The organism is Nostoc sp. (genome assembly GCF_036919895.1).
Classification (GTDB): Bacteria; Cyanobacteriota; Cyanobacteriia; order Cyanobacteriales; family Nostocaceae; genus Nostoc.
On record NZ_JBALBW010000004.1, the window covers coordinates 1 to 57,671 of the forward strand.

The 57,671-nt window shown below is 42.4% G+C and carries 55 protein-coding genes and 1 pseudogene; 27 read left to right on the top strand and 29 right to left on the bottom strand.

Annotation, left to right across the window (positions count from 1 at the left end; genetic code table 11):
• Window positions 1–63 precede the first annotated feature (63 nt).
• The 7 genes from rpsC to rplC form a co-directional block, all read right to left on the bottom strand.
• Complete coding sequence (gene rpsC, locus V7K55_RS00145; RefSeq protein ID WP_094342453.1) at window positions 64–846, bottom strand: 30S ribosomal protein S3; 783 nt, start codon at window positions 844–846, stop codon at window positions 64–66.
• A 53-nt stretch (window positions 847–899) separates the two neighbouring features.
• Window positions 900–1,256 carry a 50S ribosomal protein L22 gene (rplV, locus tag V7K55_RS00150; protein WP_334826955.1) on the bottom strand — a complete coding sequence of 119 codons (357 nt, stop codon included), beginning with the start codon at window positions 1,254–1,256 and terminating at the stop codon, window positions 900–902.
• 80 nt (window positions 1,257–1,336) lie between these two features.
• Window positions 1,337–1,615 carry a 30S ribosomal protein S19 gene (gene rpsS, locus V7K55_RS00155; RefSeq protein WP_012410721.1) on the bottom strand — a complete coding sequence of 93 codons (279 nt, stop codon included), beginning with the start codon at window positions 1,613–1,615 and terminating at the stop codon, window positions 1,337–1,339.
• 99 nt (window positions 1,616–1,714) lie between these two features.
• Complete coding sequence (gene rplB, locus V7K55_RS00160) at window positions 1,715–2,578, bottom strand: 50S ribosomal protein L2 (RefSeq protein WP_334826957.1); 864 nt, start codon at window positions 2,576–2,578, stop codon at window positions 1,715–1,717.
• 141 nt (window positions 2,579–2,719) lie between these two features.
• A complete protein-coding gene (locus V7K55_RS00165) occupies window positions 2,720–3,034 on the bottom strand; it encodes a 50S ribosomal protein L23 (RefSeq protein ID WP_069070779.1) in 315 nt (104 codons plus the stop codon).
• Entirely contained in the window at window positions 3,027–3,665 is a 639-nt protein-coding gene (gene rplD / locus V7K55_RS00170) for a 50S ribosomal protein L4 (protein ID WP_334827150.1), read from the bottom strand. The genes V7K55_RS00165 and rplD overlap by 8 nt, the downstream gene beginning before the upstream one ends.
• Window positions 3,666–3,768: 103 nt before the next feature.
• Window positions 3,769–4,401 carry a 50S ribosomal protein L3 gene (gene rplC, locus V7K55_RS00175; protein WP_334826959.1) on the bottom strand — a complete coding sequence of 211 codons (633 nt, stop codon included), beginning with the start codon at window positions 4,399–4,401 and terminating at the stop codon, window positions 3,769–3,771.
• A gap of 270 nt (window positions 4,402–4,671) precedes the next feature.
• On the opposite strand from rplC, the gene V7K55_RS00180 reads away from it, so the two are divergent.
• Both V7K55_RS00180 and V7K55_RS00185 read left to right on the top strand, forming a co-directional pair.
• Entirely contained in the window at window positions 4,672–4,836 is a 165-nt protein-coding gene (locus V7K55_RS00180; RefSeq protein ID WP_334826961.1) for a hypothetical protein, read from the top strand.
• 531 nt (window positions 4,837–5,367) lie between these two features.
• Window positions 5,368–5,844, top strand: a complete 477-nt coding sequence (locus V7K55_RS00185) for an NAD(P)H-quinone oxidoreductase subunit N (protein ID WP_334826963.1) — start codon at window positions 5,368–5,370, stop codon at window positions 5,842–5,844.
• Window positions 5,845–5,992: 148 nt separating this feature from the next.
• Here V7K55_RS00185 and V7K55_RS00190 read toward each other — a convergent pair whose 3' ends face one another.
• The gene (locus V7K55_RS00190) at window positions 5,993–6,820 is read right to left on the bottom strand and encodes an ABC transporter permease (protein ID WP_334826965.1); all 828 of its coding nucleotides are present in this window, start codon (window positions 6,818–6,820) and stop codon (window positions 5,993–5,995) included.
• A gap of 591 nt (window positions 6,821–7,411) precedes the next feature.
• Here V7K55_RS00190 and V7K55_RS00195 point away from each other — a divergent pair.
• Entirely contained in the window at window positions 7,412–7,951 is a 540-nt protein-coding gene (locus V7K55_RS00195) for a DUF3172 domain-containing protein (RefSeq protein WP_334826967.1), read from the top strand.
• A gap of 98 nt (window positions 7,952–8,049) precedes the next feature.
• Here V7K55_RS00195 and V7K55_RS00200 read toward each other — a convergent pair whose 3' ends face one another.
• On the bottom strand, window positions 8,050–8,808 hold the full coding sequence (locus tag V7K55_RS00200) for a DeoR/GlpR family DNA-binding transcription regulator (RefSeq protein ID WP_334826970.1): 759 nt from the start codon (window positions 8,806–8,808) through the stop codon (window positions 8,050–8,052).
• 282 nt (window positions 8,809–9,090) lie between these two features.
• Here V7K55_RS00200 and V7K55_RS00205 point away from each other — a divergent pair, with 282 nt between their 5' ends.
• Window positions 9,091–11,010, top strand: coding sequence for a transketolase C-terminal domain-containing protein (locus V7K55_RS00205; protein WP_334826973.1), 1,920 nt, complete (start codon window positions 9,091–9,093; stop codon window positions 11,008–11,010).
• A gap of 62 nt (window positions 11,011–11,072) precedes the next feature.
• On the opposite strand, the gene V7K55_RS00210 is transcribed toward V7K55_RS00205, so the two are convergent.
• The 6 genes from V7K55_RS00210 to V7K55_RS00235 form a co-directional block, all read right to left on the bottom strand.
• On the bottom strand, window positions 11,073–11,912 hold the full coding sequence (locus V7K55_RS00210) for an AMIN domain-containing protein (RefSeq protein ID WP_334826975.1): 840 nt from the start codon (window positions 11,910–11,912) through the stop codon (window positions 11,073–11,075).
• Window positions 11,913–11,992: 80 nt separating this feature from the next.
• Entirely contained in the window at window positions 11,993–12,475 is a 483-nt protein-coding gene (locus V7K55_RS00215; protein WP_334826977.1) for a hypothetical protein, read from the bottom strand.
• Window positions 12,472–14,691, bottom strand: coding sequence for a cation:proton antiporter (locus V7K55_RS00220; RefSeq protein WP_334826979.1), 2,220 nt, complete (start codon window positions 14,689–14,691; stop codon window positions 12,472–12,474). Before V7K55_RS00220 ends, V7K55_RS00215 begins: the two co-directional genes overlap by 4 nt.
• A gap of 239 nt (window positions 14,692–14,930) precedes the next feature.
• Window positions 14,931–16,220, bottom strand: a complete 1,290-nt coding sequence (locus tag V7K55_RS00225; protein WP_334826981.1) for a cation:proton antiporter — start codon at window positions 16,218–16,220, stop codon at window positions 14,931–14,933.
• 403 nt (window positions 16,221–16,623) lie between these two features.
• Window positions 16,624–17,058: a hypothetical protein gene (locus tag V7K55_RS00230; RefSeq protein WP_334826983.1), complete on the bottom strand. Its 435-nt coding sequence runs from the start codon at window positions 17,056–17,058 to the stop codon at window positions 16,624–16,626.
• Between the two features lie 199 nt (window positions 17,059–17,257).
• On the bottom strand, window positions 17,258–18,004 hold the full coding sequence (locus V7K55_RS00235) for a GDSL-type esterase/lipase family protein (RefSeq protein WP_442949054.1): 747 nt from the start codon (window positions 18,002–18,004) through the stop codon (window positions 17,258–17,260).
• Window positions 18,005–18,738: 734 nt separating this feature from the next.
• Here V7K55_RS00235 and V7K55_RS00240 point away from each other — a divergent pair.
• The 7 genes from V7K55_RS00240 (at window position 18,739) to V7K55_RS00270 (ending at window position 23,889) form a co-directional block, all read left to right on the top strand.
• Window positions 18,739–19,260, top strand: a complete 522-nt coding sequence (locus tag V7K55_RS00240) for a phycocyanin subunit beta (RefSeq protein WP_094328475.1) — start codon at window positions 18,739–18,741, stop codon at window positions 19,258–19,260.
• 88 nt (window positions 19,261–19,348) lie between these two features.
• Window positions 19,349–19,840: a phycocyanin subunit alpha gene (gene cpcA, locus V7K55_RS00245; RefSeq protein WP_334826988.1), complete on the top strand. Its 492-nt coding sequence runs from the start codon at window positions 19,349–19,351 to the stop codon at window positions 19,838–19,840.
• A gap of 163 nt (window positions 19,841–20,003) precedes the next feature.
• Window positions 20,004–20,816 (top strand): phycobilisome linker polypeptide, encoded by an 813-nt coding sequence (locus tag V7K55_RS00250; protein ID WP_334826991.1) that lies wholly within the window; start codon window positions 20,004–20,006, stop codon window positions 20,814–20,816.
• Window positions 20,817–20,947: 131 nt separating this feature from the next.
• Window positions 20,948–21,817, top strand: a complete 870-nt coding sequence (locus V7K55_RS00255) for a phycobilisome linker polypeptide (RefSeq protein ID WP_334826993.1) — start codon at window positions 20,948–20,950, stop codon at window positions 21,815–21,817.
• Window positions 21,818–21,892: 75 nt separating this feature from the next.
• Window positions 21,893–22,150 carry a phycobilisome linker polypeptide gene (locus V7K55_RS00260; RefSeq protein ID WP_334826995.1) on the top strand — a complete coding sequence of 86 codons (258 nt, stop codon included), beginning with the start codon at window positions 21,893–21,895 and terminating at the stop codon, window positions 22,148–22,150.
• Window positions 22,150–22,995: a HEAT repeat domain-containing protein gene (locus V7K55_RS00265; protein WP_334826997.1), complete on the top strand. Its 846-nt coding sequence runs from the start codon at window positions 22,150–22,152 to the stop codon at window positions 22,993–22,995. The genes V7K55_RS00260 and V7K55_RS00265 overlap by 1 nt, the downstream gene beginning before the upstream one ends.
• A gap of 168 nt (window positions 22,996–23,163) precedes the next feature.
• The gene (locus V7K55_RS00270) at window positions 23,164–23,889 is read left to right on the top strand and encodes a HEAT repeat domain-containing protein (protein ID WP_334826999.1); all 726 of its coding nucleotides are present in this window, start codon (window positions 23,164–23,166) and stop codon (window positions 23,887–23,889) included.
• A gap of 132 nt (window positions 23,890–24,021) precedes the next feature.
• On the opposite strand, the gene V7K55_RS00275 is transcribed toward V7K55_RS00270, so the two are convergent.
• On the bottom strand, window positions 24,022–24,666 hold the full coding sequence (locus V7K55_RS00275) for an HD domain-containing protein (protein ID WP_334827001.1): 645 nt from the start codon (window positions 24,664–24,666) through the stop codon (window positions 24,022–24,024).
• Window positions 24,667–24,848: 182 nt separating this feature from the next.
• Between V7K55_RS00275 and V7K55_RS00280 the strand changes: the two genes are divergently transcribed.
• The 3 genes from V7K55_RS00280 (at window position 24,849) to pruA (ending at window position 31,087) form a co-directional block, all read left to right on the top strand.
• A complete protein-coding gene (locus V7K55_RS00280; RefSeq protein WP_334827003.1) occupies window positions 24,849–26,393 on the top strand; it encodes a serine/threonine-protein kinase in 1,545 nt (514 codons plus the stop codon).
• A gap of 90 nt (window positions 26,394–26,483) precedes the next feature.
• Complete coding sequence (locus tag V7K55_RS00285) at window positions 26,484–27,851, top strand: protein kinase domain-containing protein (RefSeq protein WP_334827005.1); 1,368 nt, start codon at window positions 26,484–26,486, stop codon at window positions 27,849–27,851.
• Between the two features lie 263 nt (window positions 27,852–28,114).
• On the top strand, window positions 28,115–31,087 hold the full coding sequence (pruA, locus tag V7K55_RS00290) for an L-glutamate gamma-semialdehyde dehydrogenase (protein WP_334827007.1): 2,973 nt from the start codon (window positions 28,115–28,117) through the stop codon (window positions 31,085–31,087).
• A 221-nt stretch (window positions 31,088–31,308) separates the two neighbouring features.
• Here the strand turns inward: pruA and V7K55_RS00295 are convergent, their stop codons facing one another.
• Entirely contained in the window at window positions 31,309–33,102 is a 1,794-nt protein-coding gene (locus tag V7K55_RS00295; protein ID WP_334827009.1) for a sensor histidine kinase, read from the bottom strand.
• A 524-nt stretch (window positions 33,103–33,626) separates the two neighbouring features.
• Between V7K55_RS00295 and V7K55_RS00300 the strand changes: the two genes are divergently transcribed.
• Entirely contained in the window at window positions 33,627–34,553 is a 927-nt protein-coding gene (locus tag V7K55_RS00300) for a cobalamin-binding protein (protein WP_334827011.1), read from the top strand.
• A gap of 89 nt (window positions 34,554–34,642) precedes the next feature.
• Here V7K55_RS00300 and V7K55_RS00305 read toward each other — a convergent pair whose 3' ends face one another.
• From V7K55_RS00305 to V7K55_RS00315, 3 genes are all read right to left on the bottom strand, one after another.
• Window positions 34,643–34,945, bottom strand: coding sequence for a TMEM165/GDT1 family protein (locus tag V7K55_RS00305; RefSeq protein ID WP_334827014.1), 303 nt, complete (start codon window positions 34,943–34,945; stop codon window positions 34,643–34,645).
• A gap of 71 nt (window positions 34,946–35,016) precedes the next feature.
• Window positions 35,017–35,448: a TMEM165/GDT1 family protein gene (locus V7K55_RS00310; RefSeq protein ID WP_334827016.1), complete on the bottom strand. Its 432-nt coding sequence runs from the start codon at window positions 35,446–35,448 to the stop codon at window positions 35,017–35,019.
• A 128-nt stretch (window positions 35,449–35,576) separates the two neighbouring features.
• Complete coding sequence (locus V7K55_RS00315; RefSeq protein ID WP_334827018.1) at window positions 35,577–35,927, bottom strand: YkgJ family cysteine cluster protein; 351 nt, start codon at window positions 35,925–35,927, stop codon at window positions 35,577–35,579.
• Between the two features lie 315 nt (window positions 35,928–36,242).
• On the opposite strand from V7K55_RS00315, the gene psb30 reads away from it, so the two are divergent.
• Window positions 36,243–36,386 (top strand): photosystem II reaction center protein Ycf12/Psb30, encoded by a 144-nt coding sequence (gene psb30, locus V7K55_RS00320; protein ID WP_265276256.1) that lies wholly within the window; start codon window positions 36,243–36,245, stop codon window positions 36,384–36,386.
• 139 nt (window positions 36,387–36,525) lie between these two features.
• On the opposite strand, the gene V7K55_RS00325 is transcribed toward psb30, so the two are convergent.
• The 4 genes and pseudogenes from V7K55_RS00325 to V7K55_RS00340 form a co-directional block, all read right to left on the bottom strand.
• Window positions 36,526–38,625, bottom strand: a complete 2,100-nt coding sequence (locus V7K55_RS00325) for a single-stranded-DNA-specific exonuclease RecJ (protein ID WP_334827022.1) — start codon at window positions 38,623–38,625, stop codon at window positions 36,526–36,528.
• An 82-nt stretch (window positions 38,626–38,707) separates the two neighbouring features.
• On the bottom strand, window positions 38,708–39,133 hold the full coding sequence (locus V7K55_RS00330) for a hypothetical protein (RefSeq protein ID WP_334827024.1): 426 nt from the start codon (window positions 39,131–39,133) through the stop codon (window positions 38,708–38,710).
• Between the two features lie 101 nt (window positions 39,134–39,234).
• Complete coding sequence (locus V7K55_RS00335; protein WP_334827152.1) at window positions 39,235–39,489, bottom strand: type II toxin-antitoxin system RelE family toxin; 255 nt, start codon at window positions 39,487–39,489, stop codon at window positions 39,235–39,237.
• Window positions 39,490–39,509: 20 nt separating this feature from the next.
• Window positions 39,510–39,647 (bottom strand): annotated as a pseudogene (locus tag V7K55_RS00340) (phosphate ABC transporter ATP-binding protein); the annotation flags it as partial.
• 192 nt (window positions 39,648–39,839) lie between these two features.
• Here V7K55_RS00340 and V7K55_RS00345 point away from each other — a divergent pair.
• The 7 genes from V7K55_RS00345 to V7K55_RS00375 all read left to right on the top strand — a co-directional run bounded on the left by V7K55_RS00345 (window position 39,840) and on the right by V7K55_RS00375 (window position 46,260).
• Complete coding sequence (locus V7K55_RS00345) at window positions 39,840–40,055, top strand: hypothetical protein (protein WP_334827026.1); 216 nt, start codon at window positions 39,840–39,842, stop codon at window positions 40,053–40,055.
• A 7-nt stretch (window positions 40,056–40,062) separates the two neighbouring features.
• Window positions 40,063–40,488: a type II toxin-antitoxin system VapC family toxin gene (locus V7K55_RS00350; protein WP_094330791.1), complete on the top strand. Its 426-nt coding sequence runs from the start codon at window positions 40,063–40,065 to the stop codon at window positions 40,486–40,488.
• A gap of 129 nt (window positions 40,489–40,617) precedes the next feature.
• Entirely contained in the window at window positions 40,618–42,189 is a 1,572-nt protein-coding gene (locus tag V7K55_RS00355; RefSeq protein WP_334827028.1) for a metallophosphoesterase family protein, read from the top strand.
• A 250-nt stretch (window positions 42,190–42,439) separates the two neighbouring features.
• The gene (locus tag V7K55_RS00360; RefSeq protein ID WP_334827030.1) at window positions 42,440–43,198 is read left to right on the top strand and encodes a YebC/PmpR family DNA-binding transcriptional regulator; all 759 of its coding nucleotides are present in this window, start codon (window positions 42,440–42,442) and stop codon (window positions 43,196–43,198) included.
• 396 nt (window positions 43,199–43,594) lie between these two features.
• Window positions 43,595–43,894, top strand: a complete 300-nt coding sequence (locus V7K55_RS00365) for a hypothetical protein (protein WP_334827032.1) — start codon at window positions 43,595–43,597, stop codon at window positions 43,892–43,894.
• A gap of 716 nt (window positions 43,895–44,610) precedes the next feature.
• On the top strand, window positions 44,611–44,778 hold the full coding sequence (locus V7K55_RS00370; protein ID WP_181154369.1) for a hypothetical protein: 168 nt from the start codon (window positions 44,611–44,613) through the stop codon (window positions 44,776–44,778).
• Between the two features lie 228 nt (window positions 44,779–45,006).
• Window positions 45,007–46,260, top strand: coding sequence for an FAD-dependent hydroxylase (locus V7K55_RS00375; RefSeq protein ID WP_334827034.1), 1,254 nt, complete (start codon window positions 45,007–45,009; stop codon window positions 46,258–46,260).
• Here the strand turns inward: V7K55_RS00375 and V7K55_RS00380 are convergent.
• Window positions 46,257–46,877, bottom strand: a complete 621-nt coding sequence (locus V7K55_RS00380; protein ID WP_334827036.1) for a Uma2 family endonuclease — start codon at window positions 46,875–46,877, stop codon at window positions 46,257–46,259. The genes V7K55_RS00375 and V7K55_RS00380 overlap by 4 nt on opposite strands.
• 404 nt (window positions 46,878–47,281) lie before the next feature.
• On the opposite strand from V7K55_RS00380, the gene V7K55_RS00385 reads away from it, so the two are divergent.
• The 4 genes from V7K55_RS00385 to V7K55_RS00400 all read left to right on the top strand — a co-directional run bounded on the left by V7K55_RS00385 (window position 47,282) and on the right by V7K55_RS00400 (window position 51,718).
• The gene (locus tag V7K55_RS00385) at window positions 47,282–49,477 is read left to right on the top strand and encodes a lytic transglycosylase domain-containing protein (RefSeq protein ID WP_334827039.1); all 2,196 of its coding nucleotides are present in this window, start codon (window positions 47,282–47,284) and stop codon (window positions 49,475–49,477) included.
• A 318-nt stretch (window positions 49,478–49,795) separates the two neighbouring features.
• Complete coding sequence (locus V7K55_RS00390) at window positions 49,796–51,187, top strand: MATE family efflux transporter (RefSeq protein ID WP_334827041.1); 1,392 nt, start codon at window positions 49,796–49,798, stop codon at window positions 51,185–51,187.
• Window positions 51,188–51,303: 116 nt separating this feature from the next.
• Window positions 51,304–51,519 carry a hypothetical protein gene (locus tag V7K55_RS00395; RefSeq protein WP_334827043.1) on the top strand — a complete coding sequence of 72 codons (216 nt, stop codon included), beginning with the start codon at window positions 51,304–51,306 and terminating at the stop codon, window positions 51,517–51,519.
• Window positions 51,509–51,718, top strand: coding sequence for an SET domain-containing protein (locus V7K55_RS00400; RefSeq protein ID WP_334827045.1), 210 nt, complete (start codon window positions 51,509–51,511; stop codon window positions 51,716–51,718). The genes V7K55_RS00395 and V7K55_RS00400 overlap by 11 nt, the downstream gene beginning before the upstream one ends.
• Window positions 51,719–51,828: 110 nt before the next feature.
• On the opposite strand, the gene V7K55_RS00405 is transcribed toward V7K55_RS00400, so the two are convergent.
• The 4 genes from V7K55_RS00405 to hetF form a co-directional block, all read right to left on the bottom strand.
• Entirely contained in the window at window positions 51,829–52,818 is a 990-nt protein-coding gene (locus tag V7K55_RS00405; RefSeq protein ID WP_334827047.1) for a D-alanine--D-alanine ligase family protein, read from the bottom strand.
• A 65-nt stretch (window positions 52,819–52,883) separates the two neighbouring features.
• Window positions 52,884–53,282, bottom strand: a complete 399-nt coding sequence (locus tag V7K55_RS00410; protein ID WP_334827049.1) for an SET domain-containing protein — start codon at window positions 53,280–53,282, stop codon at window positions 52,884–52,886.
• Between the two features lie 110 nt (window positions 53,283–53,392).
• Window positions 53,393–54,547 carry a KamA family radical SAM protein gene (locus V7K55_RS00415; protein ID WP_334827051.1) on the bottom strand — a complete coding sequence of 385 codons (1,155 nt, stop codon included), beginning with the start codon at window positions 54,545–54,547 and terminating at the stop codon, window positions 53,393–53,395.
• Window positions 54,548–55,145: 598 nt separating this feature from the next.
• Window positions 55,146–57,638, bottom strand: a complete 2,493-nt coding sequence (gene hetF, locus V7K55_RS00420) for a cell division protein HetF (protein ID WP_334827053.1) — start codon at window positions 57,636–57,638, stop codon at window positions 55,146–55,148.
• Window positions 57,639–57,671 lie beyond the last annotated feature (33 nt).

The following is a 57,671-nucleotide window of genomic DNA, read 5'->3' on the forward strand; positions in this document are numbered from 1 at the left end:
CTATTAGGGATTGGGGATTGAGAATTCTTACCCAGTCCCCAGTCCCCAGTCCCCAGTCCCCGTTTACCCTTCATTTGAGCGGTCTTCAAATTGCTGGCGACGACGTTGTTGTTGACGGCGACGGGGTTCACGATCGCGATCGCGGGGATCTCGTTCGCGGTCGCGGCTTGCTGGTGGTAGGGGATCTGGTTCCTGTCCAGGAATAATTTCTCCTTTAAATACCCAAACCTTGATGCCCAAAATGCCGTAAACAGTTTTTGCTGTGCAATAAGAGTAGTCAATGTCAGCCCGCAAGGTATGTAAAGGTACTCTACCTTCACGAGTCCACTCTGTCCGGGCAATTTCTGCACCGTTGAGGCGGCCGCTGACTTGGATTTTAATCCCTTGAACACCAGCGCGTTGGGCCCGTTGAATTGATTGCCGCACTACCCGGCGAAAGGAAACCCGACGTTCCAATTGTTGAGCAATGTATTCAGCAATTAGGTAGGCATCAGCATCAACTCGTTGAACTTCAACTACGTTAATGCGAATTTGACGATTACTACCCAAGAGTCCTTGGAGTCCGGTACGCAAGGATTCGATACCTTGTCCGCCACGTCCTACTACTACACCGGGTCTAGCTGTGCGTACTTCTAAGTCGATTTGGTCGGCTTTGCGCTCAATCCGCACTTCGGAAATACCGGCGTTGTTTTGAGCCTGTCTACCCAGCTTTTGTTCTATATACTGACGGAGTTTGTAGTCTTCTTGTAAAAGTTCTGGATAACGGTCAGGAACAGCAAACCAACGGGATTGATGTTCATGTGTAATACCCAGGCGAAAACCAACTGGATGAATCTTCTGTCCCACGAATGCTTCCTCTAAAATTTCTTACTTTACGCAATTTATTCGTGTAAACGTGCTTATTTTTCTGGGGCGGCTCCAACAGCCACAGTAATATGACACGTCGGTTTGCGAATTTGGTAAGCTCGACCTTGCGCTCTTGGTTGGAACCGCTTCAACGGTGGACCTTGATCGGCGTAAGCTTGAGTAATCACTAGTTGAGTCCGATCTAACCCAGCGTTGTGTTCAGCATTGGCAGCGGCGCTTCTGAGAACCTTCAATATGGGATCAGTGGCGCGATAGGGCATGAATTCTAAGATGATTAACGCTTCTCGGTACGATCGCCCCCGGATTTGATCGAGTACCCGACGCACTTTGTAGGCCGAGATGCGGATAAAACGAGCGATCGCTTTTACTTCAGTAGTATTAGTAGCCATAATTTTCTCCAATTTTGTCATTTGTCATTTATCATTTGTCACTTGTCTTTAGCTAATGACTAATGACTAATAACTAATGACTACCTACCCGCTTTTTTGTCGCTTTTTCCATGACCCCTGTAGGTGCGTGTCGGGGCAAATTCACCCAACTTGTGTCCTACCATCTGTTCATTTACAAAAACTGGAACGTGTTGTCGTCCGTTGTGAACAGCTATGGTATGACCTACCATTAGGGGCAAAATTGTCGAAGCTCTTGACCAAGTTTTAATAACTTCTTTTCTGTTATTGTCGTTGAGCTTTTCAATTTTTTTTAAGAGATGATCCGCAACGAAAGGACCTTTTTTTAGAGAACGACCCATAGTTCAATTTTGGATTTAGGATTTAGAAATTAGTAGTGAGGAGTGAGGAATTAGAAGTTAGATTTTACTCTCAACTCATAACTCTTAACTCCTAACTCTTTAAGACTCACGACCACCGCGACCGCGTTTAGAGGACTTACGGCGACGACGCACAATGAATTTACTGCTAAGTTTCTTGCGATTGCGTGTCTTCGCGCCCAATGTGGGTTTACCCCAAGGTGTAACAGGCCCCGATCTACCGATAGGCGCTCTACCTTCACCACCACCATGTGGGTGATCCACTGGGTTCATGACGCTACCCCTAACCTTCGGACGGCGACCTTTCCAGCGATTTCGTCCGGCTTTACCTGCACTCAGGTTTCTCGCATCGGTGTTGCCTACTTGTCCAATGGTGGCGTAGCAATCACGCCGAATTAAGCGGACTTCTCCTGAAGGCAATTTGAGAGTTACATAATCACCTTCTTTTGCCACAACTTGAGCGCTAGCACCAGCAGCACGAACGATTTGACCACCTTTGCCAGGAGTCATTTCTACGTTGTGAACACTAGTACCCAAGGGAATCCTTGAGAGAGGTAAAGCATTACCATCTTCAAAGGGGGATTCAGGGCCAGAAATAATTATTGTTCCAACTTTCAACCCGTTGGGATGAAGGATATACCGTTTTTCGCCATCTTGGTAATACAAAAGGGCAATTCGGGCATTGCGGTTTGGATCGTATTCAATTGCTGCGACTTTGGCAGGAATATTATGTTTATCCCTTTTAAAATCGATGATCCGATAAAGTTGTTTGTGTCCGCCACCCCGGCGACGACTGGTAATCCGCCCGGTATTATTCCGACCTTTAGCGCGATGCTTCGAGGTAGTTAGGGATTTTTCTGGCTTGGTTTTTGTGATTTCCGCAAAGTCAGAAACTGTAACTTGGCGAGTGCTGGGGGTATAAGGGCGGTAAGAACGAGTACCCATAATCTATTTTGGATTTTGGATTTTGGATTTACTTAAATTTCGGATTTTGAATTTTGGATTTAATGAGTGTTTAACCAATTGCGACCATCTTTGGTGTTTATTCAGTCAACTCCTCAATCTAAAATCTAAAATCTAAAATTCCTAGACTTCTGGGAATAGAACTTGTCTAATCTTGTCTTCATCCCCAGGTGCGACTGTAACAATAGCTCGCTTGTATTGGGGCTTATAACCGATAAATTTACCAACGCGCCGCTTTTTACGTGGTGGTAAGGTGGTGTTGACTTTTACAACCTTGACCTGAAATAAGTCTTCGATCGCAGCCTTGATTTCTGGCTTAGATGCCTTTGGAATTACTTCAAAGGTGTACTTATTTTGCTCCATCAAGATAGTCGCCTTTTCAGTGACTATTGGGCGACGCACTAAGTCGGCAAGATCGCGGGGGTCAAAGCTAGGCACTGTAGACCTCCTGAATTTTTTCTAGGGCTGATGCCGTAACTACAATTTTGTCAGCGTGCAGTAAATCAAAAACATTTAACTGGTCGGCTGCAATTAGTTTTAAATTTTCAATGTTGCGGGCTGACAAATAAACGTTATCTGTATCCGCAATTTCAGACAAAATTAAGAGTGCCTTGCTTTCTGGCACTACTCCCCAACGGGCAAGTGCTGCTACTAAGTCTTTAGTCTTCGGGCGAGATAGCTCGGTGCTAAATTCTTCTACTACGATCAAGTCATCAATGCGACCGACAAATGCTGTCCGCAGTGCTAAACGTCGCTCTTTGCGGTTCAACTTCAGGTCGAAGTCTCTAGGTTTTGGCCCAAAGATCACACCACCACCACGCCACAATGGTGAACGAATAGACCCTGCACGAGCGCGACCAGTACCTTTTTGCCGCCAAGGTTTACGACCGCCACCTCTAACTTCAGCCCGAGTTTTTGTGCTGGCATTTCCTTGACGAGCATTAGTCAATTGCCGTACCAAGGCGCGATGCACAATATGAGACGCTGTTTCTTGCTTGGCAACGCGCAACTCGAAGGTCGTCTCGCCGACCTGTTCTCCTTGCCAATTTTTAACTACGCTTTCAACCATCTTTCTTATTTGTCCTTTGTCATCTGTCATCTGTCATTTGTCTTTTGCCATTTGTCCTTAGCCAATGACTTTTGACTAATGACTTTTGACTAATGACTTTTGACTATCCCACTACTTTTGCAGGTACAACACTTACTAGAGCGCCTGGTTTACCAGGAATGGCTCCCTTAATTAGTAATAAATTGCGTTCTGCATCAACTCGCACTATGGTCAGTTTACGGATTGTGATGCGTTTCCCACCTAAACGCCCTGCCATCCGCTTACCTGGATAGACACGGCCTGGTGTTGTACCAGCACCAATAGAACCTGGCGCTCTATGGTTTTTGGAACCATGTGACATAGGCCCACGGGCAAAGTTGTTGCGCTTCTGGTTTCCTGCAAAACCGCGACCGATGCTTGTGCCGACTACATCGACAATTTGACCTGCACTAAAAATATCTGCTTTAATCTGTTGACCTAAAGCATAATCACTAGAATTATCAGTGTGATATTCATTTAGGTGACGCAATGCTGGGGCAGATGATTTAGCCAAATGACCCAGTAGTGGTCTGTTGAGTGCCTTTGGTTTAACTTCGCGAAAACCAACTTGAATGGCAAAATAACCGTCGGTTTGTTTCGTTTTAACTTGTGTTACGGTGCATGGCCCTGCTTGAATGACAGTCACAGGAATGGCTACTCCTGCTTCGTCAAATATTTGGGTCATGCCCAGCTTGGTGCCGAGAATACCTACAGACACAGTAACTGGTTCTCCTTTCTACTTGCTGACCTTGGAATTGGACTCTAGAGGACACGCTTTGTACGCATCTGTTTAGGCTGGGTTAGCCTGCGAAATTTGGATTGGTTTACTAAAACCATTCCAAATACTTTTGGGACACAACAAACCGTGTCCGTACTGCTTGGTGAATCTGTTTAGCTTCACTCAATAGATCACCAGAACAGCTACAATTCTCTTCCTTTGGGAAGGAGTAACTTCTGGAATCAATGCAAGGCGCTACAGTTTAAAACTGTGTGCAGCAATGCTTTCGTCCAAGCAATTGCTCTGGCACTTCTGGAGGCAGCGCTGTCGGCGGGTTTTCCGATTTGTGTACGCCCGAAGGACGGTTTCCCGGAGGTTGGCTACTGCCGTGTTGCAGTTGGACTTAAGCGGTCTTTACCGCCCAGTATCCGTTAACTGAGACTGACGTAATGCCATGAAACCAACATTGCTGCTCAGTTTTACTTCCTTAAATACCTTAAACTATTGTTTAAGATTTCGCCGCTTTTTCAGAGGCACAGGATTAAATTGACTCTGGAGCTTAGGATTGGCTTTGATTGTTCATCCATAAGTTCCAATGTTGACCTGAAAGCTTTCTTAGTTTACCAGTCTACGAGCAATCTGAGTTAGATTATCCAATTTGGATTAAATCATCAGCTTTTAATGCTAACACTACCTCAGAATGACAGTAAAAAGTCTACCTAATTTGCGTGTTTGGTCACAATCTAATAGTATAAATGATTTATTTATGTTTGTCTAGTAATTTATAGATTTATTTTTGGGGAGACGCGATGAATCGCGTCTGTACAAGAGTGGGGGAGATGAAGGGGACAGGGGAGAATTATTAAATAAGTCTTTTCTCTATGCCCTATGCCGAAAAAAATGCTTTGAATCTATCGGTTCAAGGTAAATAATAGAGATATCTAAGTGGGATAACGACGAAAATCTATGGCACTAATTACCACTGGCAACGGTTTGATCCGCGATCTGGAAAAATTTGGCGCTCTTGGAGTGTATGTACCTCTGGAAGGGGGTTATGAAGGTCGATATCAGCGCCGACTACGTGCTGCTGGCTATACTACGCTCCACATTACTGCTAAGGGACTAGGTGATGTAGCTACGTATCTCACAAGAATTCATGGGGTCAGACCTCCTCATCTTGGTAAGAAAAGTACTGGTAGTGGTGCGGCTGTAGGTCATGTGTACTATCTGCCGCCAATTCTCAATTCTCATCTAGAACAGCTACCACCAAAATCAAAGGGGCTGGTCTTGTGGATTATTGAAGGGCATATTCTTTCTAATGAGGAACTTGAGTATTTAACGAATTTGCCTCAGTTAGAACCACGAGTAAGAGTAGTAATTGAGAGAGGTGGCGATCGCTCCTTCCGTTGGACTTCTCTAGAAAAAACTCTGTTAGCTAGTTAGTCCTTGGTCATTGGTCATTAGTCATTTGGTTAAAACTAATGACTAATGACTCAATTCAATTAGCATTTCAATCATGCTGAGTCGAAAACCACAAGATAAAAATAGCCGCAGTGAAGGTTCAGTTAAAGCACAGTTTGTAATGAAAGTTTTAATCTTGTTGATGAGCGAATTTATAACCACCCCACAGAGAAAGAGCGATCGCAATCACTAGCAAAATCGGTATGCTATACCAAGGAAATTGGGATAAGGGTAAATGGGCTGCTGCACGCAGTCCGATGCTGGCGTAGGTTAACGGTAACAGGTAAACTACGACTTTCAGGGCAGTCGGTAATGTACCAGGATCAAAGAAGGTTGCCCCCAAGAATGACATGGGGATAATTATAAAATTGTTGTAGAGTCCGACTGATTCGAGCGATCGCACACTCAACCCCACAATCACCCCTAATCCAGCAAATACCGAACAATTTAGCACTACCAACAGTAAAAATAGTGGGTTGAGAAAATTCCAGTTTCCAGTCAACAGCAGCGCTACCAAAATCACAGAACCGGATGTCATCAACCCCCGTACTACTCCCGCTAGCATTTTTCCGATATGCAACGCCAAGGGATGTATGGGAGTTAACAACAATTCCTCGAAGGTTTTGCTAAATAGCCTGTCTCCACAAATCGAAAATGTCGTTCCACCAAAGCTAATTGTCATTGACGATAGCGCTACCATCCCCGGTAATATAAATTCCAAATAGTTATTATAGTTACCACTAATCTCTGAGCCTGGTTTAATGGAACTACCCAAACCTAAACCAAAAGCTAAAATATATATCAGTGGGGATATTAAGCCTGATGCAGCAACTTGTACGATTCTTACACGTAAATCTAACCAATCTCCCCAAAAAATAGTCAGACTATCAGCTAGGAAAATTTGGAGTTGCGAAGTTTTGAACCTCTTGACCGAAAGTAGCGCTCTTTGAGATGTCACGTGCTTTCTATTACTTATCAAAATTTCATTAAGTATTAATTTACATTGTTTGACATATCAATTACTAGGGGGAACAAAAATATCCGATCCTAAAAATTTAAAATTAACAACAAAAGCCTGGTAATCAAAGCATTCTGACTGCATTAATTTTTAAAATTAAGACTGCCTGACAAAAATCAAAAATATGGTATAATTTATTCGCAAAATATAAAACCAATTAAGCAAGTCAAACAGCATCAAGAGTCATAACTAATAACAATTCGTTAACGATCTAATAAAGAAAACACTCACCAATTATTCAAGATGTAAACAATAGACGATAAGGTTTAAATTTTGGCAAAACAAGAATAAAATCAAGTATTTTCAGTAATGTAAAACTAAGTATTGGTTCTGACTAAGGGCTAGAACCGCTTATTAACAACCTTTCTTTACGGATACTAAGTTATCTAGACAATTTACTATTTTTCTCATTTAACAAGAATATCGCCCAGAAAATTGCAGGCAATTACAGTCAAGACTAGGCATACTGAAAATAGAGAGAAAACTTTAGACCACTCCCTCCAAAATCGACGTGAAGGTGATTAAGCAACAATGAGACGTAAACCCCCTGGTAGATCGGCTACTACTTCTAAACCCTCTATTTTCCAATCCCCTATGTTTAACCTCTTCACCATCGCAATTATGGGAGGGGTGTTGATTTTGGGAATTGGGATTGGCATTGCTTTTAGTTCTACAACCACCTTAGCCCCATCAAATGTAGCTTCTCGTGAATTCATTGATTTGAAAGCACCTAACCCTGAGATTTGCGTGCAGAACGGAGCCAGCGCTATGGTGATGGATGCTAGACTGTTCGTCACTCTCAATCCATTCAATGTTTATGTTTCGCAGCCGAGTATGCGTCCTGGATGTGTGATCCGACAAAATAATTGGGCAATTTTAGAGCAACGCAAGTTGGTGACATCGGATCAGGTAAATGAGTGCAAAAATCGCCTGAATACCTTTGGATTCACAGGTAGCTTGGACAGTGACAAACCTGATATTAGATGCATATATCAGAACGAAGCTGCTCAAAACTTCTTCACCGCTCAACCTGGAGCAGTTGGAACACCTCAAGAAACTGATAGATTTTAGATTTGGGCATGAGGCATGGGGCATTGAAGGAATTCTATGCTTATCCTGCCTTCTCTCCCCAGTCCGCAGCGATCGCATCTGCTCGCATTAGATCGTGGTTACTCATCGCGGATAATGGTTAAACCTAAAGCTTTGTAGGCACTCAGCATACTATTAGATACTGTAGGTGCTGTTACAAGGTAAGTCAGGGCATGAATGGACTCCACTAGATAAGGAGCAGCCGTGTCCAGTTTTTCTGCTGTTACTAATCCTACTACCTCAGCCGATCCAGCAATCATGGCTCGTTTAACGTGGGCTTCGTCTAGGTTAGGTACACTAATCCCAATCTCTGGATGTAAACTGCAAACGCCCAACATACACAAATCTGCACGAATCATCCGTAATGTCTCAATCGTGACAGTACCCACATTCACCAAGGCTTTTTTGTAAAGTTGTCCACCTAACATTACAACCTCTATATGAGGATGTTCTGCTAAAGCAACGGCAATTGGCGGACTATTTGTGATCACTGTCGCTTGCAAATCTAAGGGCAAATGTCGTGTCACTTGGAGAGTTGTCGTACCTCCATCTAAAATCACCACCTGTCCTTTACAAACTAATTTTGCTGCTGTCCGAGCGATCGCTTCCTTTTCTTTTGGCGCTTGCTTTTGGCGATCGGCATAACTAGCGGTGGCTGGGGATTTGAGGAGCGCTCCCCCATGAACGCGTTGCAATAGTCCAGTTTCTGCTAGTTCTCGCAAGTCCCGCCGAATCGTATCCTCAGAAACCTTCAGAACAGCACTAAGTTCTGTCGAAAGTACCTTTTTATCACGACGCAGAATTTCTAAGATGAATTGTCGTCGTTCAGCAGTTAGCATAATTAATTTTCCTGAAATTGCGTTTTTGAACTTGAAATTGCACGTTTGTGAGTTTATACTTATTGAGAAGCAGCAACTTCAATTGAATTCAATCACGTTCATGCATGGTTAAATGTATTGATTGTGGCATTTAATGAAACCAGATACTTCCAAGTACTTGGTTGACTTTAGTTTGAAAAATTCTTGGCTAATTGTTGCCCAATCTCGGTTTTAACAATTTTGTTGGGTAGTGCGCTCATCCGTGCTGTGTGTTCAAATAGCTTTTTATTCAGTAAATAAACCATGACTATTATTGATACCAAATTTCCAATCGATCTCGGTGCTTACCAATTTTTAGCGCTCAATCCAGCCAATTCAAGCCTCACCGATGAACAGCGAAAGACTTTAAAAGCAAATATTCAACTCTGCCGGGATGCGATCGTCTTTTTTACAGCAACTGGCGCTGCTAGCGGAGTGGGTGGTCATACTGGTGGGCCTTATGATACAGTGCCAGAGGTAACTATCCTCGATGCTTTCTTTCGGGGGGCATCGGAGCAATTTGTGCCGATTTTCTTTGATGAGGCAGGACATCGAGTTGCTACTCAATATTTGATGGCAACCTTGCATGGTGATTTACCTGCCGAGCAACTTTTACGTTATCGCCAAGCAAATTCCCATTTGCCAGGACACCCAGAACTAGGATTAACCCCTGGTGTGAAATTTAGTTCTGGCCGCCTGGGACATCTTTGGCCTTACATCAATGGTGTGGCGATCGCAAATCCAGGCAAAGCAGTTTTTTGTCTCGGTTCCGATGGCTCACAGCAAGAAGGCAACGATGCCGAAGCTGCTCGCTTGGCTGTTGCTCAACATCTCAACGTCAAGCTGATAATTGATGACAACGATGTAACGATCGCTGGACATCCTTCTAAATATTTACCTGGTTTCAGTGTCGCCAAAACCTTAGAAGGTCACGGTTTGAAAGTACTTCAGGGAGACGGAGAAGACTTAGACGATTTATACCGTCGCCTGTGTGAAGCTGTAAATACTCCCGGAGCGATCGCTATTATCAATAAACGCCCGATGTGTCCTGGTATTGAAGGTTTAGAAGGCTCTACTCATGGTCATGATGTAATTTCTGTAGATTTAGCAATTAAATATCTAGAATCTCGTGGACAAACTGCGGCGATCGAATACTTGAAGAGTATTGAAAAACCCAAGCAAACATACACATTTATCGGTTCCAGTGACAAATGGGGCGCTAACCGCAATGTGTTTGGTGAAGCAGTGGTATCTGTCCTCAGTCGCATGAGTGAGGGGGAGCGGAAAGAAAAAGTCAAGGTCATCGATAGCGATCTAGAAGGCTCCTGCGGGTTGAAGAAAATTCACGATACATACCCTGAAATATTTATTTCTTCAGGCATCATGGAACGGGGCAATTTCTCTGCTGCTGCTGGATTCGGGATGGAAAAGGGCAAGCAAGGTATTTTTGCGACTTTCAGCGCCTTCTTAGAAATGTGTATTTCAGAAATCACGATGGCACGGCTGAACTATTCCAATGTCCTGTGTCACTTTTCCCATGCGGGTATAGATGACATGGCAGATAACACCTGCCATTTTGGTTTGAACAATATGTTTGCCGACAATGGCTTGGATGATGGCTACGCAACACAGTTATATTTTCCAGCAGATATTAATCAAATGACAGCTTGTGTAGAAGCTGTGTTTCATGAGCCTGGATTGCGGTTTATTTTCTCCACCCGTTCCAAAGTGCCCAATATTCAAGACAGCAACGGCAATGATTTATTTGGAAGCGGCTACAAATTTGTTCCCGGTAAAGATGAGGTTGTCCGAGAGGGAACGCAAGGCTATATCATCAGCTTTGGTGATGCTCTCTACCGTGCCGTTGATGCTGTAGAGCGTCTTAAGCAAGAAGGGTTAGACGTTGGTTTAATTAACAAACCAACTTTAAACATCATTGATGAAGAAATGATTACCAAAATTGGTAATGCTCCTTTTGTCCTTGTAGTAGAAGCCTTCAATCGGCGGACAGGTTTAGGCAGCCGTTTCGGTTCTTGGCTGCTAGAACGCGGGTTGACTCCCAAATATGCCCATCTAGGAACTCATAAAGAAGGTTGCGGTGGTTTGTGGGAACAGTACCCATATCAAGGTATCGATCCAGTGAGCATCATCAACAAGGTGAAGGAATTAGTTGGAAAAAGGTAATAGTTGCTAACTGGACAAATATCTAAATTAGGGCATGGGGCATTGGTTTGATTTTCCATGCCCTATTTAGTTTTGGGTAAAGGTTGACCAAACTCAATAATCTGGGGATTGGAAACATTGGGGGTTGTTGGAACTGGAAATTCCGACACACCAGAAGGAGGAATGTTATTCAAGTTACCGAGTTGATTTGGGAAAGAAGGAGGGGGAAGAACCAAAGCAGGTTGTTGAGAGGATGTATTCGGAGTTAGGGCAGGTACAGTGACAAAAGGCTGTCCTGAGTTATTAGTAATTGTTGAGGGCAGATCGTTTGATATCGGCGGAATTGTGAGTAAGGGCGCTTGTAAATTAGTAGTAGTTACAGGTAAGTTACTAGGCGGCTGTGGTTTATACAGTGTTTGAGACTGTTTTTTAGATGAAGATGGGGAATTTCCTAGTTTCACGGCAGTAGTTTTACCAGAAAAAACCGGACGTAATACCCAGCGAGTGGAGTTTTTTCGGGAAACTGGTTGTAGTTGTACCTGTTTAGGATTAAAAGCAGTCCCTGGTGCTAAATCTAAGACAATGCGTGTGTCATTTGCATTCAATTGAGAAACGCGAATACTTTTGATTGCTCCAGAATAATTTTGTTGTGTGGAAACTTTGCCCAACTTAGTATTCGGTAGATCTACAACAAGCCGAGAGGGTTGGGCTAAGTAGAAATAATGAGGTGTTGTACCTGCCGAGAGAGTGATTTCGAGTTGCTGTGTTTTGGGTGAAAACCGCCAATTATCTAGCTTTGCTCCTGGTGTAGCAGCAGTAGTGCAAGTTTCGAGGGCGATCGCTACCCAAAAGCCTAATAGACTGATGTTAAATAGCTGCTTGCGCCATTGGCAAAATTGCCTAGTCTTTAGTCCCTGATTCATTCTTTTTATCTGCTCCATAAAACCCATACAATGCGCTCACATTGCTGTTTACTTCGCGCTTCCAATCCCGTAGACGCGATTCAATTAGCTTTTTCAGACACAGCAGTAAATTTTAGGGTTTGTGGAATGCCATTGACATTTAATTGACCTGTCAGATTACCTTTATCCACAAGTTGCATTTGAATTGTGACTGAGTTCAGAGGATCGTTTTGGGGGCGAGGAATATTACAAAGGATTGATTTGCCAACTTTCCCAGATAAATTTAATTGTTGATTTCTAAAGGTGCCTGCCAGAGAGTGCTTTTCGTCAGTATCTGCCTTAGCGTTTGCCGGTAATACAGAGGCATTTAAGTAAATACCCGACTGCTCAATGTTTAACGTCAGGGTATCCGATTTTTCACAGTTAGGCAAATTCTCTGACAAATTTAGACGATAGCGCCCGTTAACGTTCGGAGGAGCCTTAAGCTTGTTTTCCCCATAAACGCTGACAGTTTTAAACAACAGTAGTACTGAAATTATTGTTACTCCGTAAAAAGCCAAGGATTTGAACTTGAAATGATTCATAATTTCAATTCCTTAATGGTTGGCTCTTGACTACTAACTTCAGGAAGCATAGAGGCAAGGTGAGCGGTAACTTGACTGTAGCGGCGGGTAATCAGCAGCGAAGAACGACATTGGATAGCTAGTTGATCTGTATATCTTCCCAAAGTTTGGCGCTCAATACCCCAAGCGCGGCTGGTGCCAGCAATAGTTAAGTCAACACCTTCTGAAGCTTGAATTACGGCTTGGATTGGTTCTGGGGCTTCGATAATTTTGATTTCAATGCGATCGCGTACACTGGTGGGCAATTGCTCCATCATCGTGTGCAGTTCGTAACTCAATTCTTCCTTAGTATGATTTGCTGCTATCTGTAATATCTGCAACATACAAGTCTCACGATTAATTAGCAGCCTCAGAGCTAGTATTAGTGCTAAATCATCATGGATATTTGCAGAATAAGGTACGAGTAAACTTTCTAATTGCTCTTTGCCTTTATCTACAAATACTGCTACATCTACTGGTGCGGTGGTAAGTATTTGTCCGACTCGTCCACCTAAACGATTACTACTAAAAGCTGGTCGATGCCAGCCTACGAGAATTAAATCAACTTGTTCTAATGTGGCAATTTGTGATGTTTCGCGGGCAACATTGCTGGATATACGAACGATAGGATGCACACAAGAACGAGTTTCTGGCGGTTCGAGAGTATTAATCAATTCTTCTAGTTGGTGACGACGCTGGGCGATTAATCGGTCTGCTTCAACTGGGGTACTTCCAAAGGCATAGTCTTCTTGAAATTCAATCAGGCTGAGGGGGTTAACAATGGCAGGATATCGATAATTGAGAGCAATACCGACGGCGGGCTGCGCCAAGGCGACTGCTAACTGTACTAAACCTTTTTGCGTAGTGGGATTAGCCACTGGCACCAAAATTCGGAAAGGATGACGGGAAGTTTCACTTCCAGTAGAGGTGTCTATACCTGTTTCTGCTTCCAATTCCGGTTGCACCATATCTAACCTGATCAGCTTTTTCGGATATGTCCATTCCAGTAGTGGCGAGGTCATGAATGTAGTTACCAATGCCATAATTACCAGCATGGTAAATATTAAGGGCGAAATTACCCCTAACTCTAGACCAATATTTAGCACTATTAGTTCGGTTAAGCCGCGAGTATTCATTAACCAGCCGAGTGCCGAGGCTTCCCGTTTACTAATGCCACTGACACGGGCTGCGACATAAGTACCAACATATTTACCTGCGATCGCAACTCCTAAAACCAAGGCACACAAAAGCCACAATTCTGGACGGTTGAGCAAGCCAATCTGTGTTTTTAAGCCACTGTAGGCAAAAAATATTGGCAGCAAGAAAATTAGGACAAAATCTTCGGTTTTTACTGCTAATTCCCGCACTAAATCTTCATTTTTGGGCATGGCTGCTCCCAGTAAAAATGCCCCAAAAATTAAGTGAATACCAATTAGTTCGGTAATTAATGCCGACGCAACCACACCCATATAAATCCCAGCTAGCAGCAATTGGCTGAGTCGTCCCGCCCGCAGGTAGTGTTTGGCAAGGCGTTGCAGGAACCAACGTCCCGCCGTCAACATCAAGCCGATGTAGATGATGCTGGCGAGAATTGTGGGTATAGCACCAGCAAAGTCACCAGTTCTAGCCACTGCGATCGCTACTGCTAACAAACACCAAGCTGTCACATCATCCACGGCTGCACAAGTTAATGCCAAGGTTCCTAAACGTGTTCCTTGTAAATTGTTTTCAGTAATGATTCGCGCCAATACTGGAAAGGCAGTAATCGACATCGCGGCCCCTAAAAATAAAGCAAAAGCTGTGAAGGATACACTAGCATTGGAAACTAGAGGATAAAGGATTACCGCTAGCAATGTTCCTAAAGAAAACGGCACCAAAATGCTGACATGAGAAGTTAAAATAGCTACTTCCAATTGTCCGCCGAGGTATTTGGGATTTAGTTCTAGCCCAATCAGAAACATGAAAAATATTAGTCCCACCTGAGACAAAACATTTAGAAAAGGAATAGTTTCTGGTGGAAACAAGGTAACTGCGATGTGGGGAGCAACTAAACCAAATAAAGAAGGGCCGAGCATAATGCCGGCGACAATCTCACCAATTACCAAAGGCTGCTTAATGGAACGAAATGCTAGCCCTACTAGCCTTGAAAGTCCAATAACAATCAGCACCTCAACCAGAACAAGAATAACTATGTGCATGATTTTCTCACAATTAACTATCTGGTTTCTCTAAGATCAATCTTTAAAAGATCGAGAATTTTCAAGTTCGTTAGATACAACCAAGATTAATTTGCACTTAGTTGTAATGTCAATTACTGAGAGGAAGCATTTGCAGAGATGAAAAAGTAATTATAATGATTTTAATAGCTAAATGTAGAATAACTGCAAGTATGTAATTAATATTAGTAAATTTGGAATTATTTTCTATTTATATTTGCTTAAGCAGAAGATTTATCATAGCTTGTACCGTGCAATAAAAAGGCAATCAGTGGTGATGCCATCAGTGTAGTAATGACTGCCATGATAACCATTATAGTGAATAAAGTCGGGGTAATTATACCTTGCTCAAGACCGATATTGAGGATGATTAATTCCATCAAACCACGAGCATTCATTAGAGCGCCGATAGTTGCAGATTCACGCCAATTTTCTCCGGCTAATTTTGCAGCCAACATACAAGCAACACCTTTGCCAAGAATTGCGATCGCAATAATTAAGAGCGTAATTCCCCACAACGTAGGCGTGTTTACCAATCCAATTTGAGTGTTTAGTCCAGAGAAGACAAAAAATATCGGTAGTAAAAAAGAAGTAGTTAAAAACTCAGTATATTGGCGAATTTGTTGGGCGAATTCTCCGCGTGGTGTCACTGCTCCTAACACAAAAGCACCGAATATTGCATAGATACCTGTAACATCGGTAAACCATGCACAAAACATCAAAATTATCAACATCAAAGTTAGAATTTGTCTATTCACACCCGCATCGCGTTTTGTCATGCGTGTGAACACTCTCAATAGAGGTTGACCGAGAAAAATTGCAAATAACACGTAGCAAATGCCACCACCAATTGCTAATATGGCAATGCTCAGAGAATTTTTCACACTAGCAAGGACGATCGCTAGCAAACACCAAGCAACTGCATCATCTACCGATGCAGCACCTAAAGCCAATGTACCAAAGCGGGTTTGTGCAAGACCGCGTTCGTAAAGAATACGAGCTAACATCGGAAAAGCTGTAATTGTCATCGATGCACCTAGATACAAAGCGGCTGACCAAGATGTTACCTTTGGTTGAAAGAAATCGCCATTGTGATAAAACCAAAAAGATGCGATCGCTCCTAAAATAAAAGGAGTGATAATCCCAGCAGCAGACAGCAAACTTGCACTTTTGATATGATGTTTTAAGAGTTTGGTGTTAAACTCTAAACCAATTAAAAACATATAGATTACTAACCCAATCTGGCTAATAGCATATAAAATCGACATCGATGGATTGGGTATCTTAAGTCCTACAGCAGTGATGATTGGAAGCTTAGGAAAAAGCCATTGCTGAAAATCTGGTGCAATTAATCCCAAGAGTGATGGCCCTAGCATTACGCCTGCAATCATTTCGCAAACAACATCGGTTTGACCAAGATAACGCCGTCCTAAAATCGTCACGATGCGACAAGTAACTAAGATAACTGTGAGTTGCAAAAATAGCTGAATAACCAGATCAAAACTTGACATTGCACTTCCTTAATTTGCGTCTCTGCATTGAAAAATATCCTCAGCTTGTCCTGTTTTTCTCATAGATAACTACATCGGCACAAGTGCTAATTTAGAAATATTAAGATAGCTGCTTTTAATTTGATAGCAACTACCTTATTGTTCGTAAAAACAGATACAACTAACTGTACGTTAATACAACATATTGCATCTAAACTGAAACCGCCATATACAGCAGATTGCAACTTGGTAAGCTACAGATGATTTTCAGGTTACAGCAGTGCTGTACCCCTACCTATGTAGTTCATTTACTTGGAAAAGGCTGTATGAATTAATTTTTACAAACCGATTTATTTCATAACAATAACATTTACGCAATAAATCTCTAAAGCTCTTATTCCTTCTCTAAAAGACACTATGCAACTTACAACCACTCTCCACCCCGGAAACGCCAACGGAGGAAAATAATTCGCATCAGGCTTTGTGAACTAATAAAAACTGCTAGCCACACGACGCTATAGTGCAATAAAAAAACTGCTAAAGGTAATTCTTCTTTAGGTAAAGGTATTGGTAAAAAGCCAAACAGTTTTACTCCACAGAACACAAATGCTAATTCCCATATACCAGCTAAAAGTTGATAAGCTGCGGGCCAATCCCTATCCCATCGGGATTTCTGAAGATGGTTATAAACCACATCCCAACCTAAGCCAAAGACGGCGACATAGCCAAGTACCCAAAAATAAACCGAGTTAGCGACAGGGCCAATCAAACCTATTGCAAAAGGCAAAGATACAAGCACGCCTACTGTTGCGAGTAATAATAATCGAGTTTGCCAACGACCAAATAAAGTTGGTGTCATAAAAATGATGAGTTAGGAGTTAAGAGACACGATTAATTACTTCTGTAATGAAAAGAGAGAAATTGGAGTTTTATAGATTAATTATGAAAGGATGCTACATCTACTCTCATTCAAAAATTAGTTAAGATTGTGGTACTTTTTGCGAAGATAGCAAATATGAGAATATAGGCTAACTCAAAGCACCAACATATCTATATTATTAGGATGGTTTAAGATGATAATTAAATTCAGAATGGTAAGCTGCATTGGCAAAGTTTACTGAATGTATTGCATCCCAGTCGATCGCATCTTCTAACAAAGCTTGATAACCAAGTGTATTGGGATGAAGACCATCTTCACTCAGACGTTTAAGCCGCCAGTTTTCACCGCGTTTCATCCACTGCTCAAAAATATCCAAATAGGGAATCTGCCGTTTGCTGCAAGCAATTCGAGTTGCTTCTTTGTAGCGGTACTGATCGGCATGATTATAGTAAAAACAATCTAAAAATGGCATCTTGGCTTCATCTACTGGCACCATGCCCACAAATAACACAGGACAGAGTTGCTGTGCTAAATCTAAAAGAGTTGCAATTTCTTTTTCAAATAGGGTAAAATCTGTGTAACTTCGACCATCGGGACGCGCCAACCGCGCTGAGTCGTTCACGCCTACGGATAAAATAATCAAGTCGGGGACGCGATTTCGCAGTTCGCCCCGGTGGCGAAATTCAACTTCTAGCCTTTGGGCTACTTGTTGCGTGCGATCGCCTCTTACCCCTAAATTATAAAGAACATGACCGGCACTATCCGGCAACATCCACCATCGCCGTAGTTGCTCAATCCAGCCTCCTTTTTCTGGATCGCCGAATCCATAAATTAAGCTGTCTCCCAGTGCGACAATCTTCATTGGCTGAAAGTGATTTGGTGGTACAGACAGCTGCATTGAGGAAGAAGCTATAAATGTGTGCATTTAACAACTATATTTTATATTTTTACAAGATTCTATACATTTCTATACCATAGATGTCTATTTTTAGTGTCTAAGCTCTACTTTATCCATTTTTTGGCAAATTATTAGTCCTGAAGGTGGTCGACAACCATCGGGAGCGATCGCTCAAGAGATTAACCAAACTTTTAACTTTTGGCAGTTTTGATGCCTTTAAAAAGTAGTTTAACGCAGCAGGTGCGGCTCGCTTTGGTTTGGCTGGTACGCAATCCTCAAGTCTGCGTTAGCAACAATCCTAATAGTCTCCCATTGCATCTGTAGCTATGAACCCACGGCGCACCTTTATCAGTAGGGATGGGGTGCAAATATTACTTTAATTAAGAATGCGATCGCATTCTTTGAGGAATTTCCTAGAGGTGAAGAGAAGCTAATCAGAAAATGTAAAGTTATGTAAAACAAATTAACAAACATAACAATAATTTGTAATAAATAATGATACGGCAGCATTGTATAAAGAGAACTTGGAAGTAAAAAACAACATCTTAATCAGGTTTTCCAGTCATTCACAGAAGTTTTAAGTTTTTTAACAAAAGTTTTAATCTGAAAGCCTGGAGATCGTAAACTTATTTCTTGGATGTCTGTTTTAAACCTTTCGTAACTCGTCAGGCAGTGCTGACATCAAAAAAAAGGCAAAAAGCTGAACCATTCAGTTTTGAGTCCAATTATTCTTAACCGAGCAAAGTAGGAGATTTAACGCAATGGTTTTAGATGCATTTGCAAAAGTAGTTTCCCAAGCTGATACACGTGGGGAATACCTCTCCGATGCACAATTGGATGCATTGAGCGAACTAGTCAAAGATGGTAACAAGCGTGCAGATGCTGTTAACCGGATTACCAGCAATGCTTCCGCTCTAGTTGCTGCTGCGGCTCGTGATTTGTGGGCAGAACAGCCCCAATTGATCACTCCCGGTGGTAATGCTTACACCAGCCGTCGCGCTGCTGCTTGCATCAGAGACTTGGACATCATTCTTCGCTACATCACTTATGCAATCTTTGCTGGCGATTCTAGTGTTCTAGATGACCGTGCCCTCAATGGTTTGCGTGAAACCTACTTGGCATTGGGAACTCCCGGAGCTTCAGTTGCTGTTGGTATTCAAAAGCTGAAAGCAGCTTCCTTGGCAATTGTTAACGACACAAACAATATCACCAGAGGCGATTGCAGCGCTTTAGCATCTGAAATAGCTAGCTATTTTGACCGTGCTGCTTCAGCAGTAGCTTAAGGCAGATACTGCTGCTATTGACTGAGATAATTGTCCATTAGGACAAAACAAAATTTCAACCAAAAGTTTGTAAAAGGGAAATACCAAAATGACAAAAACACCTCTAACGGAAGCAATTGCATCAGCAGACTCTCAAGGTCGCTACCTCAGCAGCACCGAAATTCAAGTTGCTTTTGGTCGCTTCCGTCAAGCACCAGCTAGCTTACAAGCAGCAAAAGCATTGAGCGCTAATGCTCAACGCTTGACCGAAGGTGCTGCTCAAGCAGTATATAACAAGTTCCCTTACACCACTCAACAACAAGGCCCTAACTTCGCGTCTGATGCACGCGGTAAAGGCAAGTGTGTTCGTGATGTCGGCTACTACTTGCGGATGATCACTTATGCTTTAGTTGTTGGTGGCACAGGCCCCTTGGATGACTTCTTGATTTCTGGCTTGGCTGAAATCAACCGCACTTTTGACCTATCTCCTAGCTGGTACATTGAAGCTCTCAAGTACATCAAAGCTAACCACGGTCTAAGCGGCGACCCAGCTGTTGAAGCAAATTCATACATCGACTATGTAATCAATACTCTAAGCTAGAGTGTTTCTTTAGCCCGGAGAGGAAATCAGCTCTTATGACAAGTGAGTTCTATGAGTTGCTTACCTCTCCGGGCAGTTTTATTTTCAAAAGACTGTTAAAAAACTAGAAAAAAATTTTCTAAAAAGTTTTCAGTTTTGCAGTTAAAACTGAGGAGGTTTAAAGATGGCAGCTTTGGGACAAGCAGCAAGGTTAGGAATTGGAGCGTTTGAAAACTCAGCACCTGTAGAACTACGCCCCGATAGAACTGAAGCAGATGTGGCAGTGGTTATCCGGGCAGCTTACCGTCAGGTTTTGGGTAATGCATATCTCCTAGAAGGAGAGCGTTTGGAGAGTGCAGAATCACTTTTGCAACAAGGTTTAATCTCGGTTCGGGGATTTGTGCAAGCTATTGCTCAATCAGAACTCTATCGGGATAAGTATTTCCACTCCAATTCACAAACTCGGTTTATCGAGTTAAATTATAAGCATTTATTGGGGCGGGCCCCAGAAGATGAGTCAGAGATTTCATACCATGTTGAGCTTTACAACTCACAAGGTTACGAAGCTGAAATTAACTCTTACATTGACTCATTAGAATATCAAGAGAGTTTTGGCGAAAATGTTGTACCCTACTATCGAGGCTTTAAAAGTCAAGTAGGACAGAAAAATGTCGGGTATAGCCGACTGTTCCAACTGTATCGGGGTTATGCGAATAGCGATCGCGCCCAAGGACAAAAACAAGGACGGCTAACCTGGGAAGTAGCTAAAAATCTAGCTTCACCCATTTATCCAGTCTCTTCTGGAGCCTTAACGGGCCTCTCTACAGGTGGTCGTGGGGAAACATATCGCATCAGAGTGCTACAAGCAGCTTCCCCAAATTCAACTGTAGTGCGGCGTGGGACTGCGGAATTGATCGTACCCTACGAGCAACTTTCTAGTAAATTGCAGCAGTTGAATCGTAAGGGCAGTAGAGTTATTAGCATTACTGCCGTATAAATAGGACTGGGGACTGGGGACTGGGGGCTGGGGAGTGGCGGCTGGGGAGTGGGAAAGAGTTTTCTCAATACCTAGTAGCCTATCCCTAATCCCCAGTCCCCAATTAGTAATTACAAAAGGAAAATTCACCAATGGCTATTACAACAGCAGCGTCCCGTCTAGGAACGGAACCTTTTAGCGACCAATCTCCTGTAGAATTGCGTCCCAATGCAACTAAAGAAGATATAGAGAGAGTAATTGTTGCCGTCTATCGTCAGGTGTTGGGCAACAACTATATATTGGCATCTGATCGCCTCGAAAGTGCTGAATCTATCCTGCGCGATGGAAAAAATACAGTCCAAGAATTTGTGCGGCAAGTCGCCAAATCAGAACTGTACAAAACCAAGTTCTTTTACGACAATTTCCAAACTCGTGTTATCGAACTGAACTATAAACATTTGTTGGGTCGTGCCCCTTATGATGAGTCTGAAGTGGTTTATCACTTGGACTTGTACCAAAACAAAGGATATGAAGCCGACATCGATTCTTATATTGATTCGGCAGAGTATCAATCTAGCTTTGGTGAAAATATAGTTCCTTACTATCGTGGCTTTAACACCCAAACAGGACAAAAAACTGTCGGATTCAGCCGGATCTTCCAACTTTATCGCGGCTATGCCAGTAGCGATACTTCCCAACTCAAAGGCAAATCCTCTCGCCTTGCTGCCGAACTAGGTCGCAATAGTGCATCTGTTGTTGTTCCTCCATCTGGTGCTTCTTCAGGTTTTTCATACGTTGCTTCCGAAAAAGGCGTTACCCCCAACAGTACTTTTGGTGGTGCGGGAACATTTGGTAAAGAAGGCAGACTCTACCGCATTGAAGTAGCAGGTGTTTTTGGTGCCGGTTATCCTAGCACACGCCGTGTCAATCAAGCGGTGGTAATACCTTATGAAGAACTATCTAGTTACTTCCAGAGAGTGGTAAAACAAGGTGGTAAAATAGCTAGTGTGAAACCGCTTTAGTGTGATTTGTCAATAGTCATTAGTTATCAATTAATGACTATTGAAAACTTAAAATTTAAAATTTGGAAGTGATTTATGCTTGGACAAATTAGTGGTAGAACTAGTAGTCGTAATTTCCGGTATGAAGTAGTAGGTTTGCGCCAAAGCGAAGAAACCGAAAAAACCAACTATCCAATTCGTTCTAGTGGTAGTGTGTTTATCACAGTGCCTGAGAACCGGATGAATCAAGAGATGCAGCGAATTAATCGCTTGGGTGGCAAAATAGTCAGTATTCAACCATTGAACGCTGAGGCGAAAACAGATAGCGAACAAAGCGATCATCCTTCTTCCTAATGAATTCTAGTCCGCAGAAATTTGAAGATTTATCACCGACAGGTGACAATACCGACGGTGGATCTTTAACAGTAGAACAAGCGATCGCTAATCTTGAAAGTGCCGATTTAGGCTTGCGCTTTTATGCTGCTTGGTGGTTGGGTAGGTTTCGTATAAGTGAACCAGCTGCGGTTACAGGGCTGATTAAAGCTTTAGAGGATGAAGCCGACAGGACACCAGAAGGCGGATATCCTCTGCGACGGAACGCAGCTAGGGCTTTAGGAAAACTAAGCGATCGCCAAGCAGTATCACCTTTAATTGCGTGTTTAGATTGCTCAGATTTCTATGTGCGCGAAGCAGCAGCACAATCCTTAGAAATGTTAGGAGATGCGGTTTGTATTCCCGCCCTAATCAAGCTATTAACAGTAGGTTTGCAGAGAGAGCAGCTTGTCTCACAGCAACCTGATTTATCTCAACCCTACGAGGCCATTTTAGAAGCCTTGGGAACCTTGAGGGCGACTGAAGTTATCCCTTTGGTAAAACCATTTTTAGAGCATCCAATTGAATTGGTACAATATGCTGCCGCGCGAGCGATGTATAAGTTAACCCAAGAACCAGCTTATGGGGAAAGGTTAGTAAAAGCTTTGGCGGGTGAAAGATTGCAATTGCGTCGAGCAGTGTTAGCAGATTTGGGAGCTATTGGATATTTACCCGCAGCAGATGCGATCGCACAGACTCTGGCTGAAAATAGTCTCAAGCTGATTTCTCTCAAAGGATTACTAGAACATCAAGTCAATCACACTACACCAAGCACTTTGTCAGATGGTGCGATTAAAGTGATTAATTTGATGGACTCGCTATTGTAGTCATAAATTATAGAGAATAAGTTCTTATTAATACGTTACAAAAAATACTTTCTATACATAAACCCCCAACCCAACTGCAAAATCAGGGTTAGGGGTTTATGTATGATGTCACCTACGGATAACTTAAGCTACAATTAGCTGACGGCTAATTACTCATGAGAAATTGTTATGAATAACAGCGATCTTGCCCAAATACTGATCCGTGCTGTAGAAGAAGCAGACTCTTCAGAGCGCTTAGTAGATGCAGTTCAAGAGTTAGCAGCAGCACATATAGAGGAATCTGTTCCGACTCTAATTGCAGCTTTGGGCTACAACAATCCAGGGGCTGCGGTGGCGGCGGTAGATGGACTAATTGCGATCGGGGAAGCCGCAGTATCGCCACTATTGGAACTAATTGATGATTACAACTATGGCGCTAGAGCTTGGGCACTTCGCGCCTTAGCCGGAATTGGCGATGTTCGAGCGCTGGATACCTTATTCGAGGCAGCAAAAACCGATTTTTCCTTGAGTGTGAGGCGGGCAGCGGCAAGAGGATTAGGTACTTTACGCTGGCATCAATTACCACCGGAGAAAGTAGAATCTGTTCAGACTCAGGTATTAGAGGCGCTATTACTGATTTCTCAAGATCCAGAATGGGTAGTGCGCTATGCAGCAGTGACGAGTTTAGAAACATTGGCCATTGCAATAGCAGTCACTTTACCCGATGGAGCATCACGAATTACAAATCAACTTCAGCAAATGCTCGATACAGATGTTGATCTCGGAGTTCGTACCCGTGTCAAGTTTGCACAAGAAAAAATTCAGCAGCAACAGCATCAAGAAGTCTTTGCACCAAAAAGAAAACTACAAGAAACTGATGTTGAAGTGCCTCATCGTGGCGGTGGCAGACGTTAAGCAATTCAAAATTTATCCTAGAGAAGTCAATGGTGATGCATTACCCCTCTTCTGTCACTTTCCGGGAGGGCGATCGCTAGAAGCCTCATGAGGCAATCAATACATTATCTGCTTCAAAAAGAATAGCTTGACCTAATGCAACGACTGAATTTCTGCCTGTATATTGCCACGGGCGCAGGGTTCAGCGAACTCTGACATTAAAGGCGTAAAGTAGATATGCGATCGCAGTAAAAATCGTTCCAAAACCTGCTGACGACCTGTGATATAATCTTCTTCTGACAGCCAGCCATATTCCTGGCGAATGGCATGGGCGTATTCTTTATACTCCACTGAGTTAGCAGACAAAATCGCTAAATCTGCATCAAGTAGAACTTGGCTATCATAGTCATTCAGCGCAGCTTGGTGATCTTTAGTGTTTAAAATGAGACGGGTGACAGTAGTTATAATACTTTCTGGAGCACCTAAATTACTTAGCAATTCAAAAGCATAGTCTGCACTTCGTTCTTCATTATCTTGAGCTTTAGTATCATACACTACATCGTGAAGCCAGGTAGCTAGTTGAACAGTAGCTAGGTTATTGGTGTAGCCTTGCAAAATCTGAACTGTGCTGAGGACGCGATCGATGTGTTTGAGTGTATGGTAGTAGCGATCGGGGGTAGAATAAGCTACAACCAAGGAATTAAAGGCTTTTTCAGCCGCTATCTGGTCAACACCAAAGGGTTTGAGTGTGTGTTGCCAGTTAGAAAATAAAATATCCATAAAGTTTTCTGTAGGCATAGAGTGAGTATACCCATTCTTAGTATTGGAAAAAACAAGTACATCCTGTTAAAACAGCAGTAGAAGACTTGAGGTGCAACCTCACCTTCTGACTCTGTTGGTACAAAGAGGGGGAATTTTCCCTTCCCACAAGCGAAAAGTAGGGGTGCGATCGCGCAAATATATTTACAATTTATAAATCAATGAAACTTTGGACGCTCAATCAAAATCTGGACAACGGAAGATTCATTATACAAAAAGTCCTTGGTGGCGGTGGCTATGGTGTCACCTATAGCGCCATAGAACAGCCTACGGGTAAAGTAGTCGTTATCAAAACCCTCAACCATATTCAACAAAGTAAAGAGGACTTTCAGCAGCGACAGGTAAAATTTGTCAATGAAGCGCTGCGGTTAGCCAGATGTACTCATACCCATATTGTCCAAGTCTATGAAGTTATCCAAGAAGATGGACTCTGGGGCATGGTAATGGAATATATTGATGGGGAAGATTTAGGCGCTTATGTTGAGCAGCATGGCCAATTGTCGGAAGATGAAGCTTTACGCTTCATTGACCAAGTAGGTCAGGCTTTAGAATATGTCCACAAACAAGGATTTTTACATCGAGATATCAAACCCAATAATATTATATTGCGCGGTGGCAAATCAGAAGCAGTTTTAATTGATTTTGGTTTAGCAAGAGAATTTACAGTTGGACAAGTGGGGAGCATGACTAACGAGAGAACCAACGGCTATGCACCTATTGAACAGTATGAAAGACAGGGTAATTTTGGTCATTATACTGATGTTTATGCCTTAGCTGCAACCCTATATAGTTTGCTCACAAAAGAGATACCTTTTCCTGCAAATTTTAGAGATAAGGGCATACCTTTACCACCACCAAAACAATTTAATCCGCAAATTAGTGACAGGGTAAATGATGCAATTCTGAAAGCGATGGCATTGCAACCTCAAGAACGTCTACAGTCGGTGTTAGAGTTTCGAGAATTGCTGGGTATCGCTAGCACCCAATCATACCAACAGGAAGGACAAGAATTAATTTCAAATATCAAAGGTTTAGAATCACAATCCCAAGAGTTTCCGCAATTGGTGTCACCTAAACAATTCCTGGAAATAGATAAAGAAGAATCAGAAGAAACCATATTGTTAGTGTCGCCAAAGCAATTGAATCCTCAAATTAGCAATAGGCTAAAGGATGGAGTTATTAAAAACATAGCATTGCAATTTAAAAAAAGTTTACAATCGGTGTCAGAGTCTAGAGAAAAATCATCCGAGATTAAGTTAATTTCTGCTGTGAATATAGATTACACCCGACTGCAAGATTTACTAGCAGCCGGAGAGTGGAAAGAAGCAAATGAAGAGGCGACACGAGTGATGCTAGCAGTTCCTAAAAGAGAAAAGGAAGGCTGGTTTCGCCCTCAAGATATTGACAACTTTCCTTGTGAAGATATCCAGACCATTAACAAGTTGTGGGTAAAATACAGCAACGGACGTTTTGGTTTTTCGATACAAAAGCGCATTCATCAAAGTATGGGTGGAACTAGAAACTACGATAAAAAAATCTGGGAAGCTTTTGCCGATCGCGTCGGTTGGAAAAAAGATGGAGAATGGATACTATACTCCAGACACCTATGTACTTGGAATTTAAATGCACCTTATGGACACCTTCCCCTCCCTCATCACGGTTTTATGTGGGGTTGTGGGTGTTTTCTTTCCCATAAAGATTTGTAGAAGGTGGCAGGAGGGGCTACGCATGAGTCAGTATTGTTATATCTGATACAGGTAAGTTATGATCGTGGGCATTAATTTTCTATTTTTCAGATGCCAGATAAAATCATCCTCACCGTCATTCAGGGACAATTATTAGGACAGCAATATATTTTTGACTACCGCACTAGCTGCATCATCGGCAGAAGTCCAGATTGTAATCCGCAGTTACCAGATGATGAGAATCATCGGGGTATCTCCCGCTATCACTGTCTGCTGGATATCAACCCTCCTGATATTCGGGTGCGGGACTTTGGTAGTAAAAATGGCACTTATATTAATGGTAAAAACATCGGACAACGCCAAGCATATCAAACTGTCGAAGAAGCTGTAAATCTCCAGTTTCCAGAATATGACTTACAAACAGGCGACGAAATCAATTTAGGTCACACTGTCTTCAAAGTTAGTATGGAATCATATCAGGAAGAGAAAAATCCGTCGAACCTCATTCCTCGCAATGTTCCTGTCAACGATAACCCGGTACAACAGTCTTATTTCTTGGAAATCATCACCCACTTCCTGAAATTGGCTGAAGGTGGCGATCGCAATTTCAAAGCAATTAGTGGTTATAATCTTGTCAAACTCCTCAGCAGTAGTGAATTCGGAGAAGTTTATTTAGCACAGCATAATCAGTCTGGCAAGTTCATAGCCCTAAAGGTCATGTTACCAGCAGTGGCAGCAAATGAATTCGCTGTGCAGATGTTTCTCCGGGAGACGGAAAATACCAAGGCTTTGCAACATCCTCACGTAGTGCAACTGATGGATTGCGGCTACTCGGAAATCATCTTCTTTTTTACAATGGAGTATTGTGAGGGCGGTACTGTATGGGATTTCATGCAGCAACTAGGTGGGCGATTGTCTATTGATATTGCTATACCGATTATTCTCCAAATTTTAGACGCTTTGCAATATGCCCACAATGTTGAAATTCCTTATGTCAAACTGGCTGATGGGAAGTTTGGCAAAGGTAAGGGTATAGTCCACCGCGACCTCAAACCGAGTAATATCTTCCTTACTAATATTGATGGAAAACTGGTTGCTAAAATCGGTGATTACGGTTTATCTAAGGCATTTGATTTGGCTGGTTTAAGCGGTCAAACTTTGACTGGTACTCAAGCGGGTACTCCCGTTTTTATGCCCCGACAGCAGGTGCTTAACTTTAAATATGCCCAGCCAGAGGTAGATATTTGGGCAGTTGCGGCTTGTCTCTACAATATGCTAACAGGTAGTTTCCCCCGCAACTTCACAGGCGATCCCTTTCTGGCAGTTTTACAAAATGAACCTATACCAATTCGAGAACGAGATGCGACAATTAGGCAACCACTAGCACAGGTGATTGATTTAGCGTTGGTTGATAAGCCAGAAATTCACTTTAAGAGTGCAGCCGAGTTTAAGCAGGCGTTGTTAAGTGCGTTGTCATAATAGAGTTTAGGGACTTCCAAATAAAAAAATATCCAACTATTTATTGTGGGGTGGGCAACATGAGCGCCCCGAATCTAAGGCGCTCATGTTGCCCACCCCACAAGATGGGATAATTTATAACTTGGAATTCATATAGGGACTTCCAAGTTATAAATTACAAATTAACAATTCAGCATGATGGTGACAGCTAAATGAAAGAGTCAAAATAGAAGACACAGGCTTTGTACAAAAAGCCTTGTTTAGATTAACGGAGTTTATTATCAGTGGTATTACAAGTACAGACAAGCACCTACGAAGCTAAAACCCAAGAAATTGCTAAACAACTTCTCGCAGCAACGCAGGAAAATCGTTCGTTTTTTTCTTCCCTGCGGGATCAAATGCGCTGGGATGATAAATTACTAGCTTGGGCGATGAGTAATCCTGGGTTGCGGGTGCAACTATTTCGGTTTATAGATACGCTACCTGCTTTACACAGTAAATCAGAAATCGCCTCACATTTACAAGAATATTTAGGCGATGAGTCTGTAGAATTACCGACAGCTTTGAAGGGAATGCTAAACTTTGCTAATCCCGACTCGATGCCCGGACAAGTTGCTGCTACAACCGTTGGTACAGCTGTTGAGACTCTTGCCCATAAATATATTTCTGGGGAAAATATTAAACAAGTCATCAAAACAGTTGAACGACTACGAAAAGAAAAAATGGCTTTCACCATTGATTTACTTGGTGAGGCGGTAATTACCGAAGCCGAAGCGCAGTCTTATCTAGAACGCTATCTAGAATTAATGCAACAATTGGTAGAAGCATCAAAGAATTGGGCAGCTATCCCGGCGATTGATGAGGCTGATGGCGAAACTATCCCAAAAGTTCAGGTTTCTGTTAAATTAACGGCGTTTTATTCCCAATTTGACCCTTTAGATGCTAAAGGTAGTGAGGAGAGAGTTAGCGATCGCATTCGTACTCTCTTACGTCGTGCTAAAGAGTTGGGTGCAGCTGTCCATTTTGATATGGAGCAGTATGCTTATAAGGACATAACTCTCAGCATTCTGAAAAAACTCTTATTAGAAGAAGAATTTCGGCAACGCACAGATATTGGCATGACAATTCAAGCATATCTGCGTGATAGTGAACAAGATACCAAAGACGTAATTTCTTGGTTGAAAGAACGCGGTTATCCTTTGACAATCCGCTTAGTGAAAGGTGCATATTGGGATCAAGAAACTATCAAAGCAGCCCAGAAGCATTGGCAACAGCCAGTTTATAACGATAAAGCGGCAACTGATGCTAACTTTGAAACCATCACTCAGTTATTGCTAGAAAATCACCAATATGTGTATTCTGCCATTGGTAGCCATAATGTGCGATCGCACTCTCGCGCCATTGCCATAGCTGAAAGTTTAAATGTCCCCCGCCGTCGCTTTGAACTGCAAGTCCTCTATGGTATGGGTGATAAAGTTGCCAAGGCGTTAGTTGACAAAGGTTATCGAGTCAGAGTTTACTGTCCCTACGGTGAACTATTACCTGGAATGGCCTATTTAATTCGGCGTTTGTTAGAAAATACAGCCAATAGTTCTTTTTTAAGGCAAAATCTCGAAAATCGACCAATTGAGGAATTATTAGCGCCGCCAATTGTCAAAGAAGAGAAGAAATCTTCAACTATTGACTCTCATTTCCTCGGTGCTGCTGATACCGATTATGCGGTGGAAGAGGTGAGAACGCAAACGGCGAAAGCTTTCCAAGGCGTTCGTCAACAATTGGGTAAAACTTATTTACCGTTGATTAATGGCGAATATGTTAATCCGCCGGAATTTGTTGATTCTCTCAACCCTTCTAATTTTAGTGAAGTAGTTGGTAAAGTTGGCTTGATTAGCGTTGAACAGGCTGAACAGGCGATGCAAGCAGCCAAAGCAGCGTTTCCTGGGTGGAGGAAAACACCAGCTAAACAACGCGCTGATATTTTGCGGAAAGCTGGTGATTTGATGGAAGAACGCCGCGCTGAACTTTCAGCTTGGATAGTTTTGGAAGTTGGGAAACCAGTTAAGGAAGCTGATGGAGAGGTTTCGGAAGCGATAGATTTTTGTCGGTACTATGCGGATGAGATAGAACGGCTAGATAAAGGTGTCAATTATGACCTAGCTGGTGAAACTAATCGTTATATCTACCATCCACGGGGAATTGTTGTAGTAATTTCTCCCTGGAATTTCCCCCTGGCGATCGCTTGTGGAATGACTGTAGCAGCCTTAGTTTCAGGTAATTGCACTCTCCTCAAACCTGCGGAAACGTCTTCTGTAATTGCAGCGAAACTCACAGAAATCTTGATAGATGCTGGTTTTCCTAAAGGTGTATTTCAATACGTGCCTGGAAAGGGTTCGCAAGTCGGAGCTTATTTAGTAAATCATCCAGATACTCATGTAATTGCTTTTACAGGTTCTCAAGAAGTCGGTTGTAGAATTTACGCAGAAGCCGCAATATTGAAACCCGGACAAAAGCACATGAAACGGGTGATTGCGGAAATGGGTGGCAAGAATGCGATTATTGTCGATGAAAGTGCTGATTTAGACCAAGCCGTTGTGGGTGTAGTGCAGTCGGCATTTGGTTATAGCGGACAAAAATGTTCAGCTGCTTCCAGGGTGATTGTGCTGGAACCAATTTATGAAGCCTTTGTGCAACGGTTGGTAGAAGCGACAAAATCCTTGAACATTGGGGAAGCACAGTTACCTAGTACCCAAGTTGGGCCAGTAATTGATGCTAATGCCCGCGATCGCATCCGCGAGTATATTGAGAAGGGTAAGGCAGAAGCACAATTAGCTTTGGAATTACCAGCACCGGAACAAGGATATTTTATCGGCCCTGTGATTTTTAGTGAAGTCTCACCAAATGCCGTAATTTCTCAGGAAGAAATTTTTGGCCCTGTGCTGGCGGTAATTCGGGTAAAAGATTTCCAGGAAGCCTTAGCAGTTGCCAACGGTACAAACTTCGCCTTAACTGGCGGACTTTATTCTAGAACACCTTCCCACATTCAACAGGCGCAGACAGAATTTGAAGTTGGGAATTTGTACATCAATCGTAATATTACCGGAGCGATCGTTGGGCGGCAACCCTTTGGTGGATTTAAGCTTTCTGGAGTGGGTTCTAAAGCCGGAGGCCCTGATTATCTACTGCAATTCCTAGAACCACGCGCGGTAACAGAAAATATTCAGCGCCAAGGTTTTGCACCAATTGAAGGGGCAGATTAAACTACAAGAGTCAGTAGGGTTAAGGCTTGATTTTCTCTAACTCTTTTTAAGGCAATACGGTTAAGTTAAGGATCTTTGGTACTCATTTTAGACCCCTATAAACGCAAAATTCCACTTCTATACCAAGGCTTTTGAGCTTAACTGAACTGTATTGCTTTTTAATGGAGTTAGGGGCTTCCTGGGTAAAACTATTAATAACCCAAGGACAAAGTAAAATTTTCTCACTCATCTTCTTTATCCTCTCCAACTTCTAAAAGCACTGGATTTGGTAGAAATAGAGTGAACTGACTACCCTTTCCCAAAGTCGATGTAAAAGTCACGTCGCCACCATGCAAATGCGCTAATTTGCGTGTTAAAGCTAAACCCAAACCAGTGCCTTCATACTGCCGATTTAAGCGACTGTCAAGCTGTTTAAAGGGTTCAAATAGAAATTGAAACTGACTTGAGTCTATACCAATTCCAGTATCTAAAACTGTGAAAGTTATTCCTTGGGGTACTTTTTTTACTACTAGTGACACATTGCCGGCTGGAGTGAATTTAATGGCATTGGTGAGCAAATTGAGTAGCATTTGCTTGATGCGCCGCTCATCAGCAATACAAATATTCTCTAGAAGATCAATTTTACACGTGAGTTGTAACCCCTTTTCTGCGGCGCGATCGCGCACTGTCCAGATGGCATAATTACATAAATCTGACACTAGCAAAGGTGACAGTAACAATTCCTCTTTACCTGCTTCTACCTTAGATAAATCAAGGATATCGTTAATCATTGTCAGCAAATGCTCACCACTACTATATATACAACTTACATATTCGTTTTGTTTTTCATTGAGATAGCCAACTATTTCTTGTTGCAGCAGTTGTGACAAGCCCATAATCGCATTCAGAGGTGTCCGCAACTCATGGCTCATGGTTGCTAAAAATTCACTTTTTGCCCGACTAGCAGTTTCTGCTGTTTCTTGAGAGGCACGCAGTTTCAACTCTGTTTCCTTGCGTTCAGTAATATCCTCAATCATCGCTAGAAAAAACTCAGGTTCACCATTGCTGTCTGGTATAACAGAAACCGAGATATGAGTCCAAACTAAGCTACCATTTTGATGCAGGCAGAGTCTTTCCACCTCAATGTGATGTCTTTCGACAAACTGTTCTTGATGTTTGGAGGATTGGAAGCCTAACTTGGAAGTTTTCGCTGAGTTTGTACGAATTCCTGACATTAGTTGTTTGTAAAGTTTTAAATCCCCCTTTTCTATAGAAATGTAATCTGTAAAGCGCTTACCATATAGTTCTTCTCGGCTGTATCCTAAAATCTCACACAGTACCGGATTGCTATCGACTATCTGGGCTTTCATATCTATAAGTCCAATACCGATAGAAGAACGCTCAAAAATCGCTCGGAATTGCGCCTCACTCTGTCGCAGTGCTTCCTGTACAATATTTCGCTCGCTTGTTTCTATAGCCAAGGTCACGAAATCTGCTATTGAGCCAGCAAAAGTCTCTTCTTCTGAAGTCCATTGGCGACCTTCGCCTGTGTGTTCGTGGCAGACTACGCCCACTAAACGACCCTCTAGCCAAATCGCTGCATCTAGCACCGATGTGATACCCAAAACAGAAAGATAAGACTCGGATAATTCTTGGGTTCTTCTATCGTTTCTGGCATCATCTGCGGCAATAGTGCGCTCCTCTTCTAAAGCCTGGAAATAAGCTGGATAATTTTCTTGTGAAAGCGAGTTACCAAAGCTATGCTCTTTAGTGCTTGTGTCGTATAAATCAATACATTCAACTCTTGAGCGTTCTTCATTATATAACCACACCCCGACTCGCTTTACTAAGAGCGTCTGAGCAGCAGTTTCTGTAATCTCTCTTAATACTGCATTGAGATTACCTTGTTGAAAAGTCTTGCTTCTTGCCAGTTGCACCAGTGTTTGGCTTTGTTTTCGCCGACTATTTTCTCTAATTTGTAAAGCCTCTTGGGCGTACTTTTGCTCTGTAATATCTCTAGTTGACACCACCTGCATTACTTGACCTCAAGAAGAAATAATTTTACCTTATAGTTCTACGGAAAAAGTAGAACTATCTTTGTATAAATACAATTTCTTAATATGTTTTTTCATAACCGGAGAAAACATTTTGTTTCATCAAATCTTCTTATTCTGAATAACGAGTTTCAAACTAGATTTTGCTATAGCAATCCTAGATCGTTCCTGAGAGATAATATCCTCGACTTCTTTGAAAAATAAGGGATCTATCACTTTTAATTCTCATAAATCAAATAGGATTACCATAGTTACTTTCAATAGTTGACATAAGTAATTGTTGCTAAGTATAACTAATATTTTAAAATTATTATGCTAAGTAATTATGCCATATAGATGGCAAAAAATCAAACATTAGGCTTAAGCCCCCACTCCCTTGTTACACAGCAATCTCACAGATAATTGGTATGACGACCAAAACACCATTGATTCTCCTGGAGAAAGATACTTAATTACTCAAATTTTGCGAATATTAAGCTGACAGCAACTTTTATGGAGGTGGAGCGATGACGGATACTAATTTAAGAATTGTTTCTCTGATTCCCGGTGGAACAGAGATTTTAGCGTCGCTAGGGTTAGTTGATGCTATTGTAGGGCGATCGCACGAATGCGATTATCCTCCAGAAATTCTCAATCGCCCCGTTTGTACCCAAGCACGCTTAGACTCTAATGCCTCCAGCAGCCAAATTCATAATGATGTGAATAGTCTATTGCAATCTGCTCTCAGTATTTATGAAATTAAAACAGATGTTTTAGAGCAGTTGCAGCCTACCCACATTCTCACTCAAGACCAGTGCGATGTTTGTGCTGTCAGTTTACACGAAGTTGAAAAGGCAGTTGCTACACTTGTTGACAGTAAACCACAGATTATTTCTTTACAACCTAATATTCTCCAAGACGTTTGGGCTGATATTGAGCGAGTCAGCCACGCTTTTGAGGTAGACTCACTAAAAGTCTTAGAAAATTTAGAAGCTCGTGTAAAAATTTGTCAGCAAAGAATCCAAGGACTTTCTTTACACGAACAGCCTACTGTCGCCTGTATCGAGTGGATCGATCCTTTGATGGTTGCCGCAAATTGGATTCCTGAATTAGTTAACTTGGCCGGAGGACATTCTTTATTTTCTGTTATAGGTAAGCCTTCTCCTATCTTGCCGTGGGAGACACTATTAACAACTAATCCAGATGTAATTGTTTTTATGCCTTGTGGCTTTGATTTAAATCGCACTCGCCAAGAAGCCAAATTGTTAACTCAACGTCCAGAGTGGGAAAAACTACACGCTACGCAAGCTGGTAGGGTGTACATTACTGATGGCAATTCTTACTTTAATCGTCCAGGGCCACGACTGGTAGATTCTCTAGAAATCTTGGCAGAAATTTTGCATCCAGAAATTTTTCAATACGGCTATAAAGGAACTGGTTGGGAGCTTTTGTGAAGGAGAATTCAGAACTCAGGAGTCAGATGGCGTTGTAATTTTATCGCTTGATGGGTCAAGTATGCTGAATTATCTCTTTTGATTCCTTTTTATGATGTTGGTTCAGAATCTGTGGATGGTTCATTGTTAAATAACAGCAGGCGTGCAGCGAGGATGGCAAATCCGATAGCAGCGATCGCTTTTAACAAGCGTGTAGGCAACAATTCCGCTACTGCTCCCCCTGCTAATGCCCCTAACAGGCTTGTCAACAGCAATGCACCTGCTGCACCAAAAAATACTGCGCGTGGAGAATTAGAACGCCCTGAAAGTGCGATCGCAGCTAGCTGACTTTTGTCACCCAATTCTGATAAAAAAACTGTAATAAAGCTCAGTCCTAAAAGATGCCAATCCATATTATTAAGGGGGAATGGGGAGTGGGGGAGATGAGGGAGAATAAATTGTACAGACGCGATTCATCGCGTCTCTAACCTTGAAATACATCCCAAAACAGCATTAGGGAAATCACCAACAACATCACACCGGCTGATTTTTCTACGGTTTTTGGGCTGACTCGGCTAGCTATCCAACTACCTAAAAGTACGCCTAATAAACTGGTGGTTATCAAAGCCGCCGCCGAGCCGAAAAATACCACCCAAGGCGAATGAGATTCTGCACTCATTAACAAAGTGGATAGCTGAGTTTTATCTCCAATTTCTGCTAGAAAAATGGTTACAAAAGTTGTACCAAAAACTACTAACACTGATTCCTGCTTTGGAGGACTATCGGCAATAATTACAGGCTGAACTGGCTGGGCGATCGCAGGAGTCAAGCTAAAATCATTGCTGTCTTTAAGTTCTAGCTCGATGTCAGTCTGAGCTATGCCAGAAATCTCCAAAGGTGCAGAGTCAAGTTTCACAGGCAGTAGTTTTGGTTGCTAGATTGTTTTCATATTTCTATCATATTCTCAGATTGTTGTAATAAATTGCAACTACATAAATAAAGACAAAAAAAATTATGGGGTATCTTTGTGTGCTTGCATCCTGCTTACAGCCCAACAGCTTTATCGAAGCGTAGAATTTCTAAGCTGCGATCGCCGTATACTCCTTCTATTTGCTGACGACAGCAGTCAACAGCAAAATCGTTGACTTCTTCAGGTTCAACCCCATACATATCTTGAAAAACTTCTGATTCCACGCGGCAGAAACGAGGACGATCTGCGTAGATGCGACATTCTCGCGTGGTATGGTCGAAATTAACGCACCATCCATCTTCACCTACCATGCTGAGGTAGAGTTCTAGTTCTGGTGGAGACAGATACTCATCCAAATCTGGACGATCTGCTGGTTCGAGATTACAGCAGGCTCCACATTGCTTTATACATTGCCAAGTTGACATTTTGAATTAGGGAATGGGGAATGGGGAATGGGGAATGGGGAATGGGGACTGGGGAATGGGGACTGGGGAAGAAGCAAGGGAGCAGGAAGCAGGGGAAGCAGGGGAAGCAGGGGAAGCAGGGGAAGCATGAGAAGAATAACTATTGATTATTACCCAATGCCCAGTTCCCAATTCCCTATTTTACGTTTTTATATCTTTTCTTATAATTTTGTTAAGTAAATTAAATCTAGCAGTCCATAGCCAGATATGATCGACTTCGGGACTTTGTAATTAAGTTATTGAATTTTTTAAGACAATTAACAGGAGAAAAGGAAAATGTTTGACGCTGTATCTGACTTGGTTAACGCTTTTACCAGTATTAATTGGGAAGTTATCTTCCAATTATTGTCTATAGCGCTAATCGTCATTGCTGGCCCAGCAGTAATCTTTGTGCTGGCATTTCGCAACGGCAACTTATAAGTGGGCTGAGTGCTGATTTAGAATGAGGAGTTAGGAGTAAGAAATAAAATTTAATTCTCAACTCATAGCTCATATTTCATAAATCAGCACTCACTGTATCACAGTCACAAGTGATAGGTTAATTAATAACCCTTAACTTCTAACTCTTAACTGATAAAGCCTGAAGTGCAGCTTGAATAATACTGTCATACTGTGGGTGAGAGAGATCAACTTCTTTGGCATTTTGACGATTAGTACCCAGTAGACCAATTATATGTCCTGGCTTCATGGCTAAGACTTTGCCTTCAGAATTTTTAATTCTTAATTCTGCTTCAATACCGTTTTTATAGAAACCACAAGTATACTGTCGCTGGTTGTACTCAAAAGTTGTACTTGACGGGACAGGTGGCGAAGCAAAAAATTGTTGAAGCTGAATTGGTAGTCTAACACCGATTAACTCTAGCTCGATGGTGGTGTTACCGTTAAAGTAATTTTCTCGCAGTTTGTAAGCTACATCTACTCGCGGTGGTAAGCGGAAGTAGTCGCCCCAACGCCAAGCGATCGCTTTAATTCTATACTCCTGATTATCAATAGTTTGGGCAATTGTCAGTTTAATGTGACCTTTACCAACGATTTTTTGCTCAAGTACTTGAACATTAGGTGTCCAGAAAACTGGATCGGGGTTGTCCATACCGCAGGGTTGGAGAGCATTAAGCTGTTGGTAAAGCTGCTGATTAAGCCGATCGAGGTTAACTTCAGTGTCAATTTTTAGCAGAGGTTTGAGGTGCTGGGGTTCAAGACACTGGTTAGCAAACTCAATCAAACGCGATCGCAACACCTGTAAGTTTTCTGCTGGTAGAGAGAATCCCCCGGCGGCTTTGTGTCCGCCAAATTTGCCTAGTAAATCGTGACAATATTCCAAAGCTTCAAACACGTGAAACTCTGGAATCGAGCGTGCTGAACCGCGTATATGTTCTTCATCCTCATAAGTACCGATAAATACGGGTACACCGTAACGTTCTACCAAGCGGGAGGCGACAATCCCAATAACGCCGTGATGCCAATTGGGTTGTACAACAATTAATACCCGATCTTGTTGTAGAGATGTAACATATTCTGTCTCTACATAAGCGATCGCTTCTTGTTCAATTTGCTGACACATCTCCTGGCGAGAAGCGTTGATTTGTTCGCATTGCATTGCTCTTTCCAGCGCCACCCCCATATCATCTGTAGTCAGCAGTTCAATAACAGTTTGGGGATTACCAATCCGACCAATAGCATTAATTCGTGGCCCCAAGCGAAACCCAATATCTTCAGGCTTCAACGATTTTGGATTTTGGATTTTGGATTGAGTATTTTCTCCCCTGCTCCCCTGCTCCCCTGCTTTCTCATCCCCCCTCGCCTGTACGCCACCTACCTGAATTAACGCTTGTATACCAGCTAAGTTGGATTTGGGTAAATGCTGTAAACCACGTTTTACCCAACGGCGATTTACACCAGTTAAGGGGGCTAAATCTGCGATCGTTCCTAGTGTAAAGAGTGCTAGCATCGGCTGGATCAAGCCCTTAGTTTCCCTTAATTGTTGTGCGAGAGACACCGCCAAAATGTAGGCAACACCAACACCAGCAACACCTCGATAGGGTGACGATTCCGCTATTAGTTTAGGATTGAGGATAGCATTAGCTGGGGGTAATTTTTGGGGGATGTCGTGGTGATCGGTGATAATCACTGCTAGACCAAGTTCTCTAGCTCTAGCAACTGGTTCAAACGCAGAGATGCCATTATCAACAGTGAGAATTAATCCTACACCTTCGCTGTGAAATTCTTCAACTATGCGTTTATTGATACCGTAGCCTTCGTGCATCCGGCTGGGAATAGCATAATCTACCAGTGCGCCTAAAGTACGGAGACTACGCAAAAGTAGGGCAGTGCTAGTCATTCCATCAGCATCGTAATCACCACAAATAGCAATTTTTGTTTGAGAAGCGATCGCATTTTCCAACAACTCCAAACTAATTGCCAAATCTGGGAAATCTTCCAAAGGCGAAGGTAAAACTAAAGATTCTGGATTTAAAAATGCTTGTGCCTGTTCTGGTGTTTCAATCCCTCGATTAATCAACAACTGGCTGATAATGGGTGAAACATTAATCAAAGCCGCCAGTTTTTGGGCAAATTCTGGTTTCTGCGGATAAATTTGCCAGCGCTGATTAGGTAAGCGCCTGCTAGGTTTTGATAGCTCAGATACAGGTCGGTCTAGCACGATACAAGTTAGGATTTTTTAGTTATGAGTTTTGAATTTAAAGTTGTTTCTTAACTCATAACTAATAACATTAATTTGCTATCTAAAACACGTTTATCCTGCCATCATCCATAATATACAACGAGCGATCGCCCGGAGAGCGCCAAGTTGGACGGAGTTCCAGCCGCAATGTGCCAAAGTTCGGTTTTGAAACGATTGCTTGTAGTGACAAACCCTTTTCGCTCCAAAATATCAGAGATGTATTTGGCTCCGTACCCTCTATTTGTTCTAAACTTAATTTCTGCCCTGGATTCAAAGAAATTGCATCAGTCCCGGAGGGTTTTTGGATTTTAATCAGGTTAGGCGTGCTATTTATAACTTCAACTCGGATGTGTTGTCCAGGTGTAACCTGAATCGGATGTGAGCCACACTTAGAAGCACAAGTTTTAGCTAAAGTATTGCTGGGATTATTGATTGATGTCACTAAAACGGTAGCTGCAACTAAAGCAAATGATAGAGGCTTAAACATAATACACAGTATAAGTACTAAACTGAAATATTACCTTGCCTGAATACTTTTAAACCTCAGTATATTTTCCAGAATTACTTTGTTAAATTACTAATTACGAATTATTTGTTACAAATATCTCCTCTAGCACCAATAGCGTAAATTTCGATGTCTTTGGAATCAATATCGACTGTAAAAATAATTCTGTTTTTACCTATACGTAGTCTGTAAAATCCCTCCCAATCACCTTTCATCTTTTTGATATCTAGTTCTGTAAACGGGATAATACCTTGGTTTTCGACAGCAATAACAATTTGGTTTATTTGCTCCCGAATATTTTCGACATCTTCGGGATTTGCTTTTTCTAAAAATTTAATTGCTTTTTTAGGTTAAAGGGTAAAATAATGGTGTACTGCTGCTTGAGTTCTAAGCAGAGTTCTTCTACTTGGCGATTAGAAATTGGGTCGAGAGCAGAACATGGTTCATCCATCAATAATACATCTGGCTTCATAGCGATCGCACGAGCAATGCAAATAATCCTATGAACGTAATAGTTCACAGGAGTCGCACTCACGTAACATTAGTTCTGTTGATGGCTGAGGCAATTCTAAAAAATCGATATAATTCGTAAGATTGATATAAGTATCTTCACTAGTTATTATCTCGTCTACTCTACCTGTATTGTTACAACCAGCTTAGGATAGAGTAAAAGTACTTTTTGCGAAAAATGGTAGAAAAAATCACAGCTTTGTTTAATGGCAAAGTCTTCTATCCGGCTGAACAGATCGCACTACCAATCAATACCCGTGTGCGAATTAGTATCGAAATTTTACCGCCAAGCGAACACGAAACGGTATCATTTCTGCAAACAGCGCGATCGCTCAACTTAGATGGGCCACCTGACTGGTCTACCAATATAGATAAATATTTATACAGTAAGTAAACTTTCCATGCATTCTGAAGTCTTTCTTGATACATCCTTTGCCATTGCTTTATCTGCACCGAGCGATCGCTTGCATGACCGAGCCTTACATCTGGCTAAAATGTTACAAGCAGCAGAAACTCGGTTGGTGACAACACAGGCGGTAATGTTAGAAATTGGCAATGCCTTATCCCAACAACCTTATCGCCAAGCGGCAATCACATTATTAAATTCTCTAGTAGCAGACTCCAAAGTAGAAATTGTCCCCCTCTCCCAGGAACTCTACGAACGCGCTTTCGAGTTATATCGGGAACAAACAGAGAAAGAATGGGGATTTGTGGATTGCGTATCTTTTATTGTCATGCAATATAGCGGAATCACTGAAGCGCTGACTGCTGACGAGCATTTTCAGCAAGCTGGATTTCGAGCATTACTACGAGAAAACTTGCCTTAAGGATTGGGATTTGGGCATTTGGGCATAGGGCATGGGGCATAGGTTACTCACAAATGACAAATGACTAATGACTAATGAAATATTTCGTTACAATCAACGTGTGCATTAGGCATTGAAGAGTTATCAGCCATGAAATTGATTTCCGATCCACCGATTCCTGTGAAAATTCAAAAAATGAAGGAACGGGTGCGGTGGATGCATCCAAGTTTTGTGCAACGGGGAATTGACCAAACCAGCATGGTTATTGACGATGGCAGGGAAGATAGTCCAGAATTTTCCTTTATGGTTATCGGTGACTCTGGTACTCAATCGCATTATCGACACCACCCCCAACGAAAAGTTGCCGAACTGATGCTTCCTCACCGCGATGATTGCAGCTTTGTGTTGCACACAGGTGATGTAATCTATGTGGTGGGTTCCCAAGAGTATTATTCAACAAACTTTATTGAGCCTTACCGGGAATTTCTTGTCGGTGGTAATAACCCGAACAGCATTCCTTACGATCGCATGGTGTTTAATCTGCCGTTCTTGCCAGTACCAGGTAATCATGATTACTACGATGTACCCTTGATGTACCGTTTATTTACTGGAACAACATCTTCATTACGTCGCCTGTTCCGCTACAAAGATATTGAGATTGGCTGGCATGGATCGTATCAAGGTAATGCTTATGCACGGGCATTTATGGATTATACCCAGGCGATCGCTTCCCCACAAGAATTAGAACGTCATTTAGATCGACACTACACTGCTAAGACTGATGCAGGGCGGTGTTTGCGTTACGAACCCGGAGAGTTTACCCGTTTACCCAATCGCTATTACACCTTTCGTTATGGCGGGATTGACTTTTTCGCACTGGATTCTAATACTTTTAATACACCATCACCCTTACCTGCAACTCAAGAGGGGCAAATTTATCGCCAGGAATTGCAAAAGCGCCGCCAGGAAATAGATCGAGAAGAATTACAGATTTTGGGAATATGCGATCGCCTCAACCCAGATAAACCCACCGAAGCTGAACAACTTGATGAACTTAGTGCCAAATTAGATCAAATAGACGAGATCAAAATCGATATTGAAAAACAATTGGCATCTGAGAAAATGCCTGAGATCGATTTTGAACAACTTGAATGGTTGCGAAGCAGACTTATTGAATCTTGGAACGCCTCCGAAGTCCGCGGACGTGTAATCTTTTTTCACCATCCGCCTTATGTTACTGAGGCTACTAAATGGAATCAGGCACAAACCTTGGCGGTTCGCCACCGCTTGCGCTGGGTGTTTGAACGAGTGGCAGAAACTCTTGGTTCTTTAATTAAAGAACGTCCCATAGTCGATTTGATTTTAAATGGTCACGCTCACTGTTTGGAGCATCTTTGCACAACTGATACCGGATTTGCTGACTCTCACATTAACTGCATTATCTCTGGTGGTAGCGGTCATCGTCCCCGCTATCAACGGCGAGAAGGGACTGAATTGATGGAGACTTTTACGGAAATAGCAGATAAACCCACTCGGAAAGTTGCCGATTCAAAGCTTTTTGTTGGTCGTCATGATTACAATCTCCAAAAGCGATTGCCTTACTCATCTGTGCGGATTGATGTTTTGGCTGGTACTCCAGCCAAGTTTACCATCAGACCGTTGGTTACAGAACGAGTTGGGGATGAGTGGTGTAACCGCGAACTTCAACCTTTTGTGATTTAACAAAAAACCTCCTGATCTAGTCTTGCACAATTATCTAAATGTGAGTTCGATAAACCTCTCCCTCCCAGCCTCCCTCTCCGAAACGGAAAGGGAGGAGTATGAAAAATTAGGCTTTTTGCTCCCCTCTCCGCATCGGAGAGGGGCTGGGGGAGAGGTCAAAAAAGATTTGTCAAACTCACGTTATCTTAAATCGTGGTTTTTGCAAGCGTTTATATCTTAATCTTGAATAGAGTTTTGATAATTTCAGATTATGGCAGGACATAGTAAATGGGCAAATATTAAGCGCCAAAAAGCCGTAGTAGATGCAAAAAAGGGAAAAACCTTCACTCAGTTATCGCGGGCGATTATTGTTGCGGCTAGAAGCGGCGTTCCCGATCCGGCGCTGAATTTTCAACTCCGCACGGCAATTGACAAGGCAAAGGCAGCGAGTATCCCCAATGATAATATTGAACGAGCGATCGCTAAAGGGGCAGGTACTTTTGGCGGTGATAACACTATCTTTGAATCGATTCGCTACGAAGGTTACGGCCCTGGTGGTGTGGCAATTTTAATCGAAGTCCTCACAGATAATCGCAATCGCACTGCTGCTGACTTGCGCGTAACTTTTAGTAAAAATGGTGGCAATCTTGGTGAAGCAGGTTGCGTTAGCTGGATGTTCGATCAAAAAGGCGTTTGTGTAGTACAGGGTGCGATCGACGAAGAACGGCTTTTAGAAGCATCCCTTGAAGGCAATGCCGAGTCTTATGAGATGACTGAAGATGATATGGCTGAGGTTTTTACTGACATTGGCAATTTAGAAACCCTTAGTCAGACACTCAAAAATCAAGGCTTTAAGCTAACGGATGCCGAATTTCGCTGGATTCCTAGTAATAGTGTAGAAGTTACCGATCCAGATCGGGCGCGATCGCTTTTCAAGTTAATTGACACTCTAGAAGGCTTGGATGATGTGCAAAATGTCACAGCTAATTTTGACATAGCAGAAGAACTGATGGATATCAGTCTTTCTTAATCAATATTCACATCGCATCATACCCCATAAAGCTACTCAGGCGCGATGCCAGTAGTGAGTCTTGCCTACAGCACGCTGGCGCGAACGAGCGTCATAGCTCGTCAGTCTAAAAGTATAATAAATGTATATAATATTACTTCTAGCCTCTTAGATAGCAGAGGCAGCAAGCATCACATATAGCAAAGCATTGAGCATAAACCCAGTTTATTCAAGGCTTTCAGCAATCAATACCATCCTAACTACGTGACTACAGTCATATCAAGGTATTTACTTAAAGTTATCTATCTGGGAATAGAGATAATTTAAAAATCACACGTAAGATTCACATAAATTACAAACTAATGACATACCGCTAGTAGATAGTTAGGCAATTGATTATTTGATGAGGAGTTTCAAGTGAATAAGTTCGCTAAAGTCTTACTTTTGGCTCTAATGTTTGTTGCCCCTGTAGCTGTTTCTGCATCAACTGTTCAAGCCAAAACTACTTCTAGTCCGACTACAACTTATGCAACTGCTAAAGTTGCCAAATCCAAGACTGCAAAACGGCACAAACACCACCGCCATCACAGCAAAGCTATTAGGAGTAAGTCTGTAGTTAAACAATCTGCACTTAAAAAACACGTTACTCCAACAGGTACAACTACCCCAGGTGCAACTACCCCACCCGCAGCTACACCAACCAACCCAAATAACTAATTCTGAACTTACGCATTGAAAATCTAAAACCTCGATTCTTTTTCAAAAGGGGAATATTAAAAATATCCTTAGAAAGGGGATTGGGGGATCTATTGTGCGTCAATTCTAATAATTATTCATGAAAGTAAATATAGCGTTTTCTAATCACATGAAGTACATCATAAGCCCCCTCCCCGCAAGCGATGAGGGGGTTGGGGGTGGGGTTCTTGTACCTCACTCAATCGAGAACCGCTATAGCTGTTTATCGACTCATATTTCGCAAAGCCGTCAGACGTTTACTTGATATTTACTCAACAATGAGACGACGTAGACTAGAAACCTTCATTTATGAGTATTTGACTGCTCAAATATGATTTATATAGTTGCTATTAACTTTCATATTTTGTAGTAGTTATATAGCAAGTTTATTTTCTACTACTTTCTAAATATATACCATACCATTTAGATCTACTGCGGATCGCAGCAGGTCTTTTTATTTGGTAGATTTCTCTAAAAAAAGAAAATCAAGCTTATTTAATCCAAAAATTAATCCTAGATAATTGCCGAAAGGTTTCAGCTACTTTTCTCTATAGAGTAATAAATATTTATGTCTTTTATAGATGCTAATATCGGCAAAAATATCCACAAAAACTTCATATAAATAACAAGAGAATGACATCTGTCTTTGTCATATTTAATTCATGGATTCACTACACAAATGGAATCAAGGAAATCACATGAATAAGTTTGCTAAAGGTTTAGTTCTAGCTCTAGTACTTGCTACTCCCATAGCCATTGCTGCACCAATGTTTCAAGCTGCACCAGCTTCAGCGGCTGTTAAGCATAAGCATCATACATATCATCACAAAGGTATTAAGAAACATCACATCAAAACACATCACTAATAATCTCCTGCTGTCAAACACAGCATATTTAATGATTAGTTACACTTACTAGTGATAGTTGGTAGTAGCTCTGCGACAAAATTTATACTTTATTTATCTACAAAATAAGTAAAGCTGTGTTACCTCGCTGTTGTCATCAGTCATCGGCGGGGTTTTCAATGTTTGCTTGCTCAAAGAGGTGCGATCGCGTCAAAATAAGAGTTAAAGACGCTGTAACTTAACTTAACAATGGCCACGCAGTTTGAGCAAATTTCCCCTCAACTAACACCGCCAGACTTACGGGGATATGAATATGACTTGGTAATTGTCGGCGGTGGGATTATTGGGTTAACTCTAGCCTCTGCTTTAAAAGATTCTGGCTTGAGTATCTTGCTGATTGAAGCAAAAGTGGCTTCAGTGGCGGTAGCCAAGGGACAAGCCTATGCAGTTCATCAGCTTTCGGCGCTAATTTACCAAGGAATTGGAGTTTGGGACAAAATATTGCCTCAAATCGCCAAATATTGCCGAGTTCGTCTTTCTGATGCTGATTATCCCAATGTGGTGGAATTCACCACAGATGATATAAATACAGCCGAGTTGGGTTATGTGGCTGAACACCAAGCACTGTTGCAACCTTTGCAAGAGTTTGTCCAAGATTGTCCAAATGTGACATATCTGTGTCCGGCTGAAGTGGTAAATACGGTATACCAGCAGGATATAGTCGCGATCGATATTAAAGTTGCCGATCGCTTACAGACAGTTCGTAGTAAATTACTGATAGCAGCAGATGGGGCGCGATCGCCAATTCGTCAAGCTGCGGGAATCAAAACCTCTGGCTGGAAATATTGGCAGTCTTGCATCGTGGCATTTGTCAAACCAGAAAAACCGCACAATAACACAGCTTACGAAAGATTTTGGTCTAGCGGCCCCTTTGCGATTTTACCTTTACCAGGGAACCGTTGCCGCATTGTGTGGACAGCCCCCCACGAAGAAGCAAAAGCTTTATGTGCCTTAGATGATGAGCAATTTTTAGCAGAACTTACCCGTCGTTATGGCGATCAGATGGGGAAATTGGAATTACTAGGCGATCGCTTTGTCTTTCAGGTACAACTCATGCAAAGCGATCGCTATGTTCTCCCCCGACTAGCATTAATTGGTGATGCGGCGCACAATTGCCATCCTGTCGGCGGACAAGGTTTAAATCTGGGGATTCGGGATGCAGCAGCTTTAGCACAAGTATTACAAACAGCGCACCAAGCGGGTAAAGATATTGGTGACATTCAGATTCTTAAAGGTTATGAACGCTGGCGGAAGCTAGAGAACCTGACTATTTTAGGTTTTACCGATTTATTAGATCGGATGTTTTCTAATAACTTCTTACCTATAGTAGTTGTGCGTCGCTTGGGTTTATGGGTTTTGCAACGAGTACCCGTTTTAAAGGTGTTTATGTTGAAGTTGATGATCGGCTTGAAAGGGCGGACTCCAGAATTGGCAAAACGCTAAATGGCAGCAGCTTGAAAAATCTGGTTTGGGGTGAGATTCAATTCGGGAAAGGTTTGGGAGATAATAATCGCATTATCTCGAAACTTACTTATCTGATATTCGCCATCAACCAAGTTACAAACGGTGATTGTCGGTTGTTTGGGATTGCCGATAAAATTACGTCCACCCAAAGCAGCATAATCGACAATCCAGTATTCCGGGATACCCATCTCTTCATACTCAGAGTATTTTAAATAGTAATCGTCCCGCCAGTTGGTTGATACAACCTCAATTGCCAAAGGGATTGATGCACCCAAACTTACGATAGATTGTTTTTTCCACAATGGTTCATTTTCCAGATTTGTACGATTTAGCACCAACACATCAGGGATGTAACCAGAATCTTTTTCAGGAGGTCTAACTATAACTTGGTTGGGGATACCGTAGGGCAATCTGAGACGTTTGATTTCAAAAGGAATTTCGACACCTAGAAAACTTTTAACTTCCTCATGTTCTCCTACTGGTTGTGCCATCTCAACAATTTCTCCTTTATGCAGTTCATAGCGGACTCGTCGATTTTCGGGTAGCCAATCGACGAATTCCTCAAAGGTTACTAGCTTAGGTATGGCTTGAGTCATAGATGATAGAGAATTACTAAATCATAGAAATATTATCTCTAATGCAGCGATCGCACTGCTTGCAAATTAGCCTAAGCTTTTAGGGTGCGATCGCTGTAGCTGAAAATAAACGCTCACGAATTGGCTGCCCAAAGAATGGAGAAATTGCTGTAGCAAGTTTTGGGTGATGCGTTAGCGCCAGCGTAACGCATCCTACAAGATTGGGCGATCGCTGCTAAAAGATAATACCAAAGATAGATGTAATAGTATTTAAAATGTGCTTGTTAGTCATTACTGGCAGTATATGATTGAAAATTAGTATTTTTGTACATAAAATTAAAAATCTAAAATTAAAAATTGGTAATACTGATGGCTAGGAGTGTTAAAGTTTCAGGAAATTCATCGGAAATTTTCAGCGAGTATTCATGCTGAAGAAACTACAGAAAAAGCAAATTTCGATCATTGCAGGTGCGGCACTGTTTGCCTTTTTAGCTGGGGCGATGGTATCAGCACCTCAGATTGGTAAAACCGTTGGGCAATGGCTCAAAGTGGGTAAGAATCAGACACAGCAAACATCTGATGCTAGCATTGCCCAATCAGCCGTCTTGCCACTGATATCACAATCTCTGCCAGAACGGGCGGCAAAACTAGCAGCGATCGCCGGACAGTCGCCTTCGCCAGACCGAAATCGCGCTCGTTATCTTTTGGCGAGTGATTACATTGAAAGAACCCAAGCCCAAAAAGCCCTGGCTTTACTCCAAGGATTAGACAAAGACTATCCCATCCTCGCACCCTATATTTTGCTGAAACAGGCACAGGCAGAGGATATGCTGGGCGAAGATGGCAAAGCTTCGGATCTCAGGCAAAGTGTGCTGAAACGGTATCCCAAAGAAGCCGCTACGGTGAAAGCACTATATCTGATTGCTCAACCGAAGCAACAAGAAATAGCGATCGCTCAATTTCCTTCCAATCCTCTAACTTGGGAGATTATTCGCAAACGCTTGCAAGAAAATCCCAATCAGCCAAAATTACAATTGATTTTGGCTACTTATGCTTACGATCAACCAGGTATAGTGGGCGTTTTGGATCAGTTAGTCAAACAGACTACCCTAAAACCCGAAGATTGGGAACTCATTGGTACAAGCTATTGGGAAAATAGTCAATTTTTGAAAGCGGCGAATGCTTATGCCAAAGCACCCAAAACATCGCGCAATCTCTATCGGACTGCACGAGGGTTACAGATTGGAGGCAAAGACAAAGAAATAGCGATCGCTACCTATAAACAATTGGTGCAACAATTTCCCAATACCGAGGAAGCTGGAACTGCACTACTACGATTAGCAGAAACCGCAAAGACAGGTAAAGATGGCTTACCTTATCTTGACCAGGTAATTAGTAAATTTCCTAAACAAGCTGGGACTGCACTAGTACAAAAAGCCAAAACTCTCGAAACCCTCAAAGATCAAAAGTCAGCTAGCGCGGCGTGGCAATTACTGATCGCCAAGTACGGCAATTCTGATGAAGCCGCAGAATATCGTTGGAAAATCGCCCAAGATAAAGCCAAAGCCAAAGATTATGTCGGTGCTTGGCAATGGGCAGAGCCAATTGTCACCAACAATCCTAATAATATTTTGGCTCCAAGAGCAGGTTTTTGGGTAGGTAAATGGGCAGCTTCACTAGGCAAACAACAGGAATCTCAAACTGCTTATGACTATGTAATTAGTCAGTTTCCCTACTCTTACTATGCCTGGCGAGCAGCAAACATGCTGGGGCTAAATGTCGGCAACTTTGACAACGTGCGCGTCATGAACCCAGAAGTAATCACACCTCAGCGTTCATTACCACCGGCTGGTTCTGAGACTTTCAAAGAATTATATTTGCTGGGTCAAGACCGCGATGCCTGGTTACAATGGGAAACGGAATTTCAGAATAAAATTCAGCCAACGGTCGCAGAGCAATTTACTGAAGGGTTGATGCGGCAGGCAAGGGGTGAAAATCTCATTGGAATTGATAAAATTGCTAAGTTGGAAGATCGGGAAATACCAGCAGAAATTGCCCAATATCAGACTCTGAGCAAACAGATCGCCTACTGGCAAGCCCGTTACCCATTTCCCTATCTCCGAGAGATTGAAAAGTGGTCTATTGAGCGTAAACTCAATCCTTTGCTAGTCACCGCTTTGATGCGTCAAGAGTCACGGTTTGAGCCAAAAATCAAATCCGTCGCTGATGCTACTGGCTTAATGCAGTTGTTGCCCAGCACAGCTAAATGGATTGCCCCACAAATTAAGGTGGATTTCAAAACAATAAACCTGGAAAATCCCAACGATAATATTATGCTGGGTACTTGGTATTTGGATCATACCCATCAGCAATATAACAATAACTCGCTGTTAGCGATCGCTAGTTACAATGCGGGGCCCGGTAATGTCTCCAAATGGCTGCAAACTCTAACTACACAAGACCCAGATGAGTTTGTTGAACAAATTCCCTTTGATGAAACCAAAAATTATGTGCGGCAAGTATTTGGTAACTACTGGAATTATTTGAGACTTTACAACCCGGAAATTTCTGGAGTCGTAACAAAGTACTCTACTACACACCCAAAATTACCGACACAGTGATTTTACTTAATCAGATACGCAAGTAGGGAGCAGGGAAAACACATGTACAATTTTTTTTACATGAGTTCGATGAACCTCTCCCTATCTTGAATTTTTGTTCAATTTAGTCTCTCTCCAACTCGGAGAGAGACTGATTTTGCGTAGTATAAACGACTAATAATTTGGATACCATTTTATCTGTCAAACTTACGCATAGTTAAGTGGAGCGATCGCCTATTTCACTGCCAACAGCTTGAGTTGAGTGCGAATTAAGTATTAATATATCTTAAATAATATTAAATATTACTTTTTTCGCACCATCCTTAATTTTTGTGCCTAATGGAGTTAGCTTCAAAAGAATTTAAGTCAGAACTGATATTAGAAGTCCAAGCTTGCCTACAATTGGCAGTTCCTCTGGTAATTACTCAAATATTAGAAGCGGGCATTCCTTTATTGGATGGGGTGATGATGGGCTTACTTAACAGCCAAGCCTTAGCTGCGGGTGCTTTAGGTGCTGTTACATTTTCTACCCTAGCTTCCGTTTGTCGCTCTATTCTTTCAGCCGTAGGTGTGAGTGTCGCAAATGCTTTTGGTGGAGGCAAAATAGACCAAGTTAGCCGTGCTACCGGTCAGGGAATTTGGTTAGCGGTGACGATGTGCTTACCTGTGATGTTTATCATTTGGCACTTTGACTATATCCTGCTGCTGACTGGTCAAGAAGAAAGCAATGTGTTATTGGCTCAAACCTATTTGCGGTCTATTGTTTGGAGTTTTCCTGCTGCGCTCGGTTTTTGTATCTTAAAAGAAGTGAGCTCTGCTCTCAATCGCCCCCAATTCCTAGCAGTAATTACGGTATCTGGACTATTACTGAATGCAGTTGCTAACTATGTGCTAATGTTCGGTAAATTTGGTTTCCCAGCCCTTGGTTTAGCGGGTATTGGTTGGGGAAGCACACTCATTTTTTGGCTGAATTTTATTGCCGCAGTCAGTTGGGTTTGCTTGGATGACTACTTTAAAGACTACCAACTTCATCGCGCTTTGTATCAGTTCGATAAAGATATGTTTGTAGATATCTTCCAAACTGGATGGTTCTTGGGGTTGCAGTATGGAGCCGAAATTGGAGTATTCACCGCCACTGCTTTAATGATGGGGTGGTTTGGGACAGAGACGTTAGCAGCCCATGAAATTACCGTTGAGACAGAAAGTTTCGTCGAAACGGTGTCTATAGGTATTTCCTATGCCATCACCATGAGAGTAGGACAGCTTAGGGGACAAAACGATCTCAAAGGTGCAAGTATAGCTGGATTTGTCTGCATTGCCCTTGTTACTCCCATTGTCAGCATTGTGGGATTAATTTTTTTGCTGTTTCCCAACTATATTGTGGCAATGTATTTGGACACCAGTAATTTGGATAATGTCGAGATAGTTAAAACGGCAACTTCTTTCCTAGCTGTGGGGGCATTAGTCCAAATATTTTATAGTATTCAAACTATTGCTGCTGGTGCATTAATCGGGTTGAAGGATACCAAAATACCAGTGTTAATCGCCATGTTCGCTTACTGGGGTGTAGGTCTAGGTGGTGGCTATCTGATGACATTCACTCTTGGTTGGGGTGCTATAGGTTTATGGCTGGGTTTAGCATTAGGGCTACTTATGGGCGCAGTGCTTTTAACTTGGCGTTTTTATCTTTTAACTAGTGATATAGCATCAAATTCCTGCTCAGAGACGTAAAATTTTACCTCTCTACATCCAGATCAATATCGCGATCCAACAAGGCAAATCAGTCTATCTAAAGATAACTTAAACTTAGAAAAACTAAATAATTGAAGACATAGAGACTTTTAATTATGCTGACTCCTGAAGACATAGAAAAGTTTATTAACAATGCACCTAAATGTGAAGTTCGTCAGAGTGGAATTGATGGTTACGGGCTTTTTGCTAAGGAGTTGATATTAGAAGCAGAGCAAATAATAGACTTTAGCTTTCCTAATTTTTACCAAGAAGTTAGATATGCCGATCAAACCGATGAATTTCTGAGGGAGGGTAAATTTATTGGAATTTAGTGAGGAAATTTGTTTAACGGCTGAGGGATCAACTAAGTTCGCGGCAGTCAATCATTCTCGAAATCCCAATGCTGTGGTTGACCTTGAAAAACGCCAAGTATTTGCTTTGATAGATATTCAACCTAATGAGGAAATAGCTATAGACGTGCGTTTGGAGCCAATGTCCGAGCGAGCAAAGCAATTCTCGCCGTGGCTTTGAGCTAAATGTAGGGATGTAAAGTTTTACGTCTCTACAAGGATTTTCATCGTCATTCACAATAAATTTCATACCGCAATCAGCAACGGCAAAAACCGCCACTTATGACTAAATCAACATTTGTACCTTTGCCATGCAGACTCAACTATTTCAGCAATGATTTCTGTGTATGTCACACCACCCAAACGTCCCATAATTACCAGGTCTGAGCGGATATAATGTAGTCCTGGGAGTGGGTTAACCTCCATAAACTGCAACACGCCGCTAGCATCGCAACGCAGATCCACGCGGGCTGCGTCACGACAACCAAGAGTATGGTAAACATCCAGGGCTAGCTGCCTTGCCTGTGCTGCCAGTGGTTCGGGATCTATAAGCAAATCATAAGATACCCGTTCCAGATACTCATCCTTGTTGAGGGTGGTATAGGCGAAAGCTTCAGTTTTTCCTATCAAAATTACTTCCATCACACCTACTACGTGTGAGTTGCTGCCGTTGCCAATAATGCCCACTGTTACTTCTCGGCCGGGAAGAAAGGTTTCTACGAGTACAGACTGCTGAAATAGTTCGCGTAACAATTGATAAGTACTTACTAGTTCCTCACGTTCTTTGACAAGAGAACGCCCAGTTACCCCTTTAGAACTGCCCTCCGCCACAGGCTTGAGGAAAACTGGCATTGGCAGCGATATGGCTGTTGCTTCTGCTGTAGTATTCACTACTTCAAAGGCGGCTGTTGGCAAACCGCGATCGCGCACCACCCTTTTAGCAAGTGCCTTGTCTAACGTTAAGGCACAGGTGAGCGGATCGGAAAATGTATAGGGTTGAGCGAATAATTCACAAACTGCCGGGACTTGAGCTTCACGAGAGCGACCCTTCAAACCCTCAGCAATATTGAAAATCAGATCCCAGCGATCGCCTTTTACCAAGCGCAGAGCGAGTTCTCTACCATTGCCAACACGTTCAACCTGATTACCTAACTGAAATAGTGCATCTTCCAGCCAGATGATAGTTTCTTCATCATCGAACTCCATTACCTCAGAGGCACTAAAACCAGCCTTAAGATAGTCTGCCTTCAGGTCATAACACAGACCAATTAATAACCCCATAGCCCGATAATTCCTGGTGAGAAAGCTTTCGCTGTTAGCTTTAATCTACAAATCAAATGTCTTTACTAATTCCTCAATGAAGTAAATGAAGATATCTCATTGACAACATCGAACCAGATAGGAGATTTATCGTTAGGAGAACCGTTATAGTTGGCAGTAATTTCTTCTCCTGCTTGTATATCTCGGTAAGCAATTAATTCCACCTCCCCTTCGGCGAATTTTTTCACATAGTAAGTATTAGGTTCGTAAGAATGGTTAAACAGTGACGCTAAACCCAGAGCGATCGCCGCAGCTTTATCTTCCCAATCGTAGTAATAGTTACCCAAAATTGTTTTATCTAGAAATTCAACCTGTTCTGCGGGTATAACCACAACTGGCGATCTCTCAACGATCTCTCCTTTCAAAAAGCGCTTCTGTGCGAACACACCTCGACCTTTGAGCTTTGTATTACCAACAATCAACATTTCAACTACTCTCCTATAATTACTTGGTTTTTTGTTTTGCCATCATCCAACAGAACCATCCCAACTGGCTCTTTTAGATGATAGCGATTGACTTATATATAGTGTCAGCCCTACTCCACTGGATCTACATAAGTGTATGTATTACCCGCCCAGTTTCGCACTGTAGCTGTGCCCTTCTCATAACCAACTAAAGTCTCCGCTTGAATTGGGACTTTTCCACCGCCGCCAGGGGCATCAATTACATAAGTTGGTACAGCGTAGCCAGTAGTATGACCACGCAATTTAGAAATTAGATCAATCCCAGTTTGAACACTCGTTCGCAGATGTGCAGTGCCAACAACTGGATCGCATTGGTAAAGGTAATAGGGACGCACGCGCAACTTTAGAAGACCGTGAAACAGATTCTTGAGGGCTTTTTCAGAGTCATTCACACCTTTTAATAGCACAGTTTGACTACCTAGAGGAATACCACCATCCGCTAGGCGATCGCAAGCTTGTGCCACTTCTGGGGTAAGTTCCCGCACGTGACAAAAGTGCAAAGATAGCCACACGCGATGTTTACGAAGTAAGGCAACCAGTTGCGGTGTAATTCGCTGCGGCAAAAAACTCGGCACGCGAGAACCAATCCGAATAAATTCAATATGCTCAATAGCACGTAACCGCCCAAGCAAATTATCTAAAGGTTCATCAGACATTAGCAGAGGATCGCCACCAGAAATTAGCACATCACGGATCTCGGTGTGTTCTTCCAAGTAGGCGACGATCGCATCCAACCGCCGCGTTACTGGGTACATCTCACCTTGGCTCACCAAACGAGAACGGGTGCAGTAACGACAATAAGCAGCGCATGTGTCTAAAGCAAGCAGTAATACGCGATCGGGGTAGCGGTGTACGAGTCCTGGTACTGGAGTGTCGTTATCCTCACCACATGGATCTACCATGTCTGCTGGACTAACGATTAATTCTTCTTGCCGTGGGATGACTTGTAACCGTAGCGGACAAAGCGGATCTTCTGGATCGAGGAGTGATGCAAAGTATGGGGTTACGGCTACAGCAAACTTCTCTGGCGCGATTAAAAGTCCCTGTTGTTCGGTAGGACTAAGCCTTAATAACTTCTGAAAGTGTTCCAGCTTAGTCAACCGATGCCGCATTTGCCAGCGCCAATCGTTCCAGCGTTCTTGGTTGTAAGTCTCTCCCAAAATCTGACAAATTTCTTCACACCGAACATCTGTAACTAGAGGCTCTAGAATAGTGTTTTTGATCATGATTAGAACTAAATTAAGCTGAGAATAATAAACCGATCGCAGCCTGGTTTGTTTACCTACAAATCTAGGTAAAGTAGAAAAGTATTGACAACTGTAACCAGTTCTGGTTTAAACTCTTCCTCGACCAGATGATGACTTTTGTGGCGGATAAATTAAATATTTTGGCTCGTTTTATGCCAAAAAACGTTAATAATTACCTTAGATTTAGATGCCTCAGCCTTACCAGCGTGAATAGCTAGCTTTTTGTGAAGATGAGGTGGAACTCTAACACCGACTTGAATACAGGGCATGAAAACAAAGATGAACTACTCTACAAATAATATCAAAAGTTTAACAATAAGTATCTTATTACACAGAATACACGTTTATTTTCATGCTTATTAAAAAACTTCAAATAAGGCGTAGACGCAAAGCACAAAGCCGGAGATTCTGAAACTCCGGGCTTTTCGCCAGATAAAACTCAAAAATCCCATCCCAACACAACAGGGGTGTCCGGGATAGCTGTCCGCCGATTTAGTCATTAGTCCCAATAACTAATGACTAATTACCAAAGTTAAAAATTTTATTACAGCGATCGCTCCAATCGCCACCTTGAATATTACTGTTGTTCTCCTTTTTCTTGAAGGAGCGATCGCCAATCTGCAATCGCCTTTTCTGTCCACAGCCAATTTTTAGCTAATTTATCTACCTGAAAATTGACTGGTTCAGACTTGAGAACCGTTTGTCGCAATTTAATTGCTTCATTCAGATATTGTGTCTGCTTACCACTAGGTTGATTAAGTGCAGATTTATACAATCCAAGAGCTAAACCAGCATAAGAAGTTAAAGCATCTTGAGGAACTGCTGTCTTGGAATCTGGATTCTGCTGTTTGAGTGCCAAATTCAAAGCCTTGAACCAAGAGTCATTGGCTCGATTCAGATTGCCTTCGGCGTAGTAGGCAAATCCTAAAGCGTTGTTATACAAAAGTGATTCTGGTTTAGCTTTTGCGGCAGTTTCCCAATAACGGCGGGCATCATCGACGCTATAGTTATTATTGTCTCCAGTTTGGATGGACTGCCAAGCTAATCGTCCCTTATAAAAGTTGACAGATGGATCGTCAATTTGCTTACTTGGAACCAGTTTCAGAGCAGTTTCTGCCGCAGCCAGTGCGCCACGATTTAGTAGTTCTTCTACAGCTAATAGCCCACCTTGTAAGTCACCCTGGCTCAATTTTTCTGTAGCGGTGGCGGTAACAATTCCATTGGGTGCTGTCTGTAAGTCGGGATTTTGCTGCTTTTGAATCGGTAAAGATTCAGTGGAAATTGCTGGGATGTTAGGCAAATTTACCTGCTGGGAGCGATTTTGCCACCACCAATTTAAACCGATCGCAGCGGCTAACGCACTGATTCCCACAATACCCACAATTGGCCACAGCTTGCGGCGTTGGGTATGAGGTTTTGGTGGGGGTGGTTGCGCTCGCAAAAAATCAGATTTTTCTAAATTTCCTTCCAAGTTTCCAGTATTTGGAGGTGGCGGTGCTGGGACTTCTCCCCACAAATCTTCTTCCCCTTGCAGAGAAGTCATTTCTTCTGAAACCTGTCTTTGCTGAAAATTATTTTCTGGAATTTGTCGATCCAGTTCCGTTGGAGCTTTTTGGTGATCTAGCTGACGAAACAAATCCGAAACGATCGCTGAATCTTCTTCATAACTTGGGTCATCATACTCAATTTCATCAACGAGATCGCCCCAAGTATCCTCACCCAGCCAGTCCAACCCAGAAGAGTCCCGCGTCAAACCAGTAGGAATCATTTCTTCCATTCCTAAAGGCATATCGCTATCATCTGCCATAGCGGAGTACATCGTGGAAGTGATTCCTAAAGGCGAACTATACTGATTCCGTGATTCTGCACTTTCGGATAACTCAGTTTCCTCGCTCAGAAAACCGTCAAATTCTGGCTGAAGATATAAAATCGGTAATGCCCAGTACATCTGGTGAGAACCATAAGCAGAAATTAATCCTTGGCGCACCCGACTAACGCACAAATCTACTGGATATCCCTGACTCAAGTTGCGATAAAACAATTGTGTAAGTGTCAGTGCGACTTCATCAGGAATCCGTTCTGACATTGCTAAAACGCTTCTAATCCCGCGCTTTACCAGACTTTCTGCTAGGTTCCGTTCGCCAGTATCTCCAGAGGGATCGGAGGCAGCTGTGTACGCCCCCAAGCAGGAATTAAACACTGCCATTTGGATATTATTGTTGACGAGCAAACCTGCCAGATCGTCTCCACTCAATACTTCCGTTAAGCCAGTTCTGCGACTAACAAGATAAATTTCTCCACCATTGCCGCCTAAGTTACTATGACCAGAGTAATGGAGAACGTGGTATCTGCCTTGTTCTAGGGCTTGCGTCAGTTCTTCCCGTCCTGGTTGGTCTAATACAGTGAGTTCAATTTCTGGGAACCGATTATTACCTTCAGTCAGTCGTGATGTTTGACGATGAAGTTCTGCTTGCAGTTTAATCGCTTCCTGTTTCTGTAAGTCAAGACGCACTTGATCTGAGGGAGAAGCAATTACCATCAATACTTTCACACCACCTTGTTCTCGTGGTGTGGGCATATTTCGCGATCGCAAAGGAGAAGTTCCCAAAACGCCACTTTGGAAGCGAGAAAAAGCCACATAAGGCCCAGTAGCCAGAGGGCGATCGCCTGCGTGCATCACTTCCCAAGGCAAACGAGCTAATCTAGTGTCTTTTAGCCCTAAGCGCAAGCGTAGTACTTGCTGGTGGTTTTGGGCAATACCTTGAGCAGTAATCCAACTATCTCTGAGAGTGCCTTGAAATAGGGCATTATAAAATTGTTGACCCAAGGCCACCAAATTAACAGAGTTTCTGGCGATATTGCTTTCGTTTCCATTAGAGGTAAATGGATCTCCCTGCAACACTGACTTCAATGGGTCATTCATCAAATGCCCAGCAGCTATTAACCAATCAGCTACAGGCCAAGTCACCAATTCTTCTGCCAATGGTACCCCAGACGCGACTTGTTCCGTCCGCACCAAGTAGTCATTTTGCCCTACTGGGGTTACGGAAATGTGAAATTCCTGGGTCACAACTTCTCCTGTCCGCCTCCTAAATCTGGTTTG

Bases quoted from the DNA above. Each gene is read 5' to 3' on its own strand.
- rplV (WP_334826955.1), bottom strand. From the start codon at position 1,256: ATGGCTACTAATACTACTGAAGTAAAAGCGATCGCTCGTTTTATCCGC.
- rpsS (WP_012410721.1), bottom strand. From the start codon at position 1,615: ATGGGTCGTTCTCTAAAAAAAGGTCCTTTCGTTGCGGATCATCTCTTA.
- rplB (WP_334826957.1), bottom strand. From the start codon at position 2,578: ATGGGTACTCGTTCTTACCGCCCTTATACCCCCAGCACTCGCCAAGTT.
- rplD (WP_334827150.1), bottom strand. From the start codon at position 3,665: ATGGTTGAAAGCGTAGTTAAAAATTGGCAAGGAGAACAGGTCGGCGAG.
- V7K55_RS00185 (WP_334826963.1), top strand. From the start codon at position 5,368: ATGGCACTAATTACCACTGGCAACGGTTTGATCCGCGATCTGGAAAAA.
- V7K55_RS00195 (WP_334826967.1), top strand. From the start codon at position 7,412: ATGAGACGTAAACCCCCTGGTAGATCGGCTACTACTTCTAAACCCTCT.
- V7K55_RS00200 (WP_334826970.1), bottom strand. From the start codon at position 8,808: ATGCTAACTGCTGAACGACGACAATTCATCTTAGAAATTCTGCGTCGT.
- V7K55_RS00205 (WP_334826973.1), top strand. From the start codon at position 9,091: ATGACTATTATTGATACCAAATTTCCAATCGATCTCGGTGCTTACCAA.
- V7K55_RS00210 (WP_334826975.1), bottom strand. From the start codon at position 11,912: ATGAATCAGGGACTAAAGACTAGGCAATTTTGCCAATGGCGCAAGCAG.
- V7K55_RS00215 (WP_334826977.1), bottom strand. From the start codon at position 12,475: ATGAATCATTTCAAGTTCAAATCCTTGGCTTTTTACGGAGTAACAATA.
- V7K55_RS00220 (WP_334826979.1), bottom strand. From the start codon at position 14,691: ATGCACATAGTTATTCTTGTTCTGGTTGAGGTGCTGATTGTTATTGGA.
- V7K55_RS00225 (WP_334826981.1), bottom strand. From the start codon at position 16,220: ATGTCAAGTTTTGATCTGGTTATTCAGCTATTTTTGCAACTCACAGTT.
- V7K55_RS00230 (WP_334826983.1), bottom strand. From the start codon at position 17,058: ATGACACCAACTTTATTTGGTCGTTGGCAAACTCGATTATTATTACTC.
- V7K55_RS00235 (WP_442949054.1), bottom strand. From the start codon at position 18,004: ATGCACACATTTATAGCTTCTTCCTCAATGCAGCTGTCTGTACCACCA.
- V7K55_RS00240 (WP_094328475.1), top strand. From the start codon at position 18,739: ATGGTTTTAGATGCATTTGCAAAAGTAGTTTCCCAAGCTGATACACGT.
- cpcA (WP_334826988.1), top strand. From the start codon at position 19,349: ATGACAAAAACACCTCTAACGGAAGCAATTGCATCAGCAGACTCTCAA.
- V7K55_RS00250 (WP_334826991.1), top strand. From the start codon at position 20,004: ATGGCAGCTTTGGGACAAGCAGCAAGGTTAGGAATTGGAGCGTTTGAA.
- V7K55_RS00255 (WP_334826993.1), top strand. From the start codon at position 20,948: ATGGCTATTACAACAGCAGCGTCCCGTCTAGGAACGGAACCTTTTAGC.
- V7K55_RS00260 (WP_334826995.1), top strand. From the start codon at position 21,893: ATGCTTGGACAAATTAGTGGTAGAACTAGTAGTCGTAATTTCCGGTAT.
- V7K55_RS00265 (WP_334826997.1), top strand. From the start codon at position 22,150: ATGAATTCTAGTCCGCAGAAATTTGAAGATTTATCACCGACAGGTGAC.
- V7K55_RS00270 (WP_334826999.1), top strand. From the start codon at position 23,164: ATGAATAACAGCGATCTTGCCCAAATACTGATCCGTGCTGTAGAAGAA.
- V7K55_RS00275 (WP_334827001.1), bottom strand. From the start codon at position 24,666: ATGCCTACAGAAAACTTTATGGATATTTTATTTTCTAACTGGCAACAC.
- V7K55_RS00280 (WP_334827003.1), top strand. From the start codon at position 24,849: ATGAAACTTTGGACGCTCAATCAAAATCTGGACAACGGAAGATTCATT.
- V7K55_RS00285 (WP_334827005.1), top strand. From the start codon at position 26,484: ATGCCAGATAAAATCATCCTCACCGTCATTCAGGGACAATTATTAGGA.
- V7K55_RS00295 (WP_334827009.1), bottom strand. From the start codon at position 33,102: ATGCAGGTGGTGTCAACTAGAGATATTACAGAGCAAAAGTACGCCCAA.
- V7K55_RS00300 (WP_334827011.1), top strand. From the start codon at position 33,627: ATGACGGATACTAATTTAAGAATTGTTTCTCTGATTCCCGGTGGAACA.
- V7K55_RS00305 (WP_334827014.1), bottom strand. From the start codon at position 34,945: ATGGATTGGCATCTTTTAGGACTGAGCTTTATTACAGTTTTTTTATCA.
- V7K55_RS00315 (WP_334827018.1), bottom strand. From the start codon at position 35,927: ATGTCAACTTGGCAATGTATAAAGCAATGTGGAGCCTGCTGTAATCTC.
- psb30 (WP_265276256.1), top strand. From the start codon at position 36,243: ATGTTTGACGCTGTATCTGACTTGGTTAACGCTTTTACCAGTATTAAT.
- V7K55_RS00330 (WP_334827024.1), bottom strand. From the start codon at position 39,133: ATGTTTAAGCCTCTATCATTTGCTTTAGTTGCAGCTACCGTTTTAGTG.
- V7K55_RS00345 (WP_334827026.1), top strand. From the start codon at position 39,840: ATGGTAGAAAAAATCACAGCTTTGTTTAATGGCAAAGTCTTCTATCCG.
- V7K55_RS00350 (WP_094330791.1), top strand. From the start codon at position 40,063: ATGCATTCTGAAGTCTTTCTTGATACATCCTTTGCCATTGCTTTATCT.
- V7K55_RS00355 (WP_334827028.1), top strand. From the start codon at position 40,618: ATGAAATTGATTTCCGATCCACCGATTCCTGTGAAAATTCAAAAAATG.
- V7K55_RS00360 (WP_334827030.1), top strand. From the start codon at position 42,440: ATGGCAGGACATAGTAAATGGGCAAATATTAAGCGCCAAAAAGCCGTA.
- V7K55_RS00370 (WP_181154369.1), top strand. From the start codon at position 44,611: ATGAATAAGTTTGCTAAAGGTTTAGTTCTAGCTCTAGTACTTGCTACT.
- V7K55_RS00375 (WP_334827034.1), top strand. From the start codon at position 45,007: ATGGCCACGCAGTTTGAGCAAATTTCCCCTCAACTAACACCGCCAGAC.
- V7K55_RS00380 (WP_334827036.1), bottom strand. From the start codon at position 46,877: ATGACTCAAGCCATACCTAAGCTAGTAACCTTTGAGGAATTCGTCGAT.
- V7K55_RS00385 (WP_334827039.1), top strand. From the start codon at position 47,282: ATGCTGAAGAAACTACAGAAAAAGCAAATTTCGATCATTGCAGGTGCG.
- V7K55_RS00390 (WP_334827041.1), top strand. From the start codon at position 49,796: ATGGAGTTAGCTTCAAAAGAATTTAAGTCAGAACTGATATTAGAAGTC.
- V7K55_RS00395 (WP_334827043.1), top strand. From the start codon at position 51,304: ATGCTGACTCCTGAAGACATAGAAAAGTTTATTAACAATGCACCTAAA.
- V7K55_RS00405 (WP_334827047.1), bottom strand. From the start codon at position 52,818: ATGGGGTTATTAATTGGTCTGTGTTATGACCTGAAGGCAGACTATCTT.
- V7K55_RS00410 (WP_334827049.1), bottom strand. From the start codon at position 53,282: ATGTTGATTGTTGGTAATACAAAGCTCAAAGGTCGAGGTGTGTTCGCA.
- V7K55_RS00415 (WP_334827051.1), bottom strand. From the start codon at position 54,547: ATGATCAAAAACACTATTCTAGAGCCTCTAGTTACAGATGTTCGGTGT.